The 57,671-nt window shown below is 58.6% G+C and carries 38 protein-coding genes, 7 tRNA genes and 3 rRNA genes (1 of these 48 running past the window's edge); 35 read left to right on the top strand and 13 right to left on the bottom strand.

The genetic code is table 11. The features are described 5' to 3' along the window. Window positions 1-830 precede the first annotated feature (830 nt). From ACYQ2T_RS16595 to ACYQ2T_RS16625, 7 genes are all read left to right on the top strand, one after another. Window positions 831-2,379: ribosomal RNA gene (locus tag ACYQ2T_RS16595) — 16S ribosomal RNA — on the top strand. A gap of 70 nt (window positions 2,380-2,449) precedes the next feature. After that, window positions 2,450-2,528, top strand: a tRNA-Ile gene (locus ACYQ2T_RS16600). A gap of 16 nt (window positions 2,529-2,544) precedes the next feature. Beyond that, window positions 2,545-2,620: transfer RNA gene (locus ACYQ2T_RS16605), tRNA-Ala, on the top strand. Window positions 2,621-2,704: 84 nt separating this feature from the next. Continuing rightward, window positions 2,705-5,645, top strand: a 23S ribosomal RNA gene (locus ACYQ2T_RS16610). A gap of 43 nt (window positions 5,646-5,688) precedes the next feature. Then, window positions 5,689-5,803 (top strand): 5S ribosomal RNA (gene rrf / locus ACYQ2T_RS16615). The 16S, 23S and 5S rRNA genes sit together here with 2 tRNA genes alongside, the layout of an rRNA operon. Window positions 5,804-6,572: 769 nt before the next feature. Next, window positions 6,573-7,496 (top strand): IS110 family RNA-guided transposase, encoded by a 924-nt coding sequence (locus tag ACYQ2T_RS16620; RefSeq protein WP_459898067.1) that lies wholly within the window; start codon window positions 6,573-6,575, stop codon window positions 7,494-7,496. A gap of 765 nt (window positions 7,497-8,261) precedes the next feature. Further along, window positions 8,262-9,386 carry an integrase core domain-containing protein gene (locus ACYQ2T_RS16625; RefSeq protein ID WP_459897495.1) on the top strand — a complete coding sequence of 375 codons (1,125 nt, stop codon included), beginning with the start codon at window positions 8,262-8,264 and terminating at the stop codon, window positions 9,384-9,386. Between the two features lie 1,007 nt (window positions 9,387-10,393). On the opposite strand, the gene dsdC is transcribed toward ACYQ2T_RS16625, so the two are convergent. Next, window positions 10,394-11,359 carry a DNA-binding transcriptional regulator DsdC gene (gene dsdC / locus ACYQ2T_RS16630; protein ID WP_459901986.1) on the bottom strand — a complete coding sequence of 322 codons (966 nt, stop codon included), beginning with the start codon at window positions 11,357-11,359 and terminating at the stop codon, window positions 10,394-10,396. 88 nt (window positions 11,360-11,447) lie between these two features. On the opposite strand from dsdC, the gene ACYQ2T_RS16635 reads away from it, so the two are divergent. From ACYQ2T_RS16635 to asnB, 11 genes are all read left to right on the top strand, one after another. Further along, window positions 11,448-12,800: a GntP family permease gene (locus ACYQ2T_RS16635; RefSeq protein WP_459901987.1), complete on the top strand. Its 1,353-nt coding sequence runs from the start codon at window positions 11,448-11,450 to the stop codon at window positions 12,798-12,800. A 71-nt stretch (window positions 12,801-12,871) separates the two neighbouring features. Continuing rightward, the gene (dsdA, locus tag ACYQ2T_RS16640; RefSeq protein WP_459901988.1) at window positions 12,872-14,230 is read left to right on the top strand and encodes a D-serine ammonia-lyase; all 1,359 of its coding nucleotides are present in this window, start codon (window positions 12,872-12,874) and stop codon (window positions 14,228-14,230) included. Window positions 14,231-14,561: 331 nt separating this feature from the next. Continuing rightward, window positions 14,562-15,230 carry a hypothetical protein gene (locus ACYQ2T_RS16645; protein ID WP_459901989.1) on the top strand — a complete coding sequence of 223 codons (669 nt, stop codon included), beginning with the start codon at window positions 14,562-14,564 and terminating at the stop codon, window positions 15,228-15,230. 499 nt (window positions 15,231-15,729) lie between these two features. After that, a complete protein-coding gene (locus ACYQ2T_RS16650) occupies window positions 15,730-17,013 on the top strand; it encodes a hypothetical protein (protein WP_459901990.1) in 1,284 nt (427 codons plus the stop codon). 234 nt (window positions 17,014-17,247) lie between these two features. Continuing rightward, window positions 17,248-18,045: a DUF3100 domain-containing protein gene (locus ACYQ2T_RS16655; protein WP_459901991.1), complete on the top strand. Its 798-nt coding sequence runs from the start codon at window positions 17,248-17,250 to the stop codon at window positions 18,043-18,045. A 5-nt stretch (window positions 18,046-18,050) separates the two neighbouring features. Next, window positions 18,051-18,500, top strand: coding sequence for a hypothetical protein (locus ACYQ2T_RS16660; protein ID WP_459901992.1), 450 nt, complete (start codon window positions 18,051-18,053; stop codon window positions 18,498-18,500). Beyond that, window positions 18,501-19,646, top strand: coding sequence for an amidohydrolase (locus ACYQ2T_RS16665; RefSeq protein ID WP_404845235.1), 1,146 nt, complete (start codon window positions 18,501-18,503; stop codon window positions 19,644-19,646). Between the two features lie 20 nt (window positions 19,647-19,666). Next, the gene (locus ACYQ2T_RS16670) at window positions 19,667-20,881 is read left to right on the top strand and encodes an L-serine ammonia-lyase, iron-sulfur-dependent, subunit alpha (protein WP_459901993.1); all 1,215 of its coding nucleotides are present in this window, start codon (window positions 19,667-19,669) and stop codon (window positions 20,879-20,881) included. Window positions 20,882-21,262: 381 nt separating this feature from the next. Continuing rightward, on the top strand, window positions 21,263-22,273 hold the full coding sequence (locus ACYQ2T_RS16675; protein WP_459901994.1) for an NAD-dependent epimerase/dehydratase family protein: 1,011 nt from the start codon (window positions 21,263-21,265) through the stop codon (window positions 22,271-22,273). Further along, complete coding sequence (locus ACYQ2T_RS16680; protein WP_459901995.1) at window positions 22,257-23,405, top strand: DegT/DnrJ/EryC1/StrS family aminotransferase; 1,149 nt, start codon at window positions 22,257-22,259, stop codon at window positions 23,403-23,405. Before ACYQ2T_RS16675 ends, ACYQ2T_RS16680 begins: the two co-directional genes overlap by 17 nt. Before the next feature lie 46 nt (window positions 23,406-23,451). Beyond that, on the top strand, window positions 23,452-25,329 hold the full coding sequence (gene asnB / locus ACYQ2T_RS16685) for an asparagine synthase (glutamine-hydrolyzing) (RefSeq protein WP_459901996.1): 1,878 nt from the start codon (window positions 23,452-23,454) through the stop codon (window positions 25,327-25,329). Between the two features lie 111 nt (window positions 25,330-25,440). On the opposite strand, the gene ACYQ2T_RS16690 is transcribed toward asnB, so the two are convergent. After that, window positions 25,441-27,378, bottom strand: coding sequence for a SpoIIE family protein phosphatase (locus ACYQ2T_RS16690; RefSeq protein WP_459901997.1), 1,938 nt, complete (start codon window positions 27,376-27,378; stop codon window positions 25,441-25,443). Between the two features lie 109 nt (window positions 27,379-27,487). Continuing rightward, window positions 27,488-28,573, bottom strand: a complete 1,086-nt coding sequence (locus ACYQ2T_RS16695) for an EAL domain-containing protein (RefSeq protein ID WP_459901998.1) — start codon at window positions 28,571-28,573, stop codon at window positions 27,488-27,490. 192 nt (window positions 28,574-28,765) lie between these two features. Between ACYQ2T_RS16695 and ACYQ2T_RS16700 the strand changes: the two genes are divergently transcribed. After that, window positions 28,766-28,972 carry a hypothetical protein gene (locus ACYQ2T_RS16700; protein WP_404845242.1) on the top strand — a complete coding sequence of 69 codons (207 nt, stop codon included), beginning with the start codon at window positions 28,766-28,768 and terminating at the stop codon, window positions 28,970-28,972. Window positions 28,973-29,070: 98 nt separating this feature from the next. On the opposite strand, the gene ACYQ2T_RS16705 is transcribed toward ACYQ2T_RS16700, so the two are convergent. Then, window positions 29,071-30,204, bottom strand: a complete 1,134-nt coding sequence (locus ACYQ2T_RS16705; protein WP_459901999.1) for a M20 family metallopeptidase — start codon at window positions 30,202-30,204, stop codon at window positions 29,071-29,073. A gap of 271 nt (window positions 30,205-30,475) precedes the next feature. Between ACYQ2T_RS16705 and ACYQ2T_RS16710 the strand changes: the two genes are divergently transcribed. Further along, on the top strand, window positions 30,476-32,317 hold the full coding sequence (locus tag ACYQ2T_RS16710; RefSeq protein WP_459902000.1) for a UbiD family decarboxylase: 1,842 nt from the start codon (window positions 30,476-30,478) through the stop codon (window positions 32,315-32,317). 309 nt (window positions 32,318-32,626) lie between these two features. Further along, window positions 32,627-34,246 carry a PP2C family protein-serine/threonine phosphatase gene (locus tag ACYQ2T_RS16715; protein ID WP_459902001.1) on the top strand — a complete coding sequence of 540 codons (1,620 nt, stop codon included), beginning with the start codon at window positions 32,627-32,629 and terminating at the stop codon, window positions 34,244-34,246. Here ACYQ2T_RS16715 and ACYQ2T_RS16720 read toward each other — a convergent pair. From ACYQ2T_RS16720 to ACYQ2T_RS16735, 4 genes are all read right to left on the bottom strand, one after another. Next, window positions 34,211-34,417 carry a hypothetical protein gene (locus ACYQ2T_RS16720; protein ID WP_459902002.1) on the bottom strand — a complete coding sequence of 69 codons (207 nt, stop codon included), beginning with the start codon at window positions 34,415-34,417 and terminating at the stop codon, window positions 34,211-34,213. The genes ACYQ2T_RS16715 and ACYQ2T_RS16720 overlap by 36 nt on opposite strands. A 112-nt stretch (window positions 34,418-34,529) precedes the next feature. Next, a complete protein-coding gene (locus tag ACYQ2T_RS16725; RefSeq protein ID WP_459902003.1) occupies window positions 34,530-35,669 on the bottom strand; it encodes a glycosyltransferase family 4 protein in 1,140 nt (379 codons plus the stop codon). Between the two features lie 435 nt (window positions 35,670-36,104). Then, window positions 36,105-37,277 carry a radical SAM protein gene (locus tag ACYQ2T_RS16730; protein ID WP_459902004.1) on the bottom strand — a complete coding sequence of 391 codons (1,173 nt, stop codon included), beginning with the start codon at window positions 37,275-37,277 and terminating at the stop codon, window positions 36,105-36,107. A gap of 354 nt (window positions 37,278-37,631) precedes the next feature. After that, complete coding sequence (locus tag ACYQ2T_RS16735; RefSeq protein ID WP_459902005.1) at window positions 37,632-38,852, bottom strand: GAK system CofD-like protein; 1,221 nt, start codon at window positions 38,850-38,852, stop codon at window positions 37,632-37,634. Window positions 38,853-39,040: 188 nt separating this feature from the next. Between ACYQ2T_RS16735 and ACYQ2T_RS16740 the strand changes: the two genes are divergently transcribed. The 9 genes from ACYQ2T_RS16740 (at window position 39,041) to ACYQ2T_RS16780 (ending at window position 45,652) form a co-directional block, all read left to right on the top strand. Next, on the top strand, window positions 39,041-39,868 hold the full coding sequence (locus tag ACYQ2T_RS16740; protein WP_459902006.1) for a zinc ribbon domain-containing protein: 828 nt from the start codon (window positions 39,041-39,043) through the stop codon (window positions 39,866-39,868). A gap of 630 nt (window positions 39,869-40,498) precedes the next feature. Then, window positions 40,499-41,761 carry an electron transfer complex subunit TmcD gene (gene tmcD / locus ACYQ2T_RS16745; RefSeq protein ID WP_459902007.1) on the top strand — a complete coding sequence of 421 codons (1,263 nt, stop codon included), beginning with the start codon at window positions 40,499-40,501 and terminating at the stop codon, window positions 41,759-41,761. 9 nt (window positions 41,762-41,770) lie between these two features. Continuing rightward, window positions 41,771-42,433: a TmcC family electron transfer complex membrane anchor subunit gene (gene tmcC, locus ACYQ2T_RS16750; RefSeq protein ID WP_459902008.1), complete on the top strand. Its 663-nt coding sequence runs from the start codon at window positions 41,771-41,773 to the stop codon at window positions 42,431-42,433. A 180-nt stretch (window positions 42,434-42,613) separates the two neighbouring features. After that, a complete protein-coding gene (gene tmcB, locus ACYQ2T_RS16755) occupies window positions 42,614-43,894 on the top strand; it encodes an electron transfer complex ferredoxin TmcB (protein ID WP_459902167.1) in 1,281 nt (426 codons plus the stop codon). 71 nt (window positions 43,895-43,965) lie between these two features. Beyond that, window positions 43,966-44,355: an acidic tetraheme cytochrome c3 TmcA gene (tmcA, locus tag ACYQ2T_RS16760; RefSeq protein ID WP_459902009.1), complete on the top strand. Its 390-nt coding sequence runs from the start codon at window positions 43,966-43,968 to the stop codon at window positions 44,353-44,355. Between the two features lie 700 nt (window positions 44,356-45,055). Further along, window positions 45,056-45,131, top strand: a tRNA-Val gene (locus ACYQ2T_RS16765). 15 nt (window positions 45,132-45,146) lie between these two features. Then, a tRNA-Asp gene (locus tag ACYQ2T_RS16770) sits at window positions 45,147-45,223 on the top strand. Between the two features lie 168 nt (window positions 45,224-45,391). Continuing rightward, window positions 45,392-45,468, top strand: a tRNA-Asp gene (locus tag ACYQ2T_RS16775). Window positions 45,469-45,575: 107 nt separating this feature from the next. After that, window positions 45,576-45,652 (top strand) — tRNA-Asp (locus ACYQ2T_RS16780). Window positions 45,653-45,813: 161 nt separating this feature from the next. Here the strand turns inward: ACYQ2T_RS16780 and ACYQ2T_RS16785 are convergent. Further along, window positions 45,814-46,656 (bottom strand): DUF169 domain-containing protein, encoded by an 843-nt coding sequence (locus ACYQ2T_RS16785; protein WP_459902010.1) that lies wholly within the window; start codon window positions 46,654-46,656, stop codon window positions 45,814-45,816. Between the two features lie 120 nt (window positions 46,657-46,776). On the opposite strand from ACYQ2T_RS16785, the gene ACYQ2T_RS16790 reads away from it, so the two are divergent. Continuing rightward, window positions 46,777-47,673: a LysR family transcriptional regulator gene (locus ACYQ2T_RS16790; RefSeq protein WP_459902011.1), complete on the top strand. Its 897-nt coding sequence runs from the start codon at window positions 46,777-46,779 to the stop codon at window positions 47,671-47,673. Window positions 47,674-48,572: 899 nt separating this feature from the next. Here the strand turns inward: ACYQ2T_RS16790 and ACYQ2T_RS16795 are convergent. The 3 genes from ACYQ2T_RS16795 to ACYQ2T_RS16805 all read right to left on the bottom strand — a co-directional run bounded on the left by ACYQ2T_RS16795 (window position 48,573) and on the right by ACYQ2T_RS16805 (window position 52,262). Next, the gene (locus tag ACYQ2T_RS16795) at window positions 48,573-49,295 is read right to left on the bottom strand and encodes an endonuclease/exonuclease/phosphatase family protein (RefSeq protein WP_459902012.1); all 723 of its coding nucleotides are present in this window, start codon (window positions 49,293-49,295) and stop codon (window positions 48,573-48,575) included. Then, entirely contained in the window at window positions 49,292-51,418 is a 2,127-nt protein-coding gene (locus tag ACYQ2T_RS16800) for a VTT domain-containing protein (RefSeq protein WP_459902013.1), read from the bottom strand. Before ACYQ2T_RS16800 ends, ACYQ2T_RS16795 begins: the two co-directional genes overlap by 4 nt. Before the next feature lie 61 nt (window positions 51,419-51,479). Continuing rightward, the gene (locus tag ACYQ2T_RS16805; RefSeq protein ID WP_459902014.1) at window positions 51,480-52,262 is read right to left on the bottom strand and encodes a TrkA C-terminal domain-containing protein; all 783 of its coding nucleotides are present in this window, start codon (window positions 52,260-52,262) and stop codon (window positions 51,480-51,482) included. A gap of 374 nt (window positions 52,263-52,636) precedes the next feature. Here ACYQ2T_RS16805 and ACYQ2T_RS16810 point away from each other — a divergent pair. The 4 genes from ACYQ2T_RS16810 to ACYQ2T_RS16825 all read left to right on the top strand — a co-directional run bounded on the left by ACYQ2T_RS16810 (window position 52,637) and on the right by ACYQ2T_RS16825 (window position 57,355). Further along, window positions 52,637-52,713 (top strand) — tRNA-Asp (locus ACYQ2T_RS16810). A gap of 121 nt (window positions 52,714-52,834) precedes the next feature. Beyond that, window positions 52,835-55,702, top strand: coding sequence for a UvrD-helicase domain-containing protein (locus ACYQ2T_RS16815; protein WP_459902015.1), 2,868 nt, complete (start codon window positions 52,835-52,837; stop codon window positions 55,700-55,702). 691 nt (window positions 55,703-56,393) lie between these two features. Beyond that, window positions 56,394-56,996, top strand: coding sequence for a flavodoxin family protein (locus ACYQ2T_RS16820; RefSeq protein ID WP_459902016.1), 603 nt, complete (start codon window positions 56,394-56,396; stop codon window positions 56,994-56,996). A gap of 47 nt (window positions 56,997-57,043) precedes the next feature. Then, window positions 57,044-57,355, top strand: coding sequence for a putative quinol monooxygenase (locus ACYQ2T_RS16825; RefSeq protein WP_459902017.1), 312 nt, complete (start codon window positions 57,044-57,046; stop codon window positions 57,353-57,355). A 66-nt stretch (window positions 57,356-57,421) separates the two neighbouring features. Here ACYQ2T_RS16825 and ACYQ2T_RS16830 read toward each other — a convergent pair whose 3' ends face one another. Then, on the bottom strand, window positions 57,422-57,671 hold the 3' portion of the coding sequence (locus ACYQ2T_RS16830) for a hypothetical protein (protein ID WP_459902018.1). 101 nt of this gene lie beyond the right edge of the window; 250 of the gene's 351 nt are visible here — the last part of the coding sequence; its start codon lies beyond the right edge, outside the window; the stop codon is at window positions 57,422-57,424.

Below are 57,671 nucleotides of genomic sequence, written 5' to 3' on the forward strand. Positions count from 1 at the left end.
CGTCACCCCTGTGTGGCTCGCGTCCGTGTGGATGGAAGAGGTTTTTTTGGGGGGCTTTGGTGCCCCGGATGGGCGGTGAGGATCCCTGTTTGAGTGAAGAGGGGAGAGTGAAGAGTGTGTGGCCCATTATATAGTATATGGGCGGGAGGGGATGCTGTGACGCGTTGGTTGTTGGAGATGGTTGCGCTAGAGCGCGCCCTTTAATTCGTCCCAACCCCTTTTTCGGGCCAGCTTCTGGCCCGAAAACCTGGGGATTGTTAAGGGAATCATTCCCTTAACCCGCCGGAGGCATCTTTCCCCTCTTCCTGCGCGAAAGCGCAAACCGAGCATTCATGCGGGTTCCCGGGATATGAGGCGGAGAATGTTTGAGAAAACTTCAAAAAGGTGTTGACGGGGTGGGGTGATTTTCATAGAAACGCCCTCCGCCGCGACGAAAGGTTTGAAACCGCCGTCGGTGGCAATTTGAAAAAAGCGAACAAAACGGGTTGACGGGCTGGTCCAACGGGGCTAGACAGTGCGACCCGCCGAGAGAAGCGAGAGCTTCTGGAGGCGCTTGAAAAAAAGCTTCATGAGGGGGTTGACGCAGGCTGGGAAGTCTGATTATTTAGCTCACCTCGTTGCGGCCAAAAGGTTCGCAAGGGGCTTTGAAAAAAGTTGAAAAAAGGTGTTGACGGGGCCTTGCTGCTCCGATAGAAACGCCACTCGCAACGACGCACCGCGTCGAAAGGGTTTGGTCTTTGACAATTAAATAGCGAATCGAGACGATTTCGAGAAATGTCCTTAAAAGTCAGTTTTGCGATTCATTAAATTGGATCGTAACATAATATCTCCAACTGGAGAGTTTGATCCTGGCTCAGATTGAACGCTGGTGGCGTGCTTAACACATGCAAGTCGAGCGAGAAAGCTCCTTCGGGAGTGAGTAGAGCGGCGCACGGGTGAGTAACGCGTGGATGATCTACCCAGATGATCGGGATAACAGTTGGAAACGACTGCTAATACCGGATACGCTCCCATTTCGAACTGGGGGGAAAGGTGGCCTCTTCATGAAAGCTACTGCATCTGGATGAGTCCGCGTCCCATTAGCTTGTTGGTGGGGTAAAGGCCTACCAAGGCAACGATGGGTAGCTGGTCTGAGAGGATGATCAGCCACACTGGGACTGGAACACGGCCCAGACTCCTACGGGAGGCAGCAGTGGGGAATATTGCGCAATGGGGGAAACCCTGACGCAGCGACGCCACGTGGGGGATGAAGGCCTTCGGGTCGTAAACCTCTGTCAGAAGGGAAGAAACGCGCCATTTCAAATAGGCTTGGCGTTTGACGGTACCTTCAGAGGAAGCACCGGCTAACTCCGTGCCAGCAGCCGCGGTAATACGGAGGGTGCGAGCGTTAATCGGAATCACTGGGCGTAAAGCGTACGTAGGCGGCGTGTCAAGTCAGGTGTGAAAGCCCTCGGCTCAACCGGGGAATTGCACTTGAAACTGATATGCTAGAGTTCTGGAGGGGGTAGCGGAATTCCCGGTGTAGGAGTGAAATCCGTAGATATCGGGAGGAACACCAGTGGCGAAGGCGGCTACCTGGACAGTAACTGACGCTGAGGTACGAAAGTGTGGGGAGCAAACAGGATTAGATACCCTGGTAGTCCACACCGTAAACGATGGATGCTAGGTGTCGGGTGGCAACATTCGGTGCCGAAGTCAACGCATTAAGCATCCCGCCTGGGGAGTACGGTCGCAAGGCTGAAACTCAAAGGAATTGACGGGGGCCCGCACAAGCGGTGGAGTATGTGGTTTAATTCGATGCAACGCGAAGAACCTTACCTGGGTTTGACATCCCGCGAATCCTCTAGAGATAGAGGAGTGCCCTTCGGGGAATGCGGTGACAGGTGCTGCATGGCTGTCGTCAGCTCGTGCCGTGAGGTGTTGGGTTAAGTCCCGCAACGAGCGCAACCCCTATTGTCAGTTGCCAGCAAGTAATGTTGGGCACTCTGGCGAGACTGCCCGGGTTAACCGGGAGGAAGGTGGGGACGACGTCAAGTCATCATGGCCCTTACGCCCAGGGCTACACACGTACTACAATGGCGCAGACAATGGGCAGCTAAACCGCGAGGTCACGCGAATCCCAAAAACTGCGTCCCAGTCCGGATTGGAGTCTGCAACTCGACTCCATGAAGTTGGAATCGCTAGTAATCCCGGGTCAGCATACCGGGGTGAATACGTTCCCGGGCCTTGTACACACCGCCCGTCACACCACGAAAGTTGGTTCTACCCGAAGTCGTCGAGCTAACCCTCGGGAGGCAGGCGCCGACGGTAGGGCTGATAATTGGGGTGAAGTCGTAACAAGGTAGCCGTAGGGGAACCTGCGGCTGGATCACCTCCTTTTAAGGAAAGACTCTCGATTCGCTATTTAATTGCAAGGAACAAACGCCTTGCAACTACGTGGGACCAGGATGGGCCTATAGCTCAGCTCCGGTTAGAGCGCACGCCTGATAAGCGTGAGGTCGATGGTTCAAGTCCATCTAGGCCCACCATCCACTCGTTAAGAGTGGGGGTGTAGCTCAGCTGGGAGAGCACCTGCCTTGCAAGCAGGGGGTCATCGGTTCAAATCCGTTCACCTCCACCATACGAGGGGAACGGTGATACCATCCATAAGCGTCCGCGTAATGATCTTTGACAGTTGAATAGGGAATGAGATTTGTGATCTTAAAGTTAAGATAGTAAGGGCAGACGGTGGATGCCTTGGCGCTAAGAAGCGATGAAAGACGTGGTAGGCTGCGATATGCAACGGTGAGTCGCCAAACAGACTTTGACCCGTTGATCTCTGAATGGGGAAACCCAGCGGGAGTCATGTCCCGTTACCGCTTGGCTGAATTCATAGGCCTTGCGGAGCGAACCCGGTGAAGTGAAACATCTCAGTAACCGGAGGAAAGGAAATCAAACGAGATTCCCAAAGTAGCGGCGAGCGAAATGGGAACAGCCCAAACCGTATGGTTTCGACCATGCGGGGTTGTAGGGCCGTCATCAGACGATCTGCGAGTAGACAGGGGAACAAGCTGGGAAGCTTGGCCATAGAGAGTGAAAGCCTCGTACCTGAAATCGAATAGCAGCGTCGGCGGTTCCTGAGTACCGCGGAACACGTGAAACTCCGTGGGAACCTGGGAGGACCATCTTCCAAGGCTAAATATTCCTTAGCGACCGATAGCGCACTAGTACCGTGAGGGAAAGGTGAAAAGTACCCCTGTGAGGGGAGTGAAATAGTACCTGAAACCGTCTGCCTACAAGCAGTGGGAGCGGATTGAGTCCGTGACCGCGTGCCTTTTGCATAATGGGCCAGCGAGTTAATCTGCTGTGCAAGGTTAAGCCGTAAGGTGGAGCCGAAGCGAAAGCGAGTCTGAATAGGGCGACAGTACATCGGATTAGACCCGAAGCCGGGTGATCTATCCATGGGCAGGCTGAAGCTCAGGTAAAACTGAGTGGAGGGCCGAACCGTTGCAAGTTGAAAATTGCTCGGATGACCTGTGGATAGGGGTGAAAGGCCAATCAAACCCGGTGATAGCTGGTTCTCCCCGAAATATATTGAGGTATAGCCTCAGGTTAGACTGACGGAGGTAGAGCACTGACAAGGCTAGGGGGCTTACCCGCTTACCAACCCTTATCAAACTCCGAATGCCGTTAGTTGTTGCCTGGGAGTCAGACTATGGGTGCGAAGGTCCATGGTCGAAAGGGAAACAGCCCAGATCGTCAGCTAAGGTCTCTAAATGTATGCTCAGTGGGAAAGGTGGTAGAGTTGCTCAGACAGCCAGGAGGTTGGCTTAGAAGCAGCCATCCTTTAAAGAAAGCGTAATAGCTCACTGGTCTAGTGACTCCGCGCCGAAAATGTAACGGGGCTAAGCATACTACCGAAGCTACGGGCTCGTACTTTGTACGAGCGGTAGGGGAGCGTTCTCACAGCTGATGAAGGCGAAGCCGGAAGGCACGCTGGAGGAGTGAGAAGTGAACATGCTGGCATGAGTAACGATAAAAAGTGTGAGAAACACTTTCGCCGTAAACCCGAGGTTTCCTGGGTAAAGGTAATCTTCCCAGGGTGAGTCGGCCCCTAAGGCGAGGCGGAAACGCGTAGCTGATGGGAAACAGGTTAATATTCCTGTACCTCGTAGAGTGTGCGAAGGAGGGACGCAGAAGGGTAGCTGATCCGGGTGTTGGATATCCCGGTGCAAGCGAGTAGGCTTGAGTGGTAGGCAAATCCGCCGCTCTCTAAGGCCGAGACGTGATGCCGTGTCTTTACAGACTGAAGTCAGTAATCCCAGACTGCCAAGAAAAGCTTCTAAGTTTAGCTCTATGAGACCGTACCGCAAACCAACTCAGGTGGGTGGGGTGAGTAACCCAAGGCGCTTGAGAGAACTCTGGCTAAGGAACTCGGCAAAATGACCCCGTAAGTTCGCGAGAAGGGGTGCTCCGATCGGTGAAGTAACTTGCTTTCCGAGCTGATTGGAGCCGCAGAGAAATGAGGGGGGCGACTGTTTACTAAAAACATAGGGCTCTGCTAAGTCGCAAGACGATGTATAGGGCCTGACGCCTGCCCGGTGCCGGAAGGTTAAGGGGTGGTGTTAGTCTTCGGACGAAGCACTGAACCGAAGCCCCGGTAAACGGCGGCCGTAACTATAACGGTCCTAAGGTAGCGAAATTCCTTGTCGGGTAAGTTCCGACCTGCACGAATGGCGTAACGATCTCCCTACTGTCTCAGCCAGAGACTCAGTGAAATTGAATTGGCGGTGAAGATGCCGTCTACCCGCAGCAAGACGGAAAGACCCTGTGCACCTTTACTACAGCTTGACATTGGATTTTGGGCTAGCATGTGTAGGATAGGTGGGAGGCTTTGAAGCAGGCACGCCAGTGTTTGTGGAGCCACCCTTGAAATACCACCCTTGCTAGTTTAAGGTTCTAATCCGGCGCCGTAATCCGGCTCGGAGACAGTGTCTGGTGGGTAGTTTGACTGGGGCGGTCGCCTCCTAAAGAGTAACGGAGGCGCGCAAAGGTTCCCTCAGGCTGATTGGAAACCAGCCGACGAGTGCAAAGGCATAAGGGAGCTTGACTGTAAGAGAGACATCTCGAGCAGGAACGAAAGTTGGTCTTAGTGATCCGGTGGTTCCGAATGGAAGGGCCATCGCTCATCGGATAAAAGGTACGCCGGGGATAACAGGCTGATCGCGTCCAAGAGTTCACATCGACGACGCGGTTTGGCACCTCGATGTCGGCTCATCACATCCTGGGGCTGGAGCAGGTCCCAAGGGTTCGGCTGTTCGCCGATTAAAGTGGTACGCGAGCTGGGTTTAAAACGTCGTGAGACAGTTTGGTCCCTATCTGCTGTGGGCGTAGGAGACTTGAGGAGGGTTGCCCCTAGTACGAGAGGACCGGGGTGAACGAACCTCTGGTGTTTCAGTTGTCACGCCAGTGGCACTGCTGAGTAGCTATGTTCGGAAAGGATAACCGCTGAAGGCATCTAAGCGGGAAGCCTGCTTCAAGATTAGGTCTCCCTGGACTTTTTGTCCCTAAAGACCCCTCGAAGACTACGAGGTTGATAGGCTGGGTGTGTACGCACAGCAATGTGTTGAGCTAACCAGTACTAATCGGTCGTGCGTCTTAACTGATCACAAATCTCTCCCTATTTTACTAATATATTTACATATTTGTCCTGGCGACCAGAGAGAGGTGGCTACACCCGTTCCCATTCCGAACACGGAAGTTAAGCACCTCATCGGCGATGATACTGCAGAGGAGTCTGTGGGAAAGTAGCCCGTCGCCAGGACTTTTTTTTTGCACAAAAAGCGCCAACAGCACACCACGCCGTCGGCGCTTTTTTTGCGCCAAAAATCCACCACCCTCACCAACTCCCAACCTTCCCCCCAGCCCCAACCCCCAAGCGCTGCCCACACAACTCCATCGCACCCCATACCCCCACGTATCCCATGAGCTCCACCGTTTGCCTATGCCACACACTGCTGCCTCCGGCGGCTCAAGGACTCCGCCCTTGAGAATCCCGAGTGCGCACGTGCCGGGTGCGTGTGGAGAAAAAAGCCGGTACCCCTGTGAAGCTCTCGCCCAAGTAGGTGATGGGAATAGTATTTTTTGGGGGCCGTGGCGCTTTGGAAGAGCGGTGAGAATCCCTGACATGCGCCTCAATATCTTTCGAGATTGCCAGCCCGCCATCATCGATCCCCCTCGGGCCGCCCGCTCCGGACTCCACCATAAAATCTCTCCCAGCCTACATCTCCTGCCTCCAGCGGCTTCAGTTCTTCGTCCGTTGGGCTTCGAAAGGGCGAAGTGACTGAGAGATGAAGAGAGCAGAGCGGCTCAAGGACTCCGCCCTTGTATATTGACCCTCAAGCCAAAGGCGGAGAAAAAAGAAAGCCGCCTCCATGACTGGCATGAAGGCGGCTGTTGCGGCAGACCGTACGCCCTTGAGTTACGAGCTCGTTCTTAAGCTGGGTCGCCGCAATATGTAGTACAAACTCGAATGATTGTTAGAGCACAAAGCTCGAATTTGCAAGGAAGAGTGAACTACGATGAAACGCACCATGGGCATTGACGTATCGAAGGCCAAGCTTGATGTCGCCATTTCTGGTGACGACAGCACGTCCACTGTTGAAAATAACCCTTTGGGTTTTCAGCAAATCGTTGAGACGGCAGAAGCGCATAATGTTGAGCTCGTCATCGTGGAAGCGACAGGTGGATATGAGTCTGACGCCGCAGATTTTTTGATGGAGCAAGGCATTCCCGTCGCTGTTGTGAATCCTCGCCGTGTGCGTGACTTTGCCCGGAGCCTCGGAGTGTTGGCGAAGACGGATCGTATTGATGCTCTTGTTCTTGTTCAGTTTGGGGAAGTCGTCCCTGTCCGGGAAAATCAAAAAGTCCGGGCAACTCAGCGTAAGCTGGAAGCTCTTGTTAACCGTCGCCGGCAGGTCGTCGAAATCCTTTCCCGGGAGCGCGTTCGCTTGCAGCGAGCTTCGTCTGATGTGCGCCCTTACATTGAAGACGTTATTGCGACTCTGAGAACGCAAGAAAAGAGCTTGTCACTTGAAATCAAGAAACACATTCTCAGTGACAAAGATTTTTGTGACAAGGCAACTTTGCTTGAAACCATGAAAGGGATTTCGTCTGTAACCTCTGCGACTCTTCTTGCTTTCTTTCCTGAGTTGGGGACGTTAACGCCGAAGCAAGCAGCTTCTCTGGCAGGCCTGGCTCCATTCAACAGGGATAGCGGCAAGAAAACGGGGCAACGCTGCGTTTGGGGTGGGCGAATAAAAGTACGTAGCGCCCTTTACATGAGCGCAATCTCAGCGACTGTCTGGAACCCTGCAATTCGAGCCTTCTACCAGCGTCTTTGCGATGCGGGCAAACCTAAAAAGGTCGCCCTCACTGCCTGTGCAAGGAAGCTTCTCGTGATTTGTAATGCGATTTTACGGACGGGAAAACCTTGGGATCCTGCACTTAACGCTTGATTGCCAATACGATTGCTTAAGACATCTCAAGTGCGCACGTGCCGGAGGCGACTGGAGATAACAGCCGTCACCACTGATAGGTTCACGTCCGAGTGGTTAGGCAGGAAGGGAAGTGTATTTTTGTGGGGCCTTGGCTCTTTGGAAGAGCGGCGAGAATCCCTGATCTGCACCCCAACAGTATTTGAGTTGTCCAGCCCACGACAATCAATACAATCCCACCTCCCGAGCCAAGAACTCCCCAACCACCACACCCTCGCGCGAAGCACAGAAGCACCAAAGCCTTCGGACGCTTCTAAGCGTCCAGAGCGGCCAAGTCCGTTCCGTGCTCCGCCATTCACTTACCGCCAACACCTGCGCACAGCACCCGGTCAGCCTGCCACGATCAATAAAACCCAACCACCTCAGCCCAAACCTCCCCAACCTCCAAACTCACGCGCGAAGTACAGAAACACCAAAGCATTCGAACGCTTCTAAGCGTTCAGAGCGGCCCAGCCCGTGCCGCCCGCCACCATGCGCCAACCGCCAACTCCCGCGTACAGCACCCGGCCAGCCCGCCCTCCCAAGCCTAGAAACCATGCCCGAGACTGCTCCGCACCCACCACCTCCTCCCATCCGGCTCCGGCCGGAGGGGGACGGGTGTCCAGAGGGTGCGGGGGGAATGGTACAGTCCGGGTACATAGGTAACAGATTAGTCCGGGAACATGGGTAACACTTCAGGCATAGTCTGCCTGGAGGTAGCGTATGCCCTGGACAGAGGTAAGACCTATGGATGAACGGATTCGATTTGTTGTAGAGGCTGGGTCAGGAGCTGAGAACATGTCTTGGCTTTGTAGAAAATATGGCATTAGCCGAAAAACTGGCTATAAATGGCTCAATCGCGCACAAATGCATGGAATATTTGCTTTAAGCGAACACAGTCGAGCTCCGCGAAATTGTCCGCATCGCACGCCAATCGAGATGCGAGAGGCCCTCATTGCTTTGCGCAAAGCAAATCCAAGTTGGGGGCCAAAGAAAATAGCATCTGAAGTAAGCGATCGCTTTGGCCTAAGGCCTCCGGCGCCAAGTACGATTGCTTTGATTTTCCAAAAGGAAGGACTTAGCAAGCCCCGCAGACGCCGTAATGTTGTTATCCGCAACTGGCCCAACAAGCTCACTGAAGCAAGGCATCCTAATCATGTATGGACAATGGACTATAAAGGTTGGTTTGAGTTGCCCAATCGTAAGAAATGCTGGCCCTTCACTGTAATGGATCTGCACAGCCGTTACGTTTTGGCTTGTGATCCACTTGCCCAACCAGCCTTGGCCCCAACACAAGAAGCCTGTGACCGTGTTTTTTCCTACTTCGGCTTACCTCAAATTATCAGGGTGGATAATGGAATTCCCTTTGCGAGCTGTGCGGCCGGAGGAATATCGCGCCTTAGCGCCCAGTGGCTTCGCCTCGGAATAACCGTGGAATTCATTGAACCGGGAAAGCCTCAACAAAATGGTGCGCACGAACGAATGCACCGCTCTTTAAAGCGAGAACTTCGTAGAGCAGACACTCTTCGCCGCCAAAGACGCAGGTGTCAGACATGGCGGAGGATTTACAACCATAGCCGCGGTCATGAAGCTTTAGGCATGCGAACGCCTGCTGCTCTTTATGCGCCATCAAGCAGACGCCCACCAAGAATCCTTCCAGATTTCGTATACCCCCCTGAGTATATTCTGAGGCGAGTGAAGCGAAGCGGCTCCATACAATGGAGGGGACATCACAGATTTATCAGTCAAAGCCTGCACCGATGCACAGTGGGCCTTTTGCCAAACCAAAAGGGCGGTATGAATATCTATGCTGGATCAATCTTTTTAGGAGTACTGAATGATTCAGACACAAAAGGCTTAGTCAGGCCCTAGGGGCAACCTGTACCGCCAGAACCTGTTACCTATGTTCCCGGACAGAAGTGTTACCCATGTTCCGGGTTGTACAAATCCTGCAAGGTTCCCCCAACACCCTTTGGCCGTCGGAGACACGGCGACAACATACAGAAATCCCATCGAAAGCACCTCTCGGTCCCGCCATCATGGCGCATCGCCACAGCCGCAATGTCTTCCATACACACGCACGTCCAGGCACCGCCAACAGAAAGCACCATCTTCAAGCACAAGCCTACTTTTCGCACAACATCGAAAGCACCTCTCGGTCCCGCCATCATGGCGCATCGCCACAGCCGCAATGTCTTCCATACACACGCACGTCCAGGCACCGCCAACAGAAAGCACCATCTTCAAGCACAAGCCTACTTTTCGCACAACATCGAAAGCACCTCTCGGCCCCGCCACCATGGCGCATCACCACAGCCGCAATATCTTCCCTACACAAGCACTTCCCAACACCGCCAACGCAACGCACCACCACGCACCACCACGCACCGTTTCTTTTCCCTACACAAGCGCCTCTCGACCCCGCAAACACATCACACAACCACCAAGCCCTCCTCAACTCGATTTTTCCACGTACGTCCCTCCCTTTTCCTTGCCACTCCACACACATCTCGCCCCGCGAATGAACTGAATTCATTTGCCTCTCTTTTCCCCTCTGCACTCGTTCACTTCCCTTTCGTAGGGCGCGTCGTTACCCAGCTTCCAAACCCCAACGCCAAGCCTTTTTTCCCGTCCCTCGGCGCACCCTGAGGCCGTCCCCCATACACGAGGAGGCACTTTTCAGAGTGCGCCACAGGGGTGTGGCGATGACGATAAAGTGATTTGTTTGCGCCAGATGCTTTAAGGCGACTCTTCAGGGGTGGAGGGTGGCGAAGGGGCTGATGGCGGAGGGGGGGGGGGCGGAGAGGGTGAAAGGCGTTGACGATGTGCTTCGCCGTTGTTTGGGCGTCAATGGGGAGGAAAGCCGAGGAGCGAAAGGGTTAGTTGGGGAGGGGGCTTTGGATGGCGGTGCATACTTGCTCCATCAACCACTCTCTGAACGCTGTGACACGGGACGTGTCCTGTTGTTCTCGTGTGGAGACGATGAAGTAGCTCTGGCGGGAGGTGCAGGTGATGTCAAAGGGCGTGATGAGCTCGCCGGAATCTATGCGGCGTTGGACAAGCATCTTTCGGCCGATAGCTACACCGGTGCCGCCGATGGCGGCGTTCACAGCGAGGTCGGAACGGTCGAATGTGTAGCTGTTGTCGAAATTGAGTCCTGGTACTTCTGCATACTCAGCCCATTCCTCCCACTCGGAAAAGAACTGCGCTTTGGGCCACGCTGTGCCGTCGTGGAGCAGCAGGCAGGTGCGCAAGTTTTCCGGGGTGTCCCAGAGGTCGTGTGCATCCGCATAATCCTTGGTGCACACGGGAATGAGCTTTTCCTGCATGAGCGGCGTCACGGAAAGCCCAGGGTAGATGCCGTCGCCGTAGTAGATGGCGATGTCTATGGCTTCCGTTCGGAAGTCCACAAGATCAAGGCGCGTTTTGATGGTGATTTGTACCCCGGGGCGTTCCGCGCGGAAAAGCGGCAGGCGGGGGACGAGCCAGCAGCCCATAAATGAGGGCGGCGCGGTGATGTTGAGTGTGCCGTCCAGCTCTTTGCTGCGAATGTTGTTAATTTCGTTGTCGATGTCGACAAGTGCTGAGCGCAGCACGGAGAAAAGGTGTCTCCCTTCTTCCGTGAGTGTCAGACGCCTGGTCAGACGCTGGAAGAGCTTGAACCCCAGTTCTTCTTCAAGTTTGCGAATACGGTGGCTTACGGCGCTTTGGGAGATATGGAGTTCGTCGGCAGCCAGCGTGAAGCTGAGGTGCTTCGCCGCACTTGCAAAGCAGTACAGGCTGGAGAGCGACGGAAGGCTGGCGAGGGCCGAAAGGTCTTTCATGGATGAGATAAATTCATGCATCGGTAAACCTTTTATCGTTTGTCAGGTGCTGGTGGCGGCAATATGGTTCCTGAAACTTCAAGAGGATCAATAGTGAGGAGGAAAATTCATGTCAACACCAGTGCTCATCGGTTCCTTGGTCGCAAGCATAGGGACCCTCATTTACTTAACTGTTAAGAAAAAAATTCATCCGTTTTTTGCTCTTATTAGTGCGTCGTTGGTCTTTGGCTTGCTGTCCGGCATGGATAGCGAAATGGCCTTGGATGCCTTTAGCAAAGGTATGGGTGGGACCATCGCTGGCATCGGCCTTGTTATCGCCCTTGGTACGGTAACGGGTATTTTGCTTGAAAAGTGCAACGCTGCCGAATCAATGGCCAGAGCAATCCTGCGAATTACCGGAGAGAAACACGCCGCACTTGGCCTTGGCATTACGGGCTATTTTGTTTCCATTCCTGTTTTTTGCGACTCGGCTTTTGTTATTCTTGCTCCGCTTGCGAAGATGCTGTCCCGCGTCTCGCATACGAGCATGACCACGATGGCAGTGGCGCTTGCTATGGGCCTGCATACCACGCATATGCTTATTCCGCCGACGCCCGGCCCCCTTTCCGTTGCGGGTATTTTGGGTGCTGACCTTGGGATGGTTATTGTCATTGGTATGGTGGTTTCCGTGCCTGTTATGCTCGCAGGGCTGTGGGTTGGTAAGTTTTTCGGCAACAAGCCTGGCTTTGAATATTATATTGAGCCCGAAGAGGGCGAGACTGATAACGACGTCAATCGCCCCATTCCGACCACCTTTGAAGCCTTTGCGCCTATCCTTGTCCCTATTGTGTTGATGATGGTCAAAACGACGATAGCCTTCCTTGGCCTTGAGGACGGTGGCTTTGTTCATTTTGGGAACTTTATTGGGACGCCCGCGATTGCGCTGCTCTTCGGCATGCTGCTCGCGCTGCGGACGTATATGAAGCACTGCCCGGAAGATAAGGACGTGCTTGGCTTTGAAGGACTGTTTGGCGAAGCCTTGCGAGTGGCTGGACAGATTGTGCTGATCGTTGGTGCTGGCGGCGCATTTGGCAGTGTCTTGAAGGCTTCTCCCATTCAGGGAATTATGTCCGAAGCTTTTGTTGGCATGAGCCTTGGGCTCTTTGCACCTTTCCTGATTGGTGCCTTGTTCCGCACGGCTATTGGTTCCGGTACCGTCGCCATGATTACTGCCGCTACGATGCTTGCCCCGATGCTGGACGCCCTTGGCTTTGGCACTCCCATGGGGACGGTTATTGCGATGCTGGCTTGTGCATCTGGTGGCTTTATGGTCTTTCATGGGAATGATGACTTCTTTTGGGTTGCCACCTCTACTGCGCGGATGAAGTCGAATATCGCGTATAAGGTCTTCCCTATAGCATCTGTTGCACAGGCCTTTACCGCGCTGGCGTGTACCTACCTGTTGCAGCTGGTGCTCATTTAATACGAGAGAATATCATGAGGTTCCGAATGCGCGGGGCGCATGAGCAGGAACCGTTTTATGGAGATACAGTTATGAAAGAGACGATGTTTGGCGGAAAAACAACAGACCAGTGGTATGCCGAGTTCCCCCTCATCCGGGAGATGGTCGACCTTGCAGAAGTCAGCTGGTTCAACCCCGCGACGAAGCCCTTTGCCGAAGCGACGGAAAAGGTTGCTCTTGGCCGGGCAGATGTGGAAGACGCCGCGGCGCGGCTGGAGCGTTTTCGCCCGTATATTGCCAAGGTGTTTCCAGAAACCCGTGAGGTGCAGGGGCTGATTGAGTCGCCGTTGCAGTTTGTGCCGGAAATGCAGAAGGCCGTTGCTGAGTTCTGCGGCATAGACCTTCCCGGAACGCTTATGGCCAAGTGTGACAGCCACTTGCCGATTTCCGGATCCATCAAAGCTCGCGGCGGCATTTATGAGGTGCTGAAGCACGCGGAAGGATTGGCTTTGGAGGCTGGACTTCTTTCGCTGGACGACGATTATGCAAAACTGGATGAGCCGGAATGCCGCGAATTTTTTGGTACACATTCAATTGCGGTGGGGTCTACAGGCAACCTTGGCCTGTCCATCGGCATAATGAGCGCGCAGTTGGGCTTTAATGTGAGTGTGCATATGTCTGCCGATGCCCGCCAGTGGAAGAAAGATTTGCTGCGATCCAAGGGCGTTATTGTTGAAGAGTATGAGTCCGACTATAGTCTTGCTGTCGCGGAAGGCCGCAAGCAGACGGAAAGTGATCCCATGTGCTACTTTGTGGACGACGAGAACTCTGTGAATCTGTTTATGGGCTACGCCGTTGCGGCGGAGCGTTTGAAGAAGCAGTTTGACGAGCTTGGCGTCGTGGTGGACGAGGAGCATCCGCTGTTTGTGTACCTGCCGTGCGGGGTGGGCGGTGGTCCCGGCGGTGTTGCCTTTGGCCTCAAGCTTGCGTTTGAGGATAATGTGCATTGCATCTTTGCCGAACCGACGCATTCCCCGGCGATGCTCCTTGGGCTGTACACGGGGCTTCATGATGCAGTGTGCGTGCAGGATTTCGGCATCGATAACAAGACCGCGGCGGATGGCCTTGCGGTGGGGCGTCCTTCGGGATTTGTGGGTAAAACACTGCACGAGATGCTGGACGGCGTGTTTACCGTTGCGGACAAAAATCTCTACCGCTTGCTTGCCCTGATGACGGATACCGAAGGCCTGCGGCTTGAGCCGTCTGCTTTGGCTGGCGTGCCGGGAATGTGCCGCGTTTTGGCAGATCCGGTGTATCTTGAGCGTCATGGCTTGGCTGGAAAAATGGGCAATGCCACCCATTTGGCATGGTGCACCGGCGGCAACATGGTGCCCAAGGACGAAATGGACGCGTATTACCAGAAAGGCAAGGACCTTCTCGACAGCAAGTAGTCCCGCAAATATTTGCAGTCTTTACTGCACACACGACAGGACTGCATTCCCCCTCTTGCCGGCCATCTTTTGAGATGGCCGGTTTTTTGTGGCGGGCGTCCGACGGCATTATTGGCAATCAGGCTGGGGAGGGGCTGACAGCCGCTTTATATAGTCGCTGGGGAATGCCGGGAAGGGGGATGCGCAGTGCACAAAACGTCCTGAAAACACAGACAAATGTTGACGCCTTAAGTTGAAATTGAATATAGATTTCATTGTTCGACGGGTTGAACTCAGTCTGCTGGGAGTGGCGGTGCCTACATGAACATATGACCAACCGTGAGAGGGTATTATGGCGGATATGAATCGTCGGGAAATGATGAAGGGTGTGGCGGCGTTTGTGGCGGCTGCGTTGTTGCCGTCTGGCGTGTCTGCAGCGGTAGATATGGAGCAGAGGGGTAAGGGGCTGAGAGTTTTTGAGTCGTTTCAGGGGCGCGTGGATATTGAGGCGGCGGACAACAAAATCTATGCCTTTCTGGACGCAGCTGAAAGCGGGCTGGAGATGGCAGAATCCGTGGACATCATGCTGATTCTACAACGCGCGTCTGCCCCGACCCCGTGGCCGGAATTCACACTACGTGACGCGAAGCTTCATATGTCGGACCGGGGCGCGGTCCTGTATTCTGATGTGGACAAGGTTGTGGTGTGCCTGTTCCTTGACGAGGGGAGTGAGTTTCCGGACCTTGAGGTGTTTCAGGGGTACCGGAAGGTTGTGTACAAGGGGTTTGGCTTTACCCGAAGCGTGTTCCCTGCCGAAAACCCCAATCGCGTGCTGGCCGGAAAGGATGTGAAAACACAGTGCCCAGCCACCACCATTGCAGGTGGCCCCGGGGCCACGGCGTGCAGCTATTTTGCCTCTGACTACGGATGCCGCGTTTCGTGCACAAAGGGATACTTCCCTTGCGCTGGGCCGGAGGGATGCGGCTGCGTGAAAGGCCACGGCACCATTGTGAAAAAGTAACCGGCAGAAGGGCGTTCCCATGCTCTGTTTCGTTGTCCGCTCGGGTGAGGGGGCTCTATGCTAGGTACCATAGGGCCGCCCAGCCCGCGCCCACGTCGCGCCCGGGGGGAGTGGCGCGGGGCGGGGAGGCCCTTTTCGGTCAAGGCGGCCTCGGGCGAGGGCAAGGCTCATCCCCTTGGCTGACGGCGCTTCGCCTTGACCTGAACACCCCGCAACGCTCCGCCTGTACCTCGTTTTTCACACCTCCTGTGGATTTTTCTCATTCTCACGGTTCATGGCATTTGTCCGCAACCTCCCGCGATTGCAGACAGTTGGGAGCCGCCGCCACGCATGGCTTTTCAGAAAAATATTGGTTGCTTGACCAAACAATCACATACTCCTTGACAGAACGATGACGACATTGCATGTTTCACATGTTTCGGGCGTATTTTTGACATGTCCGAAATTGACGGAAGCGTACCATGACCCGGCCTTAGCGCCAAGGTGACAAGGAGAATTGATGCGGATTGCGTGTGTTGGCCCTTCTGATTCCATAGCGGTGATGCAGGAAGCTGTGGAGCGCTACTTCCCCGACGTGACGTTTATCATGTACGTCCGGGAGAAGACCGAGGATTCGTGGGAAGTGCTCGAATCCTGCCAGCGCGAGGCCGACGGCATTCTGTTTTCCGGTATTGGTGTGCAGGAGGCCGCCAAGGCGCGCGGCATTGTCACCAAGCCGTATGCGCACATCCCGCGCGGGGCGTACAGCCTGATGCGCGTGCTTTCCGAAATTTCCCGCAGCGGCCTGCCCCATGGCCGCATCAGCATTGACGTTGTGCTGGATAATGTCCTGCACGAGGTCATCCGCGAGTTCGGCATTTCTTTCGATAAAATCCACTCCATGCCTTTTGCCATCCACCGCCGCGAGGACGACTACCTTGAACGGCATCTTGACCTGTACCATTCGGGCAAGGTGGATGTGATGGTCACGGGTTTTGGCTCCGTGTACCACCAGCTGTCGGGCATGGAGCTTCCGGCCTTTCGTATGTACCCCAGCGCGCTGCAGGTGCGCGAAACGGTGGAGCGCCTCATCGGCATGATTGACGCCCGCGGTCTGCGTTCGGCTGGCATTGCCATCCAGAACGTGAAGCTCAACGGCATCAGTCAGGATTCCATCAATCAGTACGACGACATGAAGAACAAGGGGCGCTTCTATCTGGAGCTTCTGGAGTATGTTCGGGCGATTCAGGGAAGCATCTTCAATTTCGGCAAGGAAGAGTACGTCATCTTCTCCACGCGCGGCGTCATTGAGAGCGAGGTCCATATGGACATGTTCCGCCGCCTGCTGGAGTGGGGCCGCCGGAACAATATTCTTTTTGCCTCGGGCATTGGCATTGGCGGAACGGCCTTCGAGGCCGAAAAGTCGGCCCGCAAGGCGCTGAGTAATGCCATTCGCCTGCCGCAGGGCGGGCTGTTTATCGTCAATGGCGATCATATGCGCGGACCGGTGGGCGAAGAGGGTGAGATTGCCTTTCGGACACGGGTTTCGGACGAGGCCTCGCTCAGGGCCTCCCGCGAGATTGGCATCAGCGCCAGCCATGTGGAGAAAATCCGCGCGCTGATGGACAAGACCGGTAAAGACACCTTCGACTCGGGCGACCTGGCCGCACGCCTTGGCATAGGCGAGCGCAGCGCCCGTCGTCTCTTGAAAAAATTCCTTGATAGCGGCTACGCCGAGCTTGTAGGCAAGGAAACGGCCCACCATGTGGGGCGTCCGAAAAACGTGGTACGGATTCTTTTGTAACAGGGTCTTTTACGGCCATTTTCGGACATGTTTGTGACATGGCCGAAAGAAGGCCGGAGGGATGGGCCCGCGTTCAACAGGGAAAGGGGTGGCACACAACACGAGGCAGCAACGAGAACAGAGGGTTTGATGTTGGGGATGCATCACATGGGGCTTTGGTTTGAGGCTCCAACGCGCAGGTGGCTGCCGTGGTGGTGCGAGGTACACAGATTTTTAACGTTGTAGGGATGACTTATGATGGAAGCAATTAAGAACGTCAAAGTGCACCTTTTGGTGTTGGCGCTCGTTGTGGGTTCGGAGTTCATCGGCATTTTGGGCTTTAACGTTGGCCCCGGCAAGCTGGTGCTGTTGCCGATGTTGTACGCCGTGTTCATCGGCACATTTCTTGGCCCGAAGTTTTTGAAAGTGGTCAACGACAAGGACATGCTGAACGCCAGCTCCCTTGTCAGCCTGACCCTGATGCTGCTCATGGCGCGCTATGGCACGCTGGTGGGCCCCAAGTTTTTTGAGATTCTGAAGGCCGGTCCCGCGCTTATTCTGCAGGAGTTCGGCAACATTGGTACGCTGCTGATTGGTATTCCGCTGGCCATGTTCATCGGCCTGAAGCGCGAGTCCATCGGTGCGGCGCACTCCATCGCCCGCGAGCCCAACGTGGCTCTCATCGGCGAAGTGTACGGCCTGGACTCCGCGGAAGGGCGCGGCGTTATGGGCGTGTACATCTGTGGCACGGTCTTCGGCACCATCTTCTTTGGCCTGACCGCCTCCTTCCTGTCCATTCTGGGCGTTTTTCATCCGTATGCTCTGGCCATGGCCTCCGGCGTTGGCAGCGCGAGCATGATGACGGCAACCGTCGGCAGCCTGAGCGCCATCTATCCTGACATGGCTGAAAACATTCAGGCCTTTGGCGTTGCCAGTAACACCTTGTCCGGCCTGGACGGCGTGTACATGTCCATGCTCATTGCCCTGCCCATGTCCAACAAGCTCTACAGCCTGTTGTACCGCCTGAAGTTCGGGAAGACCCAGGAGGCCTAGTCATCATGAATAGCATTGTTGAATCCGCTATTGTTCTGCTGCTTGTCGCTGCCATCACTCTTGTCGGCAACAGCATTGGCTACGACTTTGGAATCGTTGAGGCTATGCCCGGCATGGCCGTCCTTTTTGGGATTTGCTTGGCTGGTATTCTGGCCAACCGCTTTGTGTGGAAAAAGCTGCCCACGGTTTTGTATGTCATCACCTTTGGCATGATTGTGACTCTGCCCGGCTTCCCCGGCGCTGAAACCTTTACTGCTTGGGTGAGCAAGGTGAACTTCCTCGCCCTGACCACGCCTATCCTCGCGTACGCTGGTGTTGGCATTGGTAAGGACCTTGACGCGCTCAAGAAGACCGGTTGGCGCATCGTGGTGGTCAGCATCTTTGTCATGGCTGGCACCTACATCGCCTCCGCTGGCATTGCCCACGTCGTGCTTAACGCTTTGGGAGAAATCTAAATGCCCCTGCATCCTGAGATTGAGGCCCGTTTCGACGAATTGAAAGCCATTCGTCAGTATCTGCATACGTGTCCGGAAATTGGCACCGATACCAAGGAAACCTGCGACTACATCAAGGCCCGCCTTGACGAATGCGGCGTGGATTACGAGGACATCGGCGAGAACTCCGTTCTGGCAAAGGTTGAAGGTCGCGCCGCTGGCAAGACCGTGGCCTTCCGCTGCGATATGGACGCGCTGGAAATGCAGGAAGAGACGGGTCTGCCGTACGCCTCCAAGACGGACGGCAAGATGCACGCCTGTGGTCACGATGGCCACACGACGACCCTTTTGGCCTTTGCCGGCTATCTGGCAAATCACCGCGACTTTGACGGCACGGTTCTGCTGCTGTTCCAGTCCGGTGAGGAAGGCTTTGGCGGGGCCAAAAAGGTCATCGAAGACGGTTTGTTCGAGAAGTACAGCATCGACTACATGTTCGGCTACCACAACTGGCCTGCACATGGAGAAGATAAGGTTGTCATCCACATGGGTGCGGCCATGGCTTCCGAAGACCGCTTCACCGTCCGCGTGACCGGCCGCAGCGGCCACGCTTCCGTGCCGCATGGATGCATTGAGCCCTTCGCCGCTGTGGCGGACATCATAAAGGGCGCGCAGTCCATCATCGCCCGCAAGGTCGATGCGCACGAGAAGGCCGTCATCAGCATCACGCAGGTGCACGGCGGCAGCGCGTTCAACATCATCCCCGATGATGTGCTTATCTGCGGCAATGTCCGCACCTGCGACGACGCGGTGCAGGACCTTGTGGAACAGTCCATTGGCGAAGTGGTGGAAGGCGTTGCCAAGATGTACGGCGTCACCACCGAGCTGACCTACACGCGTAAGCACCCGGTGCTGACCAACTCCACCCCGGAGCTGGCCGTGGCCGCTGCCGAGCGTGTGGTGGGCAAGGACAACGTCTGCACGGACGTTCTGCCCGCCATGGGCTCCGAGGATTTCGCCTTCTACCTGCAGAAGACCAAGGGGTCCTTCCTGTGGGTGGGCAATGGCGTGGATTCTCCTGTGCTCCATAACAGCAAGTATGACTTCAATGACCACGGCATGCTCATTGCCGCCAGTGTGTTCATTGAGCTGCTTGAGGAAGTCCTGTAACCGCCGCGGAGAGACGACGTATGGATTCCTTGAAGGAACTCTACAAGCTGGGCAACGGTCCATCCAGCAGCCATACCATGGGACCGCAAAAGGCCGCCCGTCTGTTCCGGGAGCGTACGCCCAGTGCGGCGCGCTACCGGGTCACGCTGTACGGCAGCCTTGCCGCCACGGGCAAGGGGCACCTGACTGACTGGATTATCGAGGAGACCCTGAAGCCGCTTCCGACGGAAATCGTCTGGCAAGCGGACGTGGTGAAACCGTTCCACACCAACGGCATGTACTTCGAGGCGCTGAGCGAGCAGGGCGAGCTTATCGACCTGTGGGAGGTCTACAGCGTGGGTGGCGGCACCATCGCCGAAGCCGGTCAGAATGACCGGGGAGCGCGCAATGTGTACCCGCATACCAAGCTGATGGACATCATGCGCTACTGCCGCGAAGAGAACATCGAGCTGTGGGAATACGTGGAGCGGCACGAGGACGAGGACCTGTGGCCGTTTTTGAAGGACATCTGGCAGGGCATGTGCGAGAGCATAGAGGCCGGCCTTGGCAAGACGGGCGTTTTGCCGGGGTCCCTCAAGTACCCGCGCAAGGCCAAGTCGTTCTTCAAGAAGGCGCGGCTGCAGTCCAAGCGGTTGCGGTCCACGGGCATGACCTTTGCCTACGCCCTTGCTGTCTCGGAAGAGAACGGCTCGGGCGGACGTGTGGTCACGGCGCCCACCTGCGGCTCTGCCGGGCTGGTTCCGGCCGTGCTGCGTTCTCTCAAGGAAGAGTACGACATCAGCGAAGACGAGATCCTCCGGGCGCTTGCCATTGGTGGTCTTGTCGGCAACCTGGTGAAGGAGAACGCCTCCATCTCCGGTGCTGAAGTCGGCTGTCAGGGCGAGGTTGGTACCGCGTGTGCCATGGCCGCCGCCATGACGGCCTATCTCTTCGGCGGAACGCTGAGCCAGATCGACTATGCGGCAGAGATGGCCCTTGAGCATCATCTGGGCATGACCTGCGACCCCATCGGGGGCTACGTGCAGGTGCCCTGCATTGAGCGCAACGCGGTTTCGGCTGTGCGCGCCATCAATGCCGCTGAATATACGCTGTTTACGGACGGCGAACACTGCATAAGTTTCGACCAGGTCGTGGTGACCATGGGAGAGACGGGCCGCGATTTGAAATGCGGCTACAAGGAGACCTCCCTGGCGGGGCTGGCGAAATATACGCCGGACTGCCGTTTCCAATTGTAGGAGGGAGCGCCTCCGCGCCGCGTCCGCCCAACTGTTGGGGTTGTGGAGCGGACGCGGTTTGCGCAGAAGTGGGTGGATGCAAGCCCCACCCGCATGACAGGCCCGGAGGAGCAATCCTCCGGGCCTTGTTTTGTGCTATTGGGACGGGTGTTGTCGCGGAGCGCCGCTGGAGTGACGGCGTGTTGGTGTCTGCGCGGCATGCTGTACGCCGCTTGTGGGGCAGGCACGCGTGGGCGGCGGATGCGTGATGGAACGCGCCTGCGCCGCCGCGTAACGTGCCGCAGTGGATGTACTTTTTTTGCGTATGAGTTCCCCTTGCCGTGTGGTTGTGGTATCGTTTGCCCACTCTCTCCTGCAATCCTACTGTGAGGACGGTTGGTTATGGATATTCGCGGCAAACGGCTTCTGGTCATTGGTGGTGGGGGATTCATCGGCTCGCACGTTGTGGACCTGCTGACGCGGGAGGACGTGGCGGAGGTCCGGGTGTTCGACAACTTCTCGCGTGGCAGTGAGGAGAACCTGCGCGACGCGCTGCGGGACCCGCGGGTGAAGGTTTTTGAGGTGGGGGGCGAGCTGCTCCAGCGTGATGTGCTGTCCGCCGCCATGCAGGGCATAGACGGCGTGTTCCACCTTGCGGCCCTGTGGCTGCTGCACTGTCAGGATTATCCGCGCTCCGCCTTTGAGGTGAACATCGGCGGCACCTTCAACGTGCTGGAGGCCATGTTGGAGCGCGGCGTGAAGCGGCTGGTCTACTCCTCGTCCGCCTCGGTGTACGGCGACGCCGTGGCTGAACCCATGACCGAGGACCATCCCTACAACAATACAAATTTCTACGGCGCGACCAAGATTGCGGGCGAGCACATGTGCCGCGCCCTGCACCACCGCTACCACGGCACGGCCCAGCATTTTGACTATGTGGGCCTGCGCTACATGAATGTCTATGGTCCGCGTCAGGACTATCATGGCGCGTACATCGCCGTGATTATGAAGATTCTGGACCGTCTGGATAGAGGCGAGCCGCCGCAGGTGTATGGCGACGGCGCGCAGTCCTACGATTTTGTGTACGTGGAGGACTGCGCACGGGCCAATGTGGCCGCCATGAAGGCCGAGGCCACGGACCGCTTCTACAACGTGGGTACGGGCATCAAAACATCCATCCGCGAACTGGCGGAGCGCATTGTGGATGTGGTGGGTGTGGACGCGGCCATTGAGTATTTGCCCGGCGGGCAGACCTTTGTGAAGAACCGGGTGGGCTGCCCCGAGCGCGCGGCCAAGGAGCTTGGCTTCCGCGCCGGTGTGGGGCTGGCGGATGGGCTGAGGCAACTGGTCAGCTGGCGGGCGGCGCATATGCAGGACGTGGAAAGGAGGCGGCGCGATGCGGGACTTCAATGACACCGAGCGCATCCCCCTGACGCGCCCGGCCATTACGCAGGCCGCGCGGGAACGCGTGATGGCCGTCCTTGAAAGCGGATTTTTGACCGAAGGCGCCGTCACGCGCGAGCTGGAGGAGAAGTGGGCGCGGTTTACGGGCGCGCGTGAGGCCGTGGCCGTTACGTCCTGCACCACGGGGCTGGAGCTTGCGCTACGGTGCATGGGCATTGGCGCGGGCGATGATGTCATCGTGCCGGATTACACCTATCCGGCCACGGCGCTGGCCGCGCTGTCCCTTGGCGCGACGGTGACGGTGGTGGATGTGTCGCCCCGGACCATGCTCATGGAGCCGCAGGCCCTGTGGGACGCCGCCGGGGAGCGGACCCGCGCCGTGATTCCGGTGTCGCTTTTTGGCAATCCGCTGGACGGGGCGTGGCTGGCCGCCGCGCGGGAGCGGGGCCTCGCCGTTATTGAGGACGCGGCGTGCAGTCTTGGAGCCATGTGGAACGACCGCCACGCCGGGCTGGATGCCGACGTTGCCGTGTTCAGCATGCACCCGCGCAAGACGCTGACCACGGGCGAGGGCGGCATGATTATCACGCAGGACGGCGCACTGGCCGCGGCCCTGCGCTCCGCTAAGCATTTTGGCATGGAGGCCGTGGCGGGTAGTCCGCGCCCGGCCTTTGTCCGTGACGGGACGAATTTGAAGCTGTCCGACGTGCTGTCGGCCATGGGCGTGGCGCAGATGGATGTGCTGGATGAACTCTTGGCCCAGCGCCGCCAGCTGGCCGAGCGCTACACCACCGTGCTTGCTGAGATGCAGGGGGTCACGCTGCCGACGGTGACGCCCGGTGGCCGCCACGGCTGGCAGACCTTCGCGGTGTGTGTGGAGCGGCGCGACGCGGTGATGGACCGCCTGCGCGCACGCGGGGTGGAGGCGCAGATTGGTACCTACGCCCTGCATATGGAGCCGGTGTTTCGCGGGACGGACCGGGTGCGCTTTCATGGCGAGATGCGCGGCAGCGCCCGCGCTTTTGCCACCTGCCTCGCCTTGCCGCTGTTCCCGGGTATGACCGAGGCCCAGCAGGACCGCGTGGTGCGCGAGTTGCGCCGCGCGCTGGATGCCTGCGCGGCCGGGGCGGCGTCCGCATGAGCGTATCCGCGGCCAGTGTGGCGCGCGATGGGCGGGGGACGCGCTGATGTGCGGCATCTGCGGTATGGTGGATTTTCGCGGCGCGCCCGTGGTGCCGGATGTGCTCAGGCGTATGACGGACGCCCTTGCTCATCGGGGGCCGGACGGGCGGGGCGTCTTCATTGATGGCGACGCCGGGCTGGGGCACAGGCGGCTGGCCATCCTTGACCTGACCCCCGCCGGACGCCAGCCCATGACCACGCCGGACGGGCGGTTTACCCTTGTCTACAACGGCGAAGTGTACAACTACCGTGAACTGCGCGCCGAGTTGGAGCGGCAGGGCGCGACCTTTGTGTCGCAGTCGGATACCGAAGTGGTGCTGCATTTGCTCTCGCAAGGCGGGCCGCAGGCGCTCAGCCGCTTGAACGGCATGTTTGCCTTGGCGCTGTGGGATAGCCGGACGCGGCGGCTGCTGTTGGCGCGCGATAGGTACGGCATCAAGCCCCTGTACTGGACCATGGCCGGGGGCACTTTTCTGTTTGCCTCGGAGCAGAAGGCCATGCTCCGGCATCCCGCCTTCTCGCCGCGCCTCGATACCGAATGCCTGCTGGAGTATTTTACTTTTCAGAATATGTTCACGGACCGGACGTTTTTTGACGGTGTGCGTCTGTTTCCGCCCGGTTCGTACGCGGTGGTGGACGTGCGCCGCCCCGGCGCGGCGCTGTCGCCCGTGGCGTACTGGGACTACGACTTCCGCGAGCCGGACGTCCCGGCGGACGAGGGCGAGTATTTGGAGGAGCTGGAGCGTCTTTTTGCGCAGGCGGTGACGCGCCAGCTGGTGAGCGATGTGCCCGTTGGCGGCTACCTGTCCGGGGGGATGGACTCCGGCGCCATTACCGCCGTGGCCTCGCCGCGTTTGCAGGAGATGCGCACCTTCACCTGCGGGTTCGACATGCACTCGGCGTCCGGGCTGGAATTTGGCTACGACGAGCGCGAACTCTCGGAGCTGATGTCCTACCTCTTTCAGACCGAGCACTACGAGATGGTTCTCAAGGCGGGCGACATGGAGCGCGTCATGCCCCGGCTGGCCGCCGCCATCGAGGAGCCGCGCGTGGGGCAGAGCTATCCGAACTACTACGTGGCGCAGCTGGCCGGAAAGTTCGTGAAGGTGGTCCTCTCCGGCACGGGCGGGGATGAACTCTTTGGCGGGTATCCGTGGCGCTATTACCGCGCCGTGGTGAACCACGACTTTGAGGCGTACGTGGACAAGTATTACCTCTTTTGGCAGCGCCTCATTCCAAACCGCGCCATCCAGAGCGTGTTCGCCCCCATCTGGAAGGATGTCTCCCACGTGTGGACGCGCGATATCTTCCGCGATGTTTTCGGCCGCCGTCCGCCGCGTCTTCTGTCGCCGGAGGAGTACGTAAACAGCTCGCTGTACTTTGAGGCGCGGACCTTTTTGCATGGGCTTTTGGTGGTGGAGGACAAGTTGACGATGGCGCACGGGCTGGAAATGCGGGTGCCGTTTTTGGATAACGACCTTGTGGACTTTGCCATGCGTTTGCCCGTGTCCATGAAGCTGGGCAATCTGGGCGAGGTGGTGCGCATCAACGAAAATGAACCCGGCAAGCTCCGCCGCTTTTACGCCAAAACCCGCGACGGCAAGCTGCTGCTGCGCAAGATGATGGCCAAGCTGGTGCCGCAGGAGATTGCAGGCGGGGTGAAGCGCGGCTTCTCCGGCCCGGACGAGGCGTGGTTTAAGGGCGAGAGCCTTGAGTACGTGCGCCGTACGCTCCTTGGCCGCGACGCCCGCATTTATGACTATATGGACCCGGCGGCGGTGCGCGCGCTGGTGGAGGAGCATCTGGACGGACGCACGAACCGGCGCCTGTTTATTTGGTCGCTGCTCAGCTTTGAGTGGTGGCTGCGGACCTATTTGCCCTAGGCGCAGACCGGGCGGCGCGTCCTGCGTCTGGCCTGGTGTCCTTCTGTACAGCGCTTTTCTCTGTTTCCCTCTCTGTCATGGCTTTGGGGCGCGTCCGTGAGGTCTGCGCCGCTAGGGCGTGCTCTCCTCCGAGCCGTTGTAATCCAACAGAACAAGGGTGACGTCGTCGCGTGGGGGGACGCCGTTGCCAAAGGCCATAACGTCCTGCACCACATGCTCCACCATTTCCGGCAAGGGCGCGTCGCGGTGGGCGGTGAGCGCCTGCGTGAAGCGTTCCATCTCGTAGAAGTCCTGCTCGGCGTTTTGGTGCTCGGTGATGCCATCGGAGTACATGGCGATGCGGTCCCCCGCGGCGAGGGTAATTTCGCCCTCGGTAAAGGGCAACGCGCCGCTGAGGCCGATGAGCGGGCCGCCCTTGTCCAGCAGGGCGGTGCTGCCGTCGGCGCGCAGTACAATAGGGGGCGGGTGCCCGGCGACAGAATAGCGCAGGGTGCCTGTGCGGATGTTGAGCACCATGTAGAGGATGGTGAAGAACCGGTTGCCAAAGCGCGCCATGGGGAATTGCCGGTCCAGAAAGTCCATGACGATGGCCGGGGGCAGAATCTCCCACCCGCGTTGGGGCGGGGGCTTGCGCCGGGCAAGGTACTGCGGCTCCAGCACCTGCGAGACGGAAACCGCCACCAGCGCGGCGGGGACGCCGTGCCCGCTGACGTCCAGCACGTAAAAGGCGTAGTGCTCGTCGTCCAGCTGCACAATGTCGAAAATGTCGCCGCCGATGTGTTCGCTGGGCATAAAGTTCCAGTGGATGTCAAAAAACGGCGTCTGCGGCGGCGCTGGCGGGATGAGGCTTTTTTGGATTTCCGCCGCGGCCCGCAGGTCTTCCTCCAGCCGCGCCTGCTTGTGGCGCAGGTCGTTTTCAATGAGGCGGCTGTGGGTGACGTCGCGGATGATGCCCTGCACCACCTGACGGCTGGGATATTCAATGATGTTGGCGGTTATCTCCGCCCAGAAGGTTGTGCCGTCCTTGCGGCGCAGTTGGGTCTCAAAGTGTGTGCTTCCCTCGCGCGCCACGTGCTTGACGGCGTTTTTCCCTTCGTGCTTCGTCTCGTTCGTACTCAGAAAAGTGACGTGCTGGCGGATCATCTCCTGCCGGCTGTAGCCGAACATGTCTTGCGCCTTGACGTTCACGTCCAGAATCTCGCCCTCGGGAGTGTGGATGATGATGCCGTCATTGCTGTGGCGAAACAGCGCGCTGTAGCGCTCTTCACGTTCTGTCAGGCCCATCTCGATGAGCTTTTGCCGGGTGATGTTCCGGCGCATGATGATGTAGTGCGACGGCTCGCCCAGCGCGTTGGTCATGGGGACGATGGTTTGCTCCTCGTGGTAGATGCCGCCGTCCTTGCGGCGTGAGGCTATCTCCCCCGTCCATGTGCCGCCGGAGCGGATGGTGCTCAGGATGCCTTGGTAAAATTCTTCGTCATGCTCGGGGGAGCGCAGCACCTTGCCCCCCGTGCCAAAGACCTCGTCTAGCCCGTAGCCTGTGGTCTCCGTAAACATGGGGTTCACCCAGATGATGCGCATATCCGCGTCCGTGATGATGATGGAGTAGGGCGCGGTGATAAGGGCGGTCTGGTACAGCTGAAACTGCTCAAAATCGAATTGGTCCGGCAGGTCGCGGATGCCCAGCATGATAACTGGGCCGTGTTCGGTCATAAGGCGCGAGCCCGTGACCTCCACCGTAACAATGCCCGACGGCGTGGTGAGGTTCACCACCTCGCGCGTGGCGGTTTTGCCTTCAAGCAGGGCGGAGAGGGGGTGCGCCGCGCGGGGGAGGACGGCGGCGTCCTTGCGCATGGGCAGCAGTCTGGCAATGTCGCGCCGGACAATGTCGCTCTGCGCCTGCTGCGTCAGGGCGGCAAAGGCCGCATTGCACCAGATGCCCTGCCCGTTGGCCCCTACAAGGACAAAGGCGTCCTCAAGGCTGTCAAGGGCCTGCTGGAGCAGGCCGAGGGTGAGGCTGGGGGCGGTGGGCGTTTGCGGCTGAGACATAGTGGCTCCTTATGGACGAAGACGAATCGTCAAGGGAGTATACCACACTGCGCCCTGTGGCGCGCAAGGGGCGCGTGTTGTGCTGTGGGCCAGCTGGCCCGGCGAGCGCTTAGGGGAGAATGGGGCGCGGCGGCGTGGCGTCTGGCCGGGCAAAAAGGTAGCCCTGCACAAGGTCTGCGCCGTTGTCCCTCAGCCACAGCCACTCCTCGCGCGATTCCACGCCCTCGGCAATGATGCGCACCTTGAGCTTGGCCGCAAGGTCCAGAAGATTCTTGGTGATAACGGCCTTGTACGGGTCGGCGTGCACGTCGCGCACGAGTTCAAGGTCCAGCTTGATGTAGTCCGGTTGCAGCTGCGCCAGAAGATTCAGCGAGCTGTATCCCGCGCCGATGTCGTCAAGGGCCACGCCAAAGCCGCGCTCCTTGTAAAAGGAGAGAATTTTGACAAGGTGCTTGGTGTCCTTGACCTGTTCGGACTCCACCACCTCAAAGGTAATCTGCTCCGGACGCAGGTTGTATTTGTTGATGGCGGCAAAGGTGGTTTGCAGGCAGAATTCCGGCGCGTAGATGGCGGTGGGGATGAAGTTGATGAAGATATTGCCGGTAATGCCCGCCATGGCTGCCCCGCGTACCGAGGCAAGGCGCGCCGCGCGGTCGAGGTTGAACATAAGGTCCGCCGCACTGGCGATGGAGAACATCTCGCCGGGCATGATGAGGCCGTCTTTGCCTTCGCCCCGCAGCAGGCACTCGTACCCGAAAACCTCGGCAGGGTCGGCGCAGGAGACGATGGGCTGGAAGTGGGTGACCAGCTTGTCCGCCTGAAGCAGGTCAATAAGCCACTCCCCCTGAATGCGCGAGGTCAGCACCGACAGCGGCTCCATCTCTGTGAGATGATAGACCGTGAATTCGTCCTCTTCGCCAAGGATAAGGCACTTGGTGTCTTCCTGTTCCGCAAAGCTGAGGGTGCAGAAATATTTTGAGCACAGGTTCTTGAGGTCGTTCTTGTGGAAGGAAATGACGTAGATGTTGGGCAGGGGCTGTTCATAGCGAAAGCCCAACGAGGTGAGAAAGCTCTCAATCACCTGCCCGGTGTGCGAAATGGGCGGGACAATATACAGCACGCCGCGCTCGGGCAGGGGGGAAGGAAGCGTTTCACAGCGGCTGCATGTGCCGTGTTCTTGGTCCTGATGGGGCATGCGTGGCTCCTTGCGCGTCTGGTTCGTGCTCAATAGTATTATGACTATCGGAATTGCACTTTTCCGTCCAGACTGGGCAATGCGGATGGGTGCCCACGCGGCAGTCCGGGCCACTTTGCATGCCGGGGCTGGCGTGGTAGCATCGCGCCAATATTCAAGAGGAAACAAGACAGTAAAACAGGGAGAAGCGCCATGCAAAAGCTCGAACGCGACTACAAGGGCTGGACCATCCGCCTGACGCCGGACGGTGAATTGTGCTCGGAATTCGCAATGGTTCTGCTCAATCCCGAGGGCGAAGAGGTGAAGCACGTCAAAGCCGCCGGCGCCACTGAGGACCGCGCCTTTGAACGTGGGCAGGAAATGGTGGATATGGAACTCGCCATCGCCGGCCAGCAGTAGCCTCGCCCCCTGCCTGGCGGCCCTGAAAACACACGGCGCCGCCCACGCGCCAAAGCGCAGGCGACGCCGGAGTGTGCTGGTATGGGCGCTGGCGGTGTTTACGCCTTGGCGCTTTCCTGCGCCGTTGCGGCAACGGAGGCCGCTTCGGACAGGAAGGCGTCCAGCCGGTCCGTGAGGTCCTGCAGGGAGTCGAGGCACAGGTGTTCATTGGGGCCGTGCTGGCTCATCTCGCCCTGCGCGCCCCATATAACGGCGGGGACGCCGCTGTCCGTCAGGAAGCGGGCGTCGCTTGCGCCGTGGGCGAATTCGGCCTCAAGGCCGGGGTTCTGCGCACGAAGCAGGTCCAGATAGGGGGACGCGCCCGCGTAGAACATGGGCTCGCGCGCCAGCACTTCAATGGTGCCGTGGGTGGCGGCGTCCATTTGGGCCAGCAGGTCGTCCACATCGTCATGCTCGGTGTAGCGGATGTCGATGATGGCTTCTGCTGTGCCGGGGACCTTGTTGGCGGCGTCCTTGCCCGCGCGGACGATGCCGAAGTTCATGGTGCGGTGCCAGTGGGCGTCGTCGTCCCCCATGGGGAAGAGCGCCTTCAGGGCCGCGTAGTCCTCCACCAACAGGTCAAAGGCGCTTTCGCCCAGCCACGGGCGCGCGCCGTGGGCGGCGGTTCCGTGGGTGGTCAGGCGCACATCAAGAATGCCCTTGCCTTTGGTGACCACACGCTGCGGCGCGCCGCCGTCGATGGCAATGCTGAAATCCGTGGAGATGCGGCGCAGAACCTTGCCCGCGCCGTCGTGCCCGCCGCGCTCCTCGTCGCCGGTAAACAAGAGGCCGAAGGGCATGTCCGCAAGGCTGCCTCCGGCGGAGCGGATGGCTTCCAGATGTTTTTTGAACAGCGTCAGGGACATGGCGACGGCGTATTTGTCGTCAATGCTGCCGCGGCCGTAGAGGTTGCCGTCCTTGATGACGGGAGTGAACTGCTCCTCGCTGTCGGCCGCGACGACGTCAAAGTGGGCCATGAGCAGCACCGGGGCGTAGCGCTCCTTCGGCAGGGCGGCGACGCAGGGCACGCCGTTGAAGGAAAAACGCTCCGGCCGCACACCAAGGGCGCTGATGTATTCCGCAATGGCGTCGGCGCAGGCCGTGATGGCCTCCGGGTGCGCCGCCGTGGACGGAATGCGCATGAGGTCTTGGGTGAGGTCGAGGATGTGTTGCACGTCGTCGGAAAGTTGCATGCTTGTGCGCCTTGTTGCTGCGTCGTGGTGTCCCGCTGTGTGGGAGGGGCGCAGGTTGTGGTGAGCGATGGTTTGGGGCCGGCCAAGGCCTTCACGAATAGCCCTTTTGCGCAGGCCCTGCAAATGCCTGAAACGGCAGTATTGTCGCTTTGCGGACGGTTTTGACATTCTTTCAAGACAAAAGGATACCAGTCACTTGCCAAACAGGGCCCCCTTGGGGCAAAGAATTGCGGCACAGGTTACACCGAGCAAACCTTGAAACGGGGATAGAATGGGCTACACGAATTTGCAGGATTGTCTGAGCGACCTTGAGGCGCGTGGCGAACTGGTCCGCATCGATACCCAGATGGATCCGTCCATCGAAATCGGAGCGGTGCAGCGCCGGGTGTTTGAAGCCGGAGGTCCAGCGCTCCTGTTTACCAACGTCAAGGGAACCACGTTCCCCATGGCGGCCAACGTCTTTGGCACGTTGGACCGCGTCCGCTACATCTTTCGCGACACCTTGGACACCGTTGAGCGCCTTCTTAAGCTCAAGGTGGACCCTTTTGCCGCGTTGAAGCGGCCGTGGCAGTACCTTGGCGCGCCCCGCGCCATGTGGAACTCCATGCCCCGTACGGTGCAGGAGGGGTCTGTCCTCGCCAACACCACCACCATCAGCGAGTTGCCGCACCTGAAGTCGTGGCCTATGGACGGCGGCGCCTACGTCACCCTGCCGCAGGTCTATACCGAAAGCCCCAAGAAGCCGGGCTACGCGCGCTCCAACCTTGGCATGTACCGCGTACAGCTCACGGGCAACGACTTTGAAAAGGATCAGGAAGTGGGCCTGCACTACCAGATCCACCGCGGCATCGGCCACCACCACGCCGAAGCCATCGACCGCCGCGAGCCGCTGGACGTCAACGTCTTTGTCGGCGGCCCGCCTGCCATGACCCTTGCGGCCATCATGCCCCTGCCCGAAGGCATTGCGGAGCTGTTGTTTGCTGGCGTGCTGGGTGGGCAGCGCATGCGCATGGTGCGCCGGGGCAAGGAGCTGCCCATCCTCGCCGAAGCGGATTTCTGCATCTGCGGCAAGGTGTACTCCACGCACCAAAAGCCGGAGGGGCCCTTTGGCGACCACCTTGGCTACTACAGCTTAAAGCACGATTTTCCCGTCCTGCATGTGGAGAAGGTCTACCACCGCGACGGCGCGGTGTGGCCGTTTACCACGGTGGGTCGTCCGCCGCAGGAAGACACCATGTTCGGCACGTTCATCCACGAACTCACCGCCGAGCTTGTGCCATCGGTCTTTGCCGGAGTGCACGAGGTCCACGCCGTGGACGCCGCGGGCGTGCATCCGCTGCTGCTGGCCATTGGCAGTGAGCGCTACGTGCCCTACGCCGAGGAACGCATCCCGCAGGAGCTGTTGACCTGCGGGCTGTCCCTTCTTGGCAACACGCAGACGTCGCTGTCCAAGTATTGCCTCATTGCCGCGCGCGAGGACGACGACGCCCTGACTGCGCACAACGTGCCGGGATTCTTCCGCCACATGCTGGAGCGCACGGACTTTACCCGCGATCTGCATTTTATCACCAGAACCACCATGGATACGCTGGACTACTCCGGCATCAGCCTGAATCAGGGCTCCAAGCTCCTTTGGGCGGCCACCGGCCCGAAGCGGCGCGACCTTGCCTATGAGTTGACCGGGCATCTGCCGCTGCCGGAAGGCTTTAGCGAGCCGCGCGTCTTCGCCCCCGGTATCCTTGTGGTGCAGGGACCGGCCCACGACAAGGGGCGCGACCAGCACGACCCGCGCATGCGCGAGCTTGCGGAGGCGCTGGAGCACGCCGAGGGGCTGGACGGCTTCCCGCTCATCGTCGTGGCGGATGACAGCAGCTTTACCGTGGAGGACTGGAACGCCTTCCTGTGGGTGACCTTCACCCGTTCCGACCCGGCCACGGATATGTACGGCGTGCATGAGTTCACGCACTGCAAGCATTGGGGCACGCGCGGTCCGCTCATTGTGGACGCCCGCCTCAAGACCTACCACGCTCCGCCGCTGGAGCCGGACCCGGATGTGGAAAAGCGGGTGGACGCCCTCGGCGCGCCCGGTGGACCACTGCACGGCATCATCTAAACGCACAGCGCCGCGGCCCGGATTCGGGTCGCGGCGCTTTTTCGTATGGGGGACGGGCGTGGTTGAACGGTGTCGGTGGCCAGTCCGGCGCGGTGTGATGCTGATGCCCCTCCATGCCAACCAGTGCGGGGCGGAGGCAGAACGCGGGCGGCGCGCAAAATGCCGTTAAGGGATGCGTAATCATGGAGCAGGCACCGCCCCGTATCCCGCCTGCTGTAAAGAAGGCTCCGGCGTGATGTACACGGCCCCGAAATGCCGCTATGCTGAATGCATATCTCCCCCGCGCGAGTCTTGTGCATGGAGGTGCCTGTGAGAGCGGCTCTTTATTCTGCGTTTGCCGCAGTTGTCATCACATTGTACAGCGGCAAGGTCTGCCCGCTTCTGGAGGGGCTTGCGGTTTGGAAGCTGGCGGTGCTGATTAGTCTTCCACTGGCGTTGTGTTTAGGCCTGCGGCAGTGGCTGGAGCCTCTTGTTGTGGATGGCAGCGCGGTGCGCTTGCGGCCGCTGCGGCAGTTTCGGCTGGATTTGGGCTTGTACGTCATTGCGGGGCTGGCGTCCGGGATTGGCGGCGCTGTGCTGTTTGGGTTCTCGTTTCTTTACAGCGGGTCCAAGGTGGTGCTGGGGATGCTGACCGTTGGGGTATTTGCGGCGCTGGACCTTGCCCTTGCGCGAGAGCGCGGCGTAGTGCGCAGCGCCACCCGCACCTATGGCCTGATGCATGCTCCGGCGCATTTTTCGCCGTTGGCGCGGCGCGTTGCCTTTGTGGCCATGGTGGGCGGGGGACTTGCGACCTGCATTCTGCTGCTGGTGACTATGGGCGACCTTGTCTGGCTGGCGGATGTGGCCGGGGAGGGCGCGTCGCCCGTGGATATGGCGTACGCGGTGCTCAAGGATATTGCCGTGGTGATGGGCGTGTTCCTTGTGGTGCTGTTGAATCTTCTCTTTTCGTATTCCCGCAATGTGAAGCTGCTGTTTGGCAACCAGACCAAGGCCCTTGCCCGCGTGAGCGAGGGCGATTTGGACGTGTGGGTGCCTGCCATGACCAATGACGAGTTCGGCGTTATTGCCGCGCACACCAATAGGATGATTGAGGCACTGCGGGGCAGGATGCGGCTGGTGGAGGGGATGTGCACGGCCCGCGAGGTCCAGCAGGCTGTGCTTCCCGATGCACCGCCCTCGGTGCCGGGGCTGGATATGGCGGCCATGGGGCGCTTTCATGGCGAAATGGGCGGCGGGTATTACGACTTTGTCCGCGTGGGGGCGGGGGAGAACGCGCGCGTTGGCGTGGTGATGGGCGATGTGACGGGTGGCGGCATTGGCGCAGCGCTACTGATGGCGTCGGTACGGGCTGTGGCGCGCATGCGTCTGGAGCATGCGGGGGCGCTGGCAGATGTGCTGCGGGAGTTAAACGCCTTTGCGGCCCAGAATCCGCACGGCACCGGACGTGTCCGGGGGCTGTTTATGCTGCTGGTGCGCGAGGCGGACCGTGAACTGACGTGGGCGGGGACAGGCCATGGCGCCGCTTTTCTCTATGACTCCGCCTCAGACTCTTTCCGCGAACTTTCGGGCGGCGGCGCGCCTCTTGGGGCGGCGAGGGACGCCGAGAGCCGTGAGGCCGAGGGAGCGCGGCTGGATGCGGGGCAGGTGGCGCTTGTGACGGGGCATGGGCTGTGGGGGGCGGTTAATCCCCATGGGGAGATATTCGGCAAGGCCCGCCTGCGAGAGGTAATCCGCCGGAACGCCCACCGCAATGCGGCGGAAATGGCGCAAACCATACTGGACGCCGTGGAGGAATTTACCCACGACGCCCCGCACCGGGACGACTTGACGCTGGCGGTAGTACGCGCCGCTGGAGCGCTAGCCGAGAAGCCAGCCGAACGCCCGGACGCGGAGTCAGACGGGTTGCCGGATGAGCATCCGGGCGAGTAGCCAGCCGAGGATCCAGCCGGGCTCCTGCGTCCGCCACGGCGGGCGGTCCTGTGCGCTGTTGAACAGTGTTCCGCCGTAGGAAAATGTAAGCCCTTCGCGGGTGAACGTCTTCTGCCTGCATACCTTCTCGGCGCTGTCCTGCGCCGGGGTATTGTCTGAGCCTGCACCCATAAGCCACGCGCGGGCTCCCGCGCGGACGGCATCAGGGACCGGAGTCTTTGCTTGGCCCTGCGTGCGCCGCGTGTGCTTCCTTGTAGAGCGGGGCGCTTGAGGTGGGTTGTATTCAGGCGCGTTTGCTCCACGAGTGGCCGCGGCGGTCCACAATGTCCTGCATGGTGTCGTTCATGATGGCGTAGGCGACGCTGATGTCGTGGTGGTTCAGGACGTATTCCCGCGCCGCCGCGCCAAGGCGTGAGCGCAGGTGCGCGTCATCCGCCAGGTGACCGATGGCCGCGCCAAAGGCCGCCTCGTCCGTGCCCGGGACAATGCAGCCTGTTTCACCATCGCGGATTACCTCCTTGGCGGCTGCTGTCTCGGTGGCGACCACGGGCAGCCCGCAGCTTTGCGCCTCCAGATACACCATTCCAAGTCCCTCGGTGCGGCTGGGAAAGGCAAAAATATCCGAGCCGCTAAAGACCTCGTACAGCTTGGCGCGCGGCATCATGCCCAAAAAGCGCACCTTGCCGGGCATGAGGTTGACGGCAAGGCGTTCCAGCCTGTCCCGTTCCTTTCCGTCGCCAGTGACGATGAGCATGATGTCCTTGCCCTTTTCGCGCAGGGCGGCGCAGGCACGGATGACGGTTTCCACACCGTCGGCCTTGACGCCCGGGCGCATCACCGCCGCCGTGGTGACGACAACGCTTTCCCGCGCGCCCCAGCGGCGTCGATATTTTTGCCGCATCAGCATATCCGGCCGAAACAGGCGCACGGGAATGCCGGGACGAATCTGGGTTAACCGCTCCGGCGGCAGGATGCGCTGGAGCGGCTCCATGTCTGTCGTTTTGTTGACGAAGATATGGTCCGCCGCCTTCAGGGCGCGCAGGTTCAGGAGAGAGCCGGGCAGGGTTTTGGGCGAGCGTTTGCGCTCTGCGGCGTAGGCGCCGGAGAGGATGAAATAGGGCAGGCCCATGCGGGCCAGACGCGGTCCCAGCAGGTCCGGAGATTTGTAGAAACTGTGGTAGGTCAGCCAGGCGTGGATGCCCTGCGAACTGCACGTCCGCCGCGCAAGGATGTATTCCAGCAGGGCGTCGGGCCAGCGCCACGGCTTCCAGTAGAGCCAAGTGGTCTCAAGGGGCGAGATGACCGAGGTGCTGTGTCCACTGCGGACAAGGAATTCCATGGCGTCGCGGGCGATGGTCACATCGCTGGAGATGCGGGCGTGGTTCAGTGGCTTGAACGGGGCGTAGAAGGCTAGACGCATCATAACGGTGGCTGTGTGTCCGCTGTGTTGCCGCGGGCGGGCGCGGGGTCATTTGCCGGAGCGGGCCGGGGTATGCCGCCGCGCTCGAAGGCGCGGGCAAGCTCGGGAGCGAGCTTGCGGTTGTCGAGAATCCGTTCCACCTGTCGGTGCAGGGGCGCTCCCCTCGCGGGGAGCCGATGCCGGGAGAGGGCATCTCCTCGTTTGCCCTCGGGAAGTGACGGCGGATGTCCTGCGCACAGGGCCGCCGTCGCCCAGAACATATGAAAATGCCATACGCTTTTTCTTCTGTAACGCCAATGCGTGCAGCGCGTCTAGTCGCCCTTTCTTGGGCGCACGGCGCGCCATGGTCATGATGCGGCAGGGCGCGCAGGCGCGGGGCCGGACCTGTGCGTAGGCGGCTTGGTTCAGGCCTTGTCCGGCATGAATTTGCAGTGCAGGTCACACGCCGCAGGAGTGCAGCGCAAGGCTTATGCGCGGCGGCGGGCAGGGGGCGTCGCACTCAATGGCGCGGGCCGTTTTGGTCAGGCGTGCGCCGGCGCCGTATTCCGGCAGGGCGCGGCAGATGCTGATGGCTTGCTCGCGTTTGCCAAGGGCGGCAAGGGTGGCCGCAAGGTTTGCCGTGAATGTGGGGTTGCCCGGTTCGTTTTTGAGCGCCATGGCAAAGTGCCGCTCCGCTTCAGACAGGTTCTGGCGGTCAAATTCGATGACGCCAAGGTTGTTGGCGGCAGGGGAGAGCGAGGGATTCAGGAGCAGGGCGCGGGTGAAGGCGGCTTTGGCCGTTGAGGTGTCGTTGACGAGGCTGTAGCGCAGCCCCTCCACCATGGCGCGCTGCGCGTCATTGAGCACCACATGATCCAGCCCCCGGCAGGGGCAGCGCGACACGCGGCAAGGCTCGGGCGCGTCGTTCAGGCGGACGTCGTCAAGGATGTTGCCCATGATGGTCATGTCGCCGGAGCAGCGGTAGACCGTTCCGTCCGGTTCCATGCGGATGAACGTCCGTCCGGCATTGCAGGGCACGCCCTTGAAGTTGAAGAGCATTTTTCTGCCGGCATCCGGCGTGCCCGCGAAGATGCGCTTGGCTGCGGAGCTGTAGGCGGCGGGGTACTTGTGTCCATCATGGACGCCCTTGAAGGGACGCGGCACCAGCGTAATGCCGTGGCGCTTGAAGAACCGCGCATCCTCCGGGTAGCGCCGGACAAGGGTGGGATGCAGCACGTAGTTCACCTTGACCCGAAAGCCCCGCTTGCGCAGTAGGCGCACGTTGTCGATGAATTGCTGCGTCCCGCCGATGCGCTCGCGCTCTTCAATATGCAGGGAGGCGTGAATGTCCTGCACGCGCTCCGGCGGCACGGTGTCCGCCAATTCGCGCACCTGTTCCGTCAGGCTGAGGTTGGTGTCTAGGGTCAGCCGGTGCGTCTTTGCCAGTGTGCGGCAGACTTCGGAAAAATTGGGGTACAAAAGCGGTTCACCGCCTGTCATGAAGATGCCCCATTGCTTCCCCGTTGCGTCCAAAAAGGATTGAACTTTTTCCGTTGGAATCAGGGGGCGCTCCGGAGGCGTGGTGTGCGGGAAGGAGCAGTAGGCGCACTGCAGATTGCATGCGTGCGTCATGTCCCACGTGAGATTGTGTGTATCTGGTTTCATATGATGTATGTGCAATATTTGGTAAAAAATGTCCAATCGCTGCGTGGGGTGGTTGGGTTCGGTGCAGGCGGGTGGCGGCAGTGATGGGGCGTCATGGGGCGGCACAGGCCGGAGCCTGAGCGGGCAAGGGGCCTCTGAGGGATGCCTTGGGCGGCGTGGACGCGCCAAGACCGGACAAGGGCTGGGCGCGTGGACCAAAGGACACGCGCGACGCTTTGCCCGTGCAGACCGGTGGATGTTGCGCCGTTGCGGCCCATGCAGGGGCGGGCCGCCGGGATACGCGAAGGCTCTTCTGCGCAGGCGTGGTCGCAGATGCGCTGTTTAGGTCAGGGAAAGCAGGATGGGGGCGAGGCGTTCAGCGTCGATGAGCGGGGCGCTGGCGTCGGTGACAAGTGGGGTGTCGATAACGCGGACGCCAAGGGCTTCCAGCTCACGAATATTGATGCCGCCGGGGTAGGTGCCGCGCTCGGAATCCACCAGAACAAAGCCCACCAGCCGGGCGACGGGCGTTGTGGCCATGGTGTCGCGCCGCAGTTGCATGATAAGCCGCCGGACTTGCTCCGTGAGGGGGATGTCACGGCTTTCCGGGTCGTCCCCAAGGTTGGGGATGAAGACTTTGGGGCAGTCCGTGCTGGCGATGGCGCGCCCAACGCCCTGCGGGAGGAGGTTGGCCATGACGCTGGAATAGAAACTGCCCATGGGGTAGCAGATAAGCTCCGCCGTGTTGATGAAGTCCTGAATCTTGTCGGGGATGGCGGCGCTGACCGGCGCGGTGTCGTCAAGGGACGCCGTGAGGTGGACCTCGGCGATGGGGCTTGGCGGGGGCGGCGTTTCCTTGCCCGTCAATTTGTGCTGCCCCACGATGACCGAGCCGTCCTCAAGGCGCGCGGCAAGGTGCAGGTCCGCGTTGAGAATGGGGTGCACTTCGCCCCGCACCCGGACCAGCTTGGAAAAAATGTAGATGACCGGCGAGACGTGGCGGCGGTTTTCCAGATAGCCCGCCGCCAGAACGATGTTCCCGATGCTGGCCCCGCGCAGGTCGAAGGATGCGGGCATCTTCTCCAAAAAGACTGACAGGTAGTGCCGGATGATTTTCCGCATGGGGTTCGGGATGTTCGCCACAAGGGGGTGCTCCCCGGCGTTCATGCGCCCCAGCTCGCGCAGCAGCTGCGGCGCGGGGTCGGCCTTGGGCAGGCGGTAGGCGAACAGCTCGAAAATTTGCGGATTGCCGTGCAGGGAGTGGTCCGCAAGGGCCATGAGGCGGTTGCGGATGTCCCCAATGGCGGGCATGGCAAAGGCTTTGCGCAGTTTGGCGGAACTGCCCCCGGAGTCAAAGGGCGTGATGAGGTGCACGGAGTTGTAGGTGGAGCGGATGAGCGTGCTGGACAACTCGCGCAGAGCCGTACCTCCGCTAAAAAAGAGAATGCGCGGCCCAAGCTCCGGGCTTTTCTCGTAGCGGGCCAGCTTGACCGGGTCCGGCAGTTGCGCCTTGCGCGCGATGCGGATGCTCTGGGGGCGCTTCGTAGGGGACGTTTCGCTCATTCGCATATGATTACGGGAAAAATGGTCCAAAATCCAGAATGTTGATGCGGGTGCGTCTGGTTGCGGGCGCGGAGACGGCGCCGGGCCGCGCATTTTGGGCCGATGGCTGTTTTGAAAAAGCCACGCTTCGTAGTATTATGCGCTGAATTCTGGTCCGTGGGGGATTGGAGCGAGCTGGAGGGGGGAGCATGATTGTCCAGTGCGTCACCTGTCAGAAAAAATACCGCCTCAAGGCAGAGGTTGTGCCCGAAAATGGAGCCAAAGTGTCGTGCTCCGGCGGATGCGGGAAAACGCTGATTCTTTCGCCGCGAAAGAACCTTGCCGCCGACGCCACAGGCATTCCCGTCAACAAGCGCAAGCACCAAAAGGAAGTAAAATGGTTTGGCCGCATGGCGCAGCTGTTGCGCGATTGGGGCTATGAGAAGAAGACCGCGGAATACAACATGCTGTTCTACTTCCTGCGGGAGCTTCGCAAGCGGCGCGGCATCACGTTTTTTGACATTTCCTGCGCCACGGCGCTGATGCGGTACGACAGGGAGCTCAAGTACAATTGCCTCGCCTTTATGGGTGCGTGCTGCGTCCCCCCGCGCGACGGCGTGGACAGTTGCGTGCCGGATATCATCCTCGCCCTCGCCGAGGCGCTGCGTGGGCACGACAGTGCCGGGGTGTTCACTGTGGATGCCGTGATGACCACACCCTATGAGGATTCCTTTCCGGCGGCGTTCAGCTTTGTCCATGGCGCCCAGTTTGCAGCGTCGTGGGGGGAGCAGGTGTACGGCAGCGTGACGGAGGTGCTCATCTCCGCCGATGCGGTGCGCGAAATACCACCGGACTTTGACTTTTCGCGTCTGCACGAAGTGGCGCGGGTTGAGGTTTCCCGCGCGCCTGTGGACAACGGCAGGCTGTCCTTTCGCGACAAGGTCGCTCCGGCGCGCATCGTAAATCCCGAGCCGGACCCCGAACTGCGCTGCGCGGACAAGGAGCTGAAAAAGCTGCTTGAGGGATACACGGCGTAGATCGTTCCAAAGTTCACAACCGGGCCGAAATTCAGCCCTCCCGCAACAGTGCGGGAGGGCGCTCTTTTTGCGCGCCGGATGAACGCGCGCTGGAGAGGTGAAGGTGCAAAAATCCATGCCGCGCCGTGCAAAGTGGGGCAAGATGCGCTTTTTATGGTGTTCATTACCATAATAGTATGCAAAGAATGAACGGCTTGCTGGATTGCAATGCGATTCCGGTGTATACGCCTTGGCAGGTCCCGCATGTGTGGGTGGCGGCTGGCTCGCCGATGCGGCAGAGCGGGGCTGCGGTGTCGCCGTGCTGACAGTCTTTTCCATTTCGGCAACAGAATATGTGAAAAGATGTGCAAGCCGGGGCCGCGCGACGATTGGGCGCAAAAGCTTCCCGTTTTTATGAGCATCGTAAATGATGTTATATTTCAGGCGATTAGAACTTGAGCGCTGCGTTCACGATTGAAAAAATGGGCTTGTGATGTCCTGAAATATTTAGGCGCGTTATGGGCAAAATTCTGGACAAACCCAGTGTGACAAGTTTAAGGGTGGTCGGGAAACTTCAAAGCATTCGAGAAGATACACAGGATATCAGAAAACCCCAAACCGTGTGACGCCACCGGCGTTGGAAGGAGGGCTATGGTGGTTTCTGCAAAATGGAACTGGGAACCGGGCGAGCGCGTAATTGCGGACCTCGGGGCCAGCAGAGACAAGTACGAGTGGGTAGAGGAACTTCATGCAAGCCCGGACGGCGAACAGATTGCCGCCGTGGTCAACGTGGAGGGAGAGTTCACCCCGTCCATCAATGGTGAGGAACCCTGGGAAAACACGTATGAACGTGTGTGGGGTCTTAGGTACTCTCCGGATGGACGCCTGTGCGGTTTCGCTCAGGAGATGGGCGAATGGTACGTCGTTGTCGACGGCACCGCCTGGGAGGGCCCCCTCGGTTACGCATGGAATTTCATGTTCAGCGAAGACGGCTCCAAAATTGGTTGCGCCGTGCAGCAGGACATGAGGTACGGCATCGCCGTAGAGGGAAAGCTGTGGGACAACCTCTACGCAAACGCCAACAACTTCATCATGAGTCCCGATGGCACCGCCACGGCTGCCGCTGTGCAGACTGTGGACATGGGACAGGCCGAGATCTACAAATTTGAAGAGGGCACCTACTCCGCCGCCATCAATGGTCAGGCGTGGGATCGCAACTTCACCAACATCTTCGGACTGGCCTTCTCGCCCGACGGCAAACGCCTTGCCGGCGAGACCCGCCTGTCCCTGTATGACTACACCATCACCGTCGACGGCAAGCCCTGGAACCAAGTGTACCAGAGCGTGTGGCGTCCTGCGTTCAATCCGTCCACCGGCTCCGTTGTCGCCCCCGTGCGACAGGGCGGCAAGTGGACCATCGCGCAGGACGGCAACGTGGTGTGGCCGTTCTTTATCCAGTGTTGGCACGCGCAGTACAGCGCGGACGGCAGCGCTCTGGCCGCCGTCGTGTCGCCCAAGTTCGGCCAGTGGACTGTGGCCGTAAACGGCACCGCCTGGAACACCACCTTCGGCGAAATGGTCACGGACCTCACCATCTCCCCGGACGGCAAGACCATTGCCGCGCTGGGCAAGGAGAATGGCAAGTGGACCGTCATGGTCAACGGCGCAGCATGGTCTGGCCGCTACGACATGGCTTGGGCCCCCACCATCAGCCCCGACGGAAAGCACGTTGGCGCGCTGGTTGAGAAGGGCGGCAAGTACACCGTTGTTGTGGACGGCAAGGAATACGGCCACGCCTGCGAATCCTGCTGGACACCGACGTTCAGCCCGGATTCCAAAAGCGTGATGGTCCGGTGTGTCGAAGGCGGCAAGTACTACCGCCGCGTGATGCCTGTTTCCGAAATCACCGGATAGGAGGGAGAGATGCAAAGCGTATACAACTTCGTAAGCGGACCTCTTGTCTGGGTGACTTTTGCCGTGTTCATCATTGGCAGCATTTGGCGTCTTGCCTCGCTGCTGAGCCTTGCCAAGCAGAAAGACAACTACGTCTTTGAGTACTGGAGCTGGAGCCATGCGCTCAAGTCCATACTCCATTGGCTCATCCCCTTTGGCAGCACGAACTCCCGTCTGCAGCCGGTGATGACCATTGTGACGTTCCTCTTCCACGTGGGACTTATCCTCGTGCCCATCTTTACGCTGGGTCACGTTGTCCTTCTTGAAGAGAGCTCTCTGGGCTGGAGCTGGCCCACGCTGCCCGATCAGGTGGCCGACATCGCTGCCTTCGTGGTCGTGGCCGGCTGTCTGTACTTTGGCTGGCGCAGAATTGCTCTGCCTCACGTCAAGTATGTCACCAGCGCCTCCGACTTTGCCATCCTGGCTGTTGTCGCGGCCCCGTTTTTGACCGGCATCCTTGCCTACCATCACATTGGTGATCCGCTGCTGCTGACCACCCTGCACGTGCTGGCTGGCGAACTGATGCTGGTGTGCATTCCGTTTACGCGGCTTGCGCACATGCTCTACTTCGTCTTTACCCGTGGCTACACCGCGTCCGAATTCGGCGCTGTCCGTCACGTGAAGGACTGGTAGGCAAGGGACGCGACAATATTTCTTGAAGGAGAAAGGAATATGGCTGAAAACACCGAACGTGTGGAAAACGCCGAAGCCTCGATGACATACGTTGAGAAGGTTCGTGCCAAGGCTGTTACCGATAAGGCCGACGGCAAGTACGACTTTGACAGCATTGAGGACTACGCCCTCGAAGAGGGCATGAAGAATCTGACGCCCGAAAAGATTGAATCGACCATTAATCAGGTGCTGCAGGGCGAGTGCGGCGCGCGCCTCAAAGCGTACGTAGAAACCTGCGTGCACTGTGGCCTGTGCTCCGAGGCTTGCCACCACTACCTCTCCAACGACAAGGACCCCAAGTACTCCCCCGTTGGCAAGGTAAAGCGCACCATCTGGCAGATGCTGAAGAAAAAGGGCCGCCTGACCCCGGAAGAGGTTCGCGAGTGTTCCGTTATCTCATCCACGGAATGCAACCTCTGCCGACGCTGTCAGCAGTACTGCCCCTTTGGCATTGATATCGCCTACATGCTGCAGACCGTGCGCCGCATCTGCTCGAAGCTGCGCATGACTCCGCAGTACATTCAGGATACCGCCAACAGCCACTCCGCCACCATGAACCAGATGTGGGTCAAGGAAGACGAGTGGGTGGACACCTTGCAGTGGCAGGAAGACGAAGCCCGGGACGAGTTCCCGAAGCTGCGTATCCCCGTTGCCAAGGAAGGCGCGGACTTCATGTACTCCGTCATCGCGCCGGAGCCGAAGTTCCGTACCCACCTCATCTATCAGGCTGCGGCCATCTTTGAGGTGGCGGGTCTTGACTGGACCATGCCCGAGGAGCCCGGCTGGGATAACTCCGACATGGCCATGTTCACCGGCGACTTCGAGACCATGGGCCGCATCAAAAAGGCCCACTACGAAGCCGCTCAGCGCCTGCGAGTGAAAAAGATCGTCATGGGCGAGTGCGGACACGCCTTCCGAAGCGTCTACGACGTGGGTAACCGCTGGCTTGGGTGGAAGATGCCTCCCATACCGATGGTGCACTCCATTGAGTTCTTCTTCCAGCTTATCCAGGAAGGCAAGCTCAAGTGCCGCGAGAAGTTCCCCGAAAAGGTGACCTTCCACGACCCGTGCAACACCGTGCGTGGTCGCGGCCTGCACGAGCTTGGCCGCCATGTCGCCAACGTCTTCACGCAGGGCGTTGTTGAGATGGAGCCGAACCGCGAACATAACCTCTGCTGCAATGCAGGTGGTGGCGTCATCAACTGCGGACCGCCGTGGAAGACCAAGCGCGTGCTGTCCAACAAGGCCAAGGCCGAGCAGTTGGCACGCATGAAGGATCAGGGCATCAACACCATCGTCTCCCCGTGCCATAACTGCCACGGTGGACTTGATGACATTATCCATCACTACGGCTTGGAGATGGAGCTCAAGTTCTTGGGCGACATCATCTTCGAGTATATGGAAAGGCCCGAATCCGAATAGCGGAAAGCCACGACTTGTAATCAGCTGTGTGCCCGCCGCCGTGCGGGCCGCGCAGCAGAGGGGATACGACCATGAAAATGAAGAGACTGGGCATCTTCGCGGCCGTGGCTGCCTTGGCGACGTTCCTGTTCATCGCCACGGCCTATTCGCAGGACGACATCGTCGAACTGAGCGACCCGGCCTTTATGACGGACCAGCGTCCGCCGGCGACCTTTAAGCACGATGAACATAACGACAAGGCGGAACTCTACGACTGCGCCTCCTGCCACCACTACTATGAGGATGGCAAGCTGGTCGAAGATATGGACTCCGTTGGCATTCCCTGCGCGGACTGCCACACTCTGGAGTCTCAGGGTTCCACCCCCGGACTGCGCCTCGCCTACCACAAGCAGTGCAAGAGCTGCCACGTGGAATCAGGCAAGGGTCCGGTGACCTGCGGTGGCTGTCACGAAGTGAAGTAAGCACCCGCCATAGCGCCTTGAAGGCCGCCTCTTCGCAAGAAGGGGCGGCCTTTTCTATGGATATTGGGTTTTGAGGGCAGGGCTGGGGGCAGTGCGGGGCGAGGGGGGGCAACCCGGAAGATGGGTAACACTTGTACAACCCGGAAGATGGGTGACACTTCTGTCCGGGAACATAGGTAAGAGGTTATAGCGGCACGAGGGCGCGCGGCATGGCAGGAGTGCGGGGAGGGGCGCTCTACGCTTTTTCAGGGGCTTTGTCCGCCGCCGCCTAGTCTGGCCCCTATGCCTTCGCTTCTCCTTTCTGCGCGTTCCATGAGGCATCCAAAGGGCTATGCCGCTCGTGGCGGCCGCGAAGTGGACTGGGCGGCGCTGGCAGGTGGGCGGGAAGGCCGGGTGCGCATCCGCGGCGCAGTGCGTATCTCAGGTTGGAGCCACCCCACCATCAGCAGAGTCCTTTCAGGCCGCCAGCTTTCGCCACTTTGGGCGCTCCACGTGCCCTTACACGGGCCGCGTATTTTGGGCTTGACGGGGTGGCGGGAGTTCTTTAAGTTCCCGCCTCAAGGCACCGGGGTTTCTTTGGAAATCAGAGCGTGCAACGGTTTCTGGCACTGCCACAAAGAAAATGACACTTTCTTAAAAAAACCGTTGACAAGCGCAGGGTGTCTGGCTATTTAGCTGTTCCCGGTTGCGGGGAAAGGCGGGGCGGTTAGCTCAGCTGGGAGAGCATCGGCCTTACAAGCCGAGGGTCACAGGTTCGAGCCCTGTACCGCCCACCACCACAGCCACAATGCGGAGCCGTAGTTAAGTCGGTTATAACGCTGGCCTGTCACGCCAGAGGCCGCGAGTTCGAGTCTCGTCGGCTCCGCCATTTGAAAGTACAGGCCCGGTTCGTCCGGGCCTTTCTCAAGCCCCAAAGTGTGTTCGGGTTTTGCGGCGGGGCGCCGCATCATGGTGAGGGTTCCCAGGGGAAGCCCGTGTCCGGAGGGACATAGCCAGATAGAGGCAAGAGCCTGACCCGGCAGATCATTTATATAGCGGAGCCGTAGTTAAGTCGGTTATAACGCTGGCCTGTCACGCCAGAGGCCGCGAGTTCGAGTCTCGTCGGCTCCGCCATGCTTACTTTGCCCCGAAAGCGGGCCTTATATAGATTATGGCCGGGGAATTTCCCCGGCCACATTACACCGAAATCTGTCTGCTACTGCTGGCAGTTTCCATATAGCGGAGCCGTAGTTAAGTCGGTTATAACGCTGGCCTGTCACGCCAGAGGCCGCGAGTTCGAGTCTCGTCGGCTCCGCCACAGAAATCAAAGGGTTACACATCACTGTGTAACCCTTTTTTCGTGGGCTTCTCTCTGCGCGGCGCCGTCTGTGTGTGCGGGGGCGCGCTCCGGCGTTTCGCTCTGCGCGCTCACGGCCTGTTTACGCCGCCACCATCCTTACCAACCAGCAGGGCGTGCGCCTATTCTTCACCCCACGCCTTGGCGCTCCGGTCCACCTTTTTGCGTACGCTTTTCCACGCGGTATCGCGCGTGAACATGGATTCGGGCAGGGCGGCAAGCATCTTCTCGTACAAACTCAGCGGCATGGTGAATGTGAGCTCGTCGGTTTTCATGAACTTTCTGGCCGAAGGGTCAAAGCCGCCAAGAACGGCCTTTTCCTCGCCCCGCTCCTTGTAGTAGAGCGGCCAGCCAATCATGTTGGTGCAGCCCGCGCCAAACGGGGACACCACACACTGCATGTCGCCCGTGGCGAACGTGGCCTGTGTGAACAGCCCGGACACAACCTCCGGGCGCGCGAAAAAGATGACGAATTCCGGCTGCTCTTCCTCTGAAAAATGCGACAGCGGCTTGAAAATGCAATACTTCGCAGGCGCTTTGCGAGGGTTCACCTCCAGCATGAATTCGCGCATGGCATCGGGGTTTGGCATATACCGCTCGCCTTCCACAGGCGTGCCCTCAAAGCCCGTCGACACATACCGCTCAATGAACCGAAGGTGCGGCGTGAGCATGGAACAGTAGTACACGCCGCCGGGGCAGCCATAGTGCTCCGCTGAGATGAACGCGGCCGCCTGCTTCTTTCTCGCCAGCCACACGTTTCCCATCACGCAGGAGAACGATTTCATAACCTCCTGCATGTTCAGCTCGCCCTTGTCCTCCAGCTCCCGCGAGATAGGCACCCCCTTCTTGGGTCCGAACGCCTTTTCCGGCGTAACGTCCGCAAAGTGCACCCCGAACGGCTCTTCCGTAAGGCCAAGGTGCTTCATGAAGGTTGCAGTCTCATCCAGCACTGATTGCATCGGCATACTTGCCTCCGTATCTTTTGGTCGTTTTCGCAGCCGGTTGCGGCTGTGTTGCCTTTCTCTGACTCATTTCATACCATGCTCATGAATAAAATAAACATCTGGAAAGGAAAACTCTATCCCATGAATGAGCATAGTCTCCCAAGCTTTTTGAGCGATATCCCTTTGCTGGTCGAGGTGGCGAAGCAGAAGAGTTTCACCAAGGCGGCCAATTCCCTCGGGATAGGGTCCTCCACGTTGTCGCGCCGCATTCGGCTCCTCGAAGAGCGCATGGGCGTGCTGCTCTTCTACCGCGATACGCGAAATGTCGAACTCACGGATAACGGCGCGTATCTCCTTGATCGTTGCGGCTACATTCTCGATGAAGTGCACAAAGCCCACGACGCCGTCGTGATGAATATGCAAGAGCCGCAGGGTGTGGTTCGCGTGTGCATGTTTCTGGACCTGTACGACGGACTCCTGAAGCGCGTTCTTCTCGATTTCGCCGAAAGGTGGCCGGACATTCAGCTGGATGTCACCTTCAAGGATCAACCCGTGGACATGCGCACTGCGCCCTTTGATGTGGCCTTTGTCACCGGCACGTCCATTCATCCCGCCCTTATCACCAGAAAACTCCTCACCATTGAGCCGCATCTTTATGCCTCGCCAAGTCTCCTCAAGCGCTACCCCGCCCCCAAACAGCCCACCGACCTGCATCAGCTCCCCTGTATTGTGCTGCAGCGCTACGGTCGCCGCTGGCCCATGCACAACGGAAACCGTCAGATCATCGTGGATATCGACCCGCAGTACAGCTTTAGCTCCGTTGAGATGTGCCGAGATTTCCTCATGGCAGGGCGCGGCGTAGCCATGCTTCGCAAAGAACGCGCCGCACCCGACGAACACGCAGGACGCCTTGTGCGGCTGTTGCCAGACTGGAGCGGCGGCTTCATTCATGACGTCAACATGGTTACAGGCAGCCGACAAATCCCCAAACGAGTGCGCCTCTTCATGGACCACGTCGCAGCGCATGTGGCGCAGTGAGGGTGCCCTTGGATGGGCCGGGTCGTTACGCCGGGGTCAAGAGGATGCCTCCGGCGGTTTAAGGGGTGCGACCCCTTAAAAATCCCGAGGTTTTCGGGCTGGAAGCCAGCCCAAAAAAAGGGGTGGGTGGCTTTTTCCTCGCGTTGGGGGAGTTGCCCGCGTTGGCGTGGCGCCGTTGCGGGGGCCTGATAGAGGCCGCGTGTCTGGTACGCAGCACTGGCGTAAAAATGGGATCGTTAAGGGCCCGCGGCCCTTAACCCTGCGGAGCATATTCTTTGTGTCGGGCCGGGTCGTCACGCCGGGGTCAAGAGGGTGCCTCCGGCGGTTTAAGGGGTGCGACCCCTTAAAAATCCCGAGATTTTCGGGCTGGAAGCCAGCCCGAAAAAAGGGTTGGGTGGCTTTTTCTCGCGTTGGGGGAGTTGCCCGCGTTGGCGTGGCGCCGTTGTCGGGGTCTGATAGAGGCGCGTGTCTGGCACGCAGCACTGGCGTATAAATGGGATCGTTAAGGGCCCACGGCCCTTAACCCTGCGGAGCATATTCTTTGTGCCGGGCCGGGTCGTTACGCCGGGGTCAAGAGGGTGCCTCCGGCGGTTTAAGGGGTGCGACCCCTTAAAAATCTCGAGGTTTTCGGGCTGGAAGCCAGCCCGAAAAAAGGGGTGGGTGGCTTTTTCCTCGCGTTGGGGGAGTTGGCCGTGTGGGGGTGGCGCCGTTGCCGGGGTCTGATAGAGGCCGCGTGTCTGGTACGCATCACTGGCGTATAAATGGGATCGTTAAGGGCCCACGGCCCTTAACCAGCTCTGCTATCTTTATCTCTAAGCCCCTTCGCCCTTTCCAGGCCGAACGGACTAAGAGCTAAAGCCGCCGGAGGCATCTTCCTCTCCCACAATCGCTTCGCTTTTTCATCCCTCTGACGATTCCCCCACCTGAATATCTGCAACCAGCGGCAAGTGATCGGAGGCGTGCTTGGCTTCTGGGGTGTTGTGGCGGGCGAGATGGCGCAGCCGCCCCGCAGGGGTGACGTGGATGCGGTCGAGGGCGAAGAGGGGGCAGCGTGCAGGGAAGGTGCGGGGGGCTGGGGCGTGCCCGAATGCGAGGCGCAGGCGCCGCCGAAGGGGGCTGAGGGGAAACCAGTCGTTGAGGTCGCCCAGCAGGATGCTGACCTCTGGCGCGCCGCGCTGAAACAGTGTGTGCAGCTTGGCGAATTGAACGCGACGCTCTCTGGCGCTGAGGCCGAAATGCGTTGCGAAGATGCGCACGGTGCTGGCGAAGGTAAACGTGGCTTCAATGGCGCCGCGCGGTTCGCGCCTGTGGATGGCGAGGGAGTGATGCCGGACGATTTGCGGTTTTTTGCGGCTGAGAAGGGCGTTGCCGTAGCGCGTGTCGGGGCGGAGCATGGTCTGGCCGAAAATGGCGTGATAGCCAAGCTCCTGCGCGAGGTCCGTCAGGGAGCAGGGGACGCCTGCCGCATTTGGGGAGACGACCTCTTGCAGGGCGATAATGTCGGCGTTGAGGGCCGCGATGACGCGGAGAATGCGTTGCGGGTCGGCCGTGTTGTCTGCGCCTTCCCAGCTGTGAATGTTGTAGGTGGCAACGCGCAGATGCTGGGCACTGGGGCTGGTCACGATTGATCCCCGCTTGGTTCGGCGTCGAGGTCGGCTTTGACGCGCCTGAGGCGGCGGCGCAGAAGCATGCCAAGGCCGATGACGAGGGCAATGATGGCGCCCAGCACGCCAAAGGTCATGGGGCCGGGGTTGCGGATTGCGTTCATGAGTTGGCCGCCGAAGAGCGTCATGCCGATGATGCCGGGAATCATGCCAAGGATGGTGCCGGTAAGGAAGACGCGCCGCTTGATGTGCGATGCTCCGGCAACAAGGTTGATGATGGAGAAGGGTGCCACGGGCAAAATGCGCACGACGACGATGGACGCAAGACCATGCTTGCCCAGCTGCTGGCTGAGGGCGTTGATGCGCGAGCCTGCAAGCTGGCGCACGGAGTCGTGCCCGAGGTATTCGCCAATGGAATAGACCGTGAAGGCGGACAGCAGACACCCGGCGGTGGAGATGGCAAAGGACTCCGCAGGTGAAAAGATGCTGGCGGTGAGGACGATGAGCAGCGTCACCGGGAACATGACGAGACCACCGAAGACAAAGGCCAGCGGCGCAAGCAGCGGCGCGAGGGGCAGCTCGCGAATGTGCGCCGCCCAGTGCAGAAGTGCGTCCGGCGTTACGTAGCGCGAGAGCGGAGTGTACCGCCACAGAACGGCGAGGAGCACGAAGGCGGCGAGCATGGCGCTGAAGGCGAGTATCCGGACGAAGCTCTTTTGCGAATTGTCCGGCCCGGAATATTCGTCAAGGATGGAGTCGTACAGCGCGGGGTGCGGGGAGTCCAGCGGGCGTGCAAGCTCTGGGTCCACGGGCAGCGGCGCGGAATACCGGCTCTCCGGCTCGGGAAGCAGGCGGCCCTTGCGCGATTGGAGGGCTTTGACGGCCTCAAGCATGCCGGAGCGTTCTTCCTCGCTGGCGTATTCGTCATCGTTCACGCCAAGATGGTGCGCGATGAGATGGCGGCGCAGGTCCCGAAGCGAGGCGTCGTTCCCGCTGGATTGCCGCAGCGCAAGGTTGCATTCGGAGTCCAGCCCCATGGAGCGGTCGTTGAGGTTGGCGGAACCGACAGTGACGAAGGCGTCGTCAATCAGCAGCAGCTTGGCGTGGACCTTGACGGAGGTTTGGAAATTTTTGTCCGCATACGGGCAGTAGACGGCGAGGCGGCCGTGTGTGTCCTGCTCGTACAGCGCATCGAAAACGTCGGATTGCAGCGGCTCCATGACCAGCTGCTCCAGAAGTCCCGTGGGCATCTCGTTAATGACGATGAGGATGTCCGGGCCGTTTGCCTCGGCAAGGCGCTTGGCGATGGCGTCGCGGATGCTGGCGGAGGTGAAGTATTGATTCTCAATGTAGATGAGATGTTGGGCCTTGGCGATATTGTCCAGATAGAGCGCTTCAATTTCGCGCCGCGCCCGGCGGCCTTTGTAGGGCGGCAGCGTCAGCGCCATGGCGAGCACATGGTCCCGGAGCGCCGGGGAGATGCTTTCCGGCCACGGGTCGCCAGCGGGTGGCGGCGGCGGGGAAAGGGCTTCCTCTGTGGCCCACAGCCAGCGCTTTCGGGCCATATTGCCTAGCAGTGTCGCCATTTCGGCGTCAACAACCATCTGAATGTCGTGGTAGGGACCGTATTCGTCGCCACCCGGCGTGGTGCGGCGTGGGTCCTGCGGCTGGTGCTCCGGTGTATCCCACCGCGCTCCTGTCACGTCCATGCCGCCCACATAAGCCACAGCGTCGTCAATCACGATGACCTTTTGATGGTGCGACGAACCGACCGGGAGTTCGTCGTCGAGGTGAAAGTGGATGTTTTTGTGCGTTTTGCGGGGGAAGTTGACTTCCTGCAGCGGCTCGCGGTCAAAGCTGTAGGGGAGGGGGAAGTCCCATATCAGCACGTGGATGTGTAGGGCCGGGCGCTCTGTAACGACATGGTTGAGGAGTTCGTGCAGGCGCATATCGTCGTCACCACGCAGGCGGATGCGGCTGTCTATGTCCCAGCCGAGAATGATGACGGAGCGCTCCGCCTTGAGGATGGATTCCGCAACGGCCTGATAATAGTCCTGCGCGTCAATGAGAAACGCCGTGCGGTTGCTGCGCGCTGTTGCGGCGTCGGAGGTGGCTGTATCTGGAAGGTCGTGAATCTGCATATGTTCCGTCTTGGGCTGAGGTGGCTTGAGGAAGTAGGCGCTGGGCGGGGCGTGATGCCGGTCAGTCCTTGTGCGGCGAGACCTCTACATCTTGCTCCTGCTCCTTTTGCTGCTCCTGTTTTTGTTCGGCAACGGCCTCTACGTGGGCGATTTCGCCGCCAGTGCCGCTGCGTCTGTCATCCAGACTGCGGATGGCTCCGGCGCGGCCATAGACGACAAGCGTATCCGCGGCGCGCAGGGTGGTGGCGCCCTTCGGCGTTCCTAGGAATGTACCGTCCGCACGCGTGATGGCAAGCACCACGACGCCTTCGTCCTGCAAGCGGAGTTCGGCAAGGGTGCGGTCCGCCATCCAGTCCTGTTTCTGTACAAAGACCTCGCCAATGGAGTAGTCGCCCGTCAGGTGCAGCAGCGCGGCATAGTCGCGGACGTTAAGCGCCGTATAGCGCTTCATTGCCCGGAAAACGATGCGCGACAGGAGCCTGTCGAACCGTTGGCTAGTGGTCAGTGCCAGCAGTGCGGCCAGGCCAACAATCAGCAGTCCCGCCCGTAGCCACAGCGACCCCGTGTTTTGCACATTGATGAAGCCGACAAGCAGCGTAACAATGGCCGTCGCCACACCCGCATTGCCCAGCAGCATAAGCAGGAGCAAAATGCGCCGCCGCACAGGGTGATTGACCACCTTTTCGGACTCCGACGTGGTGAATCCAACGCCAGTAAATGCCGACCGCGCTTGAAATTTCGCGGCCTGACGCGATAGGCCCGTGTGAGTGAGCGCAAGGCTCGCCATGCGCGTGAGGATCATCGATACGATGAGAATAAGCAGTAATGTGGCAATCGCTATCATGGTGTTCCGTCTGTATTGTGCCGTGTTATAAAGTGTTTCCAACCTTTTGAGAGTTCCTAAGACCATAGGCGAATTGCAGTGCCGTATCAAGGTTGGCCGTCTTTCACTGCGCACGTCGCAGTGTTTTGATGCCCTCTGCAGCCTTTCATCGTTTGCTCCAAAACAATGAATTTCCTGCGCCGCATGGGTGCTTGTCCTGCACCTGCGTTGGCGTCATGGTCCGCATTGTATCATCGCCTCACCATGCGAAATTACACCGCATTGTGCCGCGCCAGAATGCGAGAAAATCGGGCGAAATTCGCTGTTTTGCGTTGACATACCGGGCAAAATTCGCCATTGTCTCCTCAGACGACGCGAGGCGTTGTCTCAAATGCGGAGCCGTAGTTAAGTCGGTTATAACGCTGGCCTGTCACGCCAGAGGCCGCGAGTTCGAGTCTCGTCGGCTCCGCCACGCAAATCAAAGGCTGCACCACCAAGGTGCAGCCTTTTTTTGTGTCTTGTGCGTAAAAGGGGGGAGGGCTACTCTAAAAATTCTGTGTACACAACTCTGAAGCAGGGGGAGCTCATTTCATATGTCCAAGACAGACAATATCAAAGAGCTAGTGCTGGAACTCGCCAATAGCCTTAATTCGTTTGATAAGTTCAGGGATTATTACCTGGATAAGCTCCTTCCGGATTTCGTTGAAAACCCTTCGTCTGGGACGCACTACGAGTCTGTACTGCTGGGGAAAATACGTGCGGAGTTGACGGAGGAAGAATGGGTAACATTGCCAAGGATGGTGGCAGATCTCAAAGCTGGGCGGTGGGAGCCAACTCAGAAAGAACAAAGGCTTGAGACCGAAAGGGTAGAGCGTGAAACACGAAAAGCAAAAGAAGCTGCTCGGATAAAGGCTGAAGAAGAGAAGCGGAAGAGGGCTGAAGCCAAACTGAAGCTAGAGAGGGAAAAACTTCGAAAACAAGTGCTCGATGAATTCATTACCTTGGTTGAAAGTGACTTTTTAAATGCAAAAAAGATCATCGAAGCCAAATATCCAGACGTGCTTTCTGCTAAGGATATGGAAAGCAAGCTGGTATTTTTCATTCAAAACTGGGTTAAACAACTGGGGAGACAGTTGCCGGACCCAGAGCAAGCTCTAGCCATAGCTTCTATAGATGGAGATATACAGGTCGTCGCCCGTGCAGGGAGCGGCAAAACCACCACCATTGTCAACAGGGCGCTTTTCTTGCAAAAACACTGCAACATATCTCCTGATGAAATTCTTCTCGTTGCCTTCAACAAGAAAGCCGCAGAGCAAATCGAACAGAAATTAAGGCCATACGTTGGCGCTGATGTCCCCCATGTGATGACCTTCCATTCCCTAGCGTACTCACTTGTACATCCCGAGGAAAACCTTCTCTATGATGATAAGAGTTTAAATAACGAAGGGTTGAGCAGGGCTTTTCTTCAAGTAATTGATGATTTTCTGAAAGATGATGAGTTCCATTCCAAAGTCAAGAGTGTGATGCTTACAGGTTTCCGAAGGGACTGGGAGCAAATTGAACAAGGTGGATACCATTTAAGTGAGGAAGAATTTCTCCTGTACCGTAGGTCACTCCGCAACCAGACATTGAATGGTGAAGACGTAAAATCGCATGGAGAAAAAGTAATCGCCAACTTTCTCTTCGAACACGACGTACCCTACAAGTACGAGCGGAATTTCTGGTGGGGGGGAGAAAACTACAGGCCTGATTTCACAATTTTCAAAACACACGAATCGGGTGTCGTCATCGAGTACTTCGGAATGGTTGGCGAGCCTGAGTATGACAGAGTCAGCGCAAAAAAGAGAGCTTTTTGGAAAGGGAACACTTCTTGGAATTTGCTGGAAGTGTACCCTCGAAATATTAAGAATAAATCTTCGGCAGAGTTTGATCAGTGGATGGCTCTCCGACTCGAGAGGCGTGGGGTTAGATGCTTGAGGCTGCCCGAAGATGAAATCTGGAAGAGGGTAAAAAAGCGTAGTGTAGATCGATTTACTAAAGCGATGAGAAGCTTTGTGGGGCGTTGTCGGCAACAATTTTTAAATTCTGAAGACATCACTGCCATGGAACAAGAATACTCTTTTTTGTACCCTGGAGAACGTCAGTTCGTGTCATTGGCAGGAGAAATATACTCTGCATACCTCGACAGGTTGAAGCTGACTGGACAAGAAGATTTTGATGGGTTGATCCAGAAAGCCGTGGCGGAAGTCTCCAACGGAAAAACTCGTTTTATCCGGAAGGGGCGTTCCGGAAATTTAAAGAACCTCCGGTTTGTCTTTGTTGATGAATATCAAGATTTTTCTGAACTATTTAACCGTTTGCTACAGTCTTTGCGAATTCAGAATCCATCCGCAAACTTCTTCTGTGTTGGGGATGACTGGCAAGCCATTAATGCTTTTGCAGGGTCGGATTTACGATTTTTTGCACAATTTGAGAATTATTTCTGCAAGGGAGCCGAGATTAACATATCGACCAACTATCGTTCACGTAAATCGGTTGTATCAACAGGTAACCATCTTATGAAGGGGCGAGGACTTCCTGCAAGAGCATCAACAGAACGTGCTGGAGCTGTTAGAGTTTGTAATATGAATAGGTTTTCTCCAACGGAATTTGAGAAAGAAAAGCATTTATATGACGCGATCACCCCTGCGGTGCTTCGCATACTCTACAAAGAACTTGGCGCAGGCAACGATGTGGCAATAATAAGCAGAACTAACACAGTCCCGTGGAGCACGTATTCAAAAAACTGGAAATCCTGTCCTGGCCGCCTAGACTTGTTCGCCACGCATCTGAGGGGCTTCTTAGTCGGCGAGGACAAAAAAAGAGTGTCTTGTCATACCGCTCACTCCTTCAAGGGTGGAGAAAGTGATGTCGTGATCATCCTTGATGCAAAAGACAGGCGTTACCCACTTATCCATCCGGACTGGGTCTACAACAGAATACTTGGCGACAATGAAAAGAAGCTGCTGGATGAAGAGAGACGGTTGTTTTATGTCGCTCTGACTCGAGCCAGAAAAAGCCTGTACATAATTACTGACACAAGCGATATGTCACCTTTCTTAAATGAATTTTCGGGCTTCAACGAGATGCGGTTGCTTAATTGGGAGGCGCTGCCGAAGTCCACCCAGGCAGACGAGGCCCTCCGTCTTGTACGAATAACAAATGCGGATCAAAAGAACATCCAGGCAACAAAGGTTATCAAAGAACAGCTTCAGGCAAGTGGATATCAGTTGGGCATGAAAGGCGACATTTCATACTGGTGGAGAGTGTACCCTAAGTCAGAGGGTCTCCTGGACGAGTTGAAAAATCAAGTGTGGGCTGGCGCTGCACAGGGGATTGTCGTGCAAATTTGGGATTCACGCGATAGGTTACACAACTCTTTCCTCGTCCAAGGTTCTGCCTGGATACAGCACCCGAACTAGATCGCTTCCCCGCATCCTAGGGAAATTCCTTGCCAGGACGTAATGCTCTTTTGAGTAGTCTCCCTAACTTAAAATGTACAATTGCAATATGGCAGTAGGGTATTTATTCTCTGGTCTGACGGCTATTATATTCTCCCCAGCCTTTGAGAAGAAGCTGACGCCCCCTGTCAATTTGACTGTTCCCCTCGACCTGCTCTTCTCCGTTGATCTCTTTAAGGGGTTCTAGGACGGTTCGAGAGCTCGCTTGTGTTTCGCCAGAAATCATCGAGATTGTTGGCCCTAAGAAAGGGGACTTTATAAAGACATTGCTTAAATTATTGGAAGGCTCCAGCAGAATTCGAACAACGTCAAATCATGAAGGAAGGGCCTTGTCTGAATTTCGACTTATGTATAATAGGATTATTATTTCTCTTTTCGCTCCACCCGTCCTGTCCCTTCTTCCAGCACACCGTACGTTAGTATCCTCCATGATAGTACATGACAAAAAAGACCGTACTTGCGCAAAAGTCTCCGTGTGCAATAGAGTGTCGCACATATGCCGCAGAGGTCTTTGCGATGCGCATTGGCATATGAAATGGTGTTCAAGACGGACTGTGAGGCGGCTTGTTGCGCAGGGTTCCTGTGTGGGCGGCGAGATGGTCCTGTGACATGCCGCGACATGCGGCGCTACTGCGAATAAAGGAGTCTTGGTATGTACGTTGTTGCTATTAATGGAAGCCCTCGCAAGGGTGGGAATACGGAAAATTTGCTTCGCACTGCGCTTGAGCCGCTGGAAAAGGCTGGCTGGGAGACGGAGTTTGTGCAGCTGGGTGGGAAGAAAATCCGCGGCTGTATGGCGTGTGGCAAGTGCTGGGAAAAGCAGGACGGCCACTGTGTGGTGGACAACGACGCGTTTAACGACGTGATGGACAAGATGGTGAAGGCGGACGCCATCATTATTGGCTCGCCGACGTATTTTTCTGATGTGAGCGCGGAGACTAAGGCGCTGCTGGACCGCTCCGGATTCGTGGCGCTGGCCAATGGCGGCCTGTTTGCGGGCAAGATTGGCGCGGCTGTGGTGGCTGTGCGCCGGGGCGGCGGCATCCATGTGTTTGATACCATTAACCATATGTACCAGATGTCGCGCATGATTGTGCCCGGCTCCACGTATTGGAATCTTGGCTACGGCCTGGAAAAGGGCGAAGTGCAGGGTGACGCCGAAGCGCTTGCAAACATGCGGAATCTGGGCGAGACCATAGGCTGGCTCGGCAAGGCGATGACTCCGAATATGGACAGCTTCCCTGCCGCTCCCTAGAACGTGCTTTGTAACGCGCCGTACGAACCTTACGGCTGGGAGAAGGAATGGATACAGATATGGTTGTTGTCAGCGCACGGTTCCGCGCGCTGCCGGGAAAGGAAGAGGCGCTGAAAAGCATGGTGCAGCAACTGGTGCAGGATTGCGAGGGGCAAAATGGCCTCATCCTGTACAGCGTGCATCAGGACGTTGCCGACCCGGCGCTGTTTCAGTTCTATGAGCAATTTGCCTCGCAGGCGGCGCTGGATGAGCATGCAGTTTCAAAGCCGCTGAAGGATTTTGAACGCGACGCAGCGCAGTATATGACCGGCAAAGCGGACGTGCGCATTATGCGTATGTTGGCCCGGGTGACGGGCTAGCGCCAAGGGCTGAAAGACAGCCTGTACAAAAAACGCCCCGGCGGGTTCCTGCCGGGGCGTTTCGTTTTAGGCTTTTGCGGCGATGACGGTGAGCGGGTCCTCGTCGCTGGTGTCGGCAAAGAAGAATTCCTTATCAAAGGGGCCGACGTGGCCTTCTGCGGCCATGCGCTCAAAGAAGTTCAGGCGCGTGTAGCGGCGGGTGCGCTCCGGCGAGACCTTCAACTTCACGTAGTAGTCGAACTTGGGCATGGAGTGGCTGGATTCGGTGAGGTCGATGACCCTGTCCGCGAACTCGCACCAGCCGTGGGTCTGCCAT

It is taken from the genome of Desulfobaculum senezii, from assembly GCF_054657395.1.

Excerpts from the sequence above, each read along its gene's own strand:
- ACYQ2T_RS16620 (WP_459898067.1), top strand. The coding sequence starts at position 6,573 with ATGGGCATTGACGTATCGAAGGCCAAGCTTGATGTCGCCATTTCTGGT.
- ACYQ2T_RS16625 (WP_459897495.1), top strand. The coding sequence starts at position 8,262 with ATGGATGAACGGATTCGATTTGTTGTAGAGGCTGGGTCAGGAGCTGAG.
- dsdC (WP_459901986.1), bottom strand. The coding sequence starts at position 11,359 with ATGCATGAATTTATCTCATCCATGAAAGACCTTTCGGCCCTCGCCAGC.
- ACYQ2T_RS16635 (WP_459901987.1), top strand. The coding sequence starts at position 11,448 with ATGTCAACACCAGTGCTCATCGGTTCCTTGGTCGCAAGCATAGGGACC.
- dsdA (WP_459901988.1), top strand. The coding sequence starts at position 12,872 with ATGAAAGAGACGATGTTTGGCGGAAAAACAACAGACCAGTGGTATGCC.
- ACYQ2T_RS16645 (WP_459901989.1), top strand. The coding sequence starts at position 14,562 with ATGGCGGATATGAATCGTCGGGAAATGATGAAGGGTGTGGCGGCGTTT.
- ACYQ2T_RS16650 (WP_459901990.1), top strand. The coding sequence starts at position 15,730 with ATGCGGATTGCGTGTGTTGGCCCTTCTGATTCCATAGCGGTGATGCAG.
- ACYQ2T_RS16655 (WP_459901991.1), top strand. The coding sequence starts at position 17,248 with ATGATGGAAGCAATTAAGAACGTCAAAGTGCACCTTTTGGTGTTGGCG.
- ACYQ2T_RS16660 (WP_459901992.1), top strand. The coding sequence starts at position 18,051 with ATGAATAGCATTGTTGAATCCGCTATTGTTCTGCTGCTTGTCGCTGCC.
- ACYQ2T_RS16665 (WP_404845235.1), top strand. The coding sequence starts at position 18,501 with ATGCCCCTGCATCCTGAGATTGAGGCCCGTTTCGACGAATTGAAAGCC.
- ACYQ2T_RS16670 (WP_459901993.1), top strand. The coding sequence starts at position 19,667 with ATGGATTCCTTGAAGGAACTCTACAAGCTGGGCAACGGTCCATCCAGC.
- ACYQ2T_RS16675 (WP_459901994.1), top strand. The coding sequence starts at position 21,263 with ATGGATATTCGCGGCAAACGGCTTCTGGTCATTGGTGGTGGGGGATTC.
- ACYQ2T_RS16680 (WP_459901995.1), top strand. The coding sequence starts at position 22,257 with ATGCGGGACTTCAATGACACCGAGCGCATCCCCCTGACGCGCCCGGCC.
- asnB (WP_459901996.1), top strand. The coding sequence starts at position 23,452 with ATGTGCGGCATCTGCGGTATGGTGGATTTTCGCGGCGCGCCCGTGGTG.
- ACYQ2T_RS16690 (WP_459901997.1), bottom strand. The coding sequence starts at position 27,378 with ATGTCTCAGCCGCAAACGCCCACCGCCCCCAGCCTCACCCTCGGCCTG.
- ACYQ2T_RS16695 (WP_459901998.1), bottom strand. The coding sequence starts at position 28,573 with ATGCCCCATCAGGACCAAGAACACGGCACATGCAGCCGCTGTGAAACG.
- ACYQ2T_RS16700 (WP_404845242.1), top strand. The coding sequence starts at position 28,766 with ATGCAAAAGCTCGAACGCGACTACAAGGGCTGGACCATCCGCCTGACG.
- ACYQ2T_RS16705 (WP_459901999.1), bottom strand. The coding sequence starts at position 30,204 with ATGCAACTTTCCGACGACGTGCAACACATCCTCGACCTCACCCAAGAC.
- ACYQ2T_RS16710 (WP_459902000.1), top strand. The coding sequence starts at position 30,476 with ATGGGCTACACGAATTTGCAGGATTGTCTGAGCGACCTTGAGGCGCGT.
- ACYQ2T_RS16720 (WP_459902002.1), bottom strand. The coding sequence starts at position 34,417 with ATGGGTGCAGGCTCAGACAATACCCCGGCGCAGGACAGCGCCGAGAAG.
- ACYQ2T_RS16725 (WP_459902003.1), bottom strand. The coding sequence starts at position 35,669 with ATGATGCGTCTAGCCTTCTACGCCCCGTTCAAGCCACTGAACCACGCC.
- ACYQ2T_RS16730 (WP_459902004.1), bottom strand. The coding sequence starts at position 37,277 with ATGACGCACGCATGCAATCTGCAGTGCGCCTACTGCTCCTTCCCGCAC.
- ACYQ2T_RS16735 (WP_459902005.1), bottom strand. The coding sequence starts at position 38,852 with ATGAGCGAAACGTCCCCTACGAAGCGCCCCCAGAGCATCCGCATCGCG.
- ACYQ2T_RS16740 (WP_459902006.1), top strand. The coding sequence starts at position 39,041 with ATGATTGTCCAGTGCGTCACCTGTCAGAAAAAATACCGCCTCAAGGCA.
- tmcD (WP_459902007.1), top strand. The coding sequence starts at position 40,499 with ATGGTGGTTTCTGCAAAATGGAACTGGGAACCGGGCGAGCGCGTAATT.
- tmcC (WP_459902008.1), top strand. The coding sequence starts at position 41,771 with ATGCAAAGCGTATACAACTTCGTAAGCGGACCTCTTGTCTGGGTGACT.
- tmcB (WP_459902167.1), top strand. The coding sequence starts at position 42,614 with ATGAAGAATCTGACGCCCGAAAAGATTGAATCGACCATTAATCAGGTG.
- tmcA (WP_459902009.1), top strand. The coding sequence starts at position 43,966 with ATGAAAATGAAGAGACTGGGCATCTTCGCGGCCGTGGCTGCCTTGGCG.
- ACYQ2T_RS16785 (WP_459902010.1), bottom strand. The coding sequence starts at position 46,656 with ATGCCGATGCAATCAGTGCTGGATGAGACTGCAACCTTCATGAAGCAC.
- ACYQ2T_RS16790 (WP_459902011.1), top strand. The coding sequence starts at position 46,777 with ATGAATGAGCATAGTCTCCCAAGCTTTTTGAGCGATATCCCTTTGCTG.
- ACYQ2T_RS16800 (WP_459902013.1), bottom strand. The coding sequence starts at position 51,418 with ATGCAGATTCACGACCTTCCAGATACAGCCACCTCCGACGCCGCAACA.
- ACYQ2T_RS16805 (WP_459902014.1), bottom strand. The coding sequence starts at position 52,262 with ATGATAGCGATTGCCACATTACTGCTTATTCTCATCGTATCGATGATC.
- ACYQ2T_RS16815 (WP_459902015.1), top strand. The coding sequence starts at position 52,835 with ATGTCCAAGACAGACAATATCAAAGAGCTAGTGCTGGAACTCGCCAAT.
- ACYQ2T_RS16820 (WP_459902016.1), top strand. The coding sequence starts at position 56,394 with ATGTACGTTGTTGCTATTAATGGAAGCCCTCGCAAGGGTGGGAATACG.
- ACYQ2T_RS16825 (WP_459902017.1), top strand. The coding sequence starts at position 57,044 with ATGGATACAGATATGGTTGTTGTCAGCGCACGGTTCCGCGCGCTGCCG.